Below are 57671 nucleotides of genomic sequence, written 5' to 3' on the forward strand. Positions count from 1 at the left end.
TAATTTCTGGCTTGTTTTTTCTGCTAAAAGTATGAGTAATATTAATTTATTGATGTACCGAAAATGTCTTATTAACTCAAGGATTAAATCGATCATTATAGTTAAATTAGCTGCTTTTTTTATAGCAAATCACCAATGTTAATTAGTAGTAATTAGAGGGTTTAATGATGAGGAAACCAGTAATAAATACTATTGGTTACAATTGAATTGGACGTGTTCGTGTATCATTATTACAACGCTGTATCGACATTGATAATAATTACTTACCATTATTAAATAATCTAACTAGGACGAATTTAATAAATAAATCTAAACAGTAAATTGCTCGCCCGCGAATGTCTTAAATTATTTTGTCAATAATGGATTGTATACTTATCAAGATCTCCAATTTGAGTCACATTCATCTTAGTGACTATATAATGGAGTGATTCGTTCTGGTTTTATTTAGGAAATGCCTTTTTCTTTGTAGGAAACATCCCAAATAGTCAGTGGCAAATGATGAGGCGCATTGACGAGGACGGCTTTTTCATTGACGCACCCATTTTGTAATCAGAAGCACATATGCCATTAATGACGATCACTGTCACATAATTAAAATTGAATAAGCTCACCTCTTGAATTTAACTTCATTTTTTAAGATTCTCGTGTGGAACCGGTTACCTATGCAACTAAAAATGACAAGATAGAATGATTTTTTGCAGGTAATTAAGTCATAACAATATGAATTTAATGGCTAATTGTGAATTTATGTCGGTGAGGGCAGTTTCCCTTGAGCCGCAAAGAGTTCGCATAGCTCGGCGTGCGATTACGGGGAGTTGTTACTCATGTCAAAAAATTTTGCCGCAGTATCTCGACAGATAGTCGATGCGATTGGTGGGGCGGGTAACGTCGTGGCAGTGACCCATTGCATGACGCGTTTACGCTTTGTGCTCAAGGATGATAGTGCGATTGAACTGGCTAAATTGAAATCCATCACCGGTGTGCTGGGTGTCGTGCGCAGTGAAAATCAGTGCCAGGTTATCATTGGTAATAATGTTTCTGCGGCCTATGCCGAAGTGATTAAATTGCTTCCTGACGGCATATTACCTGCAGATACATTGCCCCAGAAAAATAAAATCACCTTAAAACGCATTGGCGCAGGGATACTGGATGCACTGATTGGCACGATGTCACCGCTGATTCCAGCTATTATCGGTGGTTCAATGGTGAAATTGCTGGCGATGATACTGGATATGACCGGTATCTTTGAAAAAGGCTCATCAACTCTTATTATTCTGAATGTTATTGGTGACGGCGCTTTCTTCTTCCTACCTGTGATGGTGGCCGCTTCTGCGGCAATAAAATTCAAAACCAATATGTCGCTGGCTATTGCCATTGCCGGGGTGTTGGTTCATCCGGCTTTTATTGATTTGATGGCCAAAGCCGCGCAAGGCCAACAGGTTGAATTTATGGGCGTATCCGTGACTGCGGTGAAGTACACTTATACCGTGATTCCGGCACTGTGTATGACTTGGCTATTATCTTATATTGAACGCTGGGTCGACCGTATTACACCGGCGGTGACGAAAAACTTCCTTAAACCAATGTTAATTGTGCTGATCTCAGCGCCTATCGCCATTATGTTCATTGGACCTTTGGGGATCTGGATCGGCAGCGGAATTTCCTCTCTGGTCTATACCGTTCATGATTATCTGGGCTGGCTCTCTGTCGCGATTATGGGTGCACTTTGGCCACTACTGGTCATGACCGGTATGCACCGCGTATTTACACCGACCATCATTCAAACCATCGCAGAGACTGGGAAAGAGGGCATGGTTATGCCGTCAGAAATTGGTGCCAACCTTTCTCTTGGTGGTTCTTCGCTGGCGGTCGCCTGGCGAACCAAAAACCCAGAACTGCGCCAAACAGCATTGGCCGCTGCCGCCTCCGCCATTGTTGCCGGTATTTCTGAACCGGCACTTTATGGTGTTGCATTGCGGCTAAAACGCCCATTGATTGCCAGCCTTATCAGTGGATTTATTTGCGGCGCAGTGGCGGGAATTGGCGGGCTAGCCAGTCATTCGATGGCCTCTCCTGGGTTATTTACCAGTGTTCAGTTCTTCGACCCAGCAAATCCTATGAGCATCGTTTGGGTGTTTGGCGTCATGGTTCTGGCGATAGTTATCTCATTCGTCACAACATTACTGTTGGGATTTGAAGATATTCCTGTTGAAGACAATGAAAGTACCAGTCGCCTTCCGACTGACTTAACGGATCCGCACAGCGCAGTAAAAATTAACTAAATAAAGAGGTATCTGATGCCAGCAACAACATTTCCCGATGGCTTTTTATGGGGCGGCGCCTTAGCCGCAAACCAGGCCGAAGGTGCTTGCTTTGAAGGTGGGAAAGGGCTAACAACTGTGGATATGATCCCGCATGGGCCCCATCGTTTAGCTGTAAAGTTAGGGCAGGAAAAGCGGTTTACCTTAAGAGATGATGAGTTTTATCCAAGCCACCAAGCCATTGATTTTTACCATCGCTATAAAGATGACATTGCGTTAATGGCTGAAATGGGCTTTACGGTATTTCGCACATCAATTGCCTGGAGTCGGATATACCCCAATGGTGATGAAATAACCCCTAACGCCGAGGGGATTGCCTTTTACCGCGACCTCTTCAACGAATGTAAAAAGCACAATATTGAGCCGCTGGTAACGCTATGCCACTTTGATGTTCCCATGTATCTGGTGGCTGAATATGGCTCGTGGCGCAACCGCAAAATGGTAGAGTTCTTTACTCGCTATGCCCGGACATGTTTTGAGGAATTTGATGGGTTGGTGAAATACTGGCTCACATTTAACGAGATTAATATCCTGTTGCACAGTCCGTTTTCTGGTGCGGGTTTGGTGTTTGAACAACATGAGAATCAGGAGCAGGTAAAATATCAGGCAGCACATCACGAACTGCTCGCCAGCGCACTGGCAACGAAAATCGCGCATGAAGTGAACCCGAAGAATCAGGTGGGTTGTATGCTGGCGGGCGGGAATTTCTACCCTCGGACATGTAAACCTGAAGATGTTTGGGCGGCGTTGGAGAAAGATCGCGAAAATCTGTTTTTCATTGATGTGCAGGCCCGTGGGGCTTACCCGGCTTACACCAGGCGACTTTTCACAGAGAAAGGGATTTCAATCACGACTGAAGCGGGAGATGACGATATTCTCAAGCATACCGTGGATTTTGTTTCCTTTAGTTATTATGCCTCTCGCTGTGCCTCGGCGGATATGAATGAACAGAATAGCAGCGCGGCCAATATCGTAAAATCGCTGAAAAACCCACATATTCAGGCCAGTGAATGGGGTTGGGGGATTGACCCTTTAGGTCTTCGTATCACCATGAATATGATGTATGACCGCTATCAAAAGCCGCTATTTTTGGTTGAAAATGGATTGGGCGCGAAGGACGAAATTAATGCCCAGGGGGAGATTGAAGACGATTATCGCATCAGCTATTTACGTGAACATATTAAAGCGATGGCAGAGGCCATTGATGACGGTATTCCAGTTATTGGCTATACCTCATGGGGATGTATTGATCTGGTTTCCGCCTCTACGGGTGAAATGAGTAAACGCTATGGCTTTATTTATGTGGATCGCGATGATCAAGGCAAGGGGTCTTTAGCCCGTAAGAAGAAGAAATCTTTCTATTGGTATAAGAAAGTGATTGCCAGCAATGGCGCGGATTTAAGTTAAATAATTCGCTGGGAATAGCGTTTATTGCTGATATTCCCAGCGAGTAATGTAATACGGATATGGGCTATTTTGTTTTTATAGTTATCAGTTATTACTCGGCACTCTTACTACGGTCACGGGGCGAACCCTGCTTTAAATTGGTCATAAAATCCATAAATGCCGTACGTAAAGGGGCAAATATTGGGTGCTTACGATTCTCCATCATCGTTTCTGAAAACAGTTTTAAGCCCAATGCGAATGCCGCAGTTTTCTCTTTACCAAAGTCTAAATCTTCTCGTGCCTGCAACCGTTCGATGATGTTGAGAATATCGTCATGATTCTCGGCTTCGAAGGTTACCGGTGCTTTATCAACGGGTTCACCTTTGCGATCGGTCAACGGTTCAATAGTGATTCGATAACGGTAACCTGGCATTATTTTTTCCCCTGCTCATGTGTATCGGGAGTTGCTGATGGTGGTGTTAACTCTTTCTCTATTGCCTCTACCGCTGTTAGTAAGGCGGCATTAATGCGCACCACCTGCTCAGGTGTGACGTCTGAACGCACCATATTACTGCGCAAAATATGACGTAAACGGTGCATTGCATCAGAAATGCCTTCAGCCAAATTCCCCTCAGGACGGCGATTTACCTGTGCCAGTCGAGAGAAAATAATATCGACCATTTCCTGATTTTGCTGTAATTCAGCTTTACCGGCTGCGGTTATTTGGTAGCTTTTACGCCCATTCCCAGTTGCCACTGGCGTGACAAAATCTTGCTCTTCCAGCAGAGTGAGGGTTGGATAGATAACCCCAGGGCTGGGTACATACAAACCTGATGATGCCTCTTCAATCGCCTTAATTAGCTCATAACCATGGCTGGGTTTTTTATCCAGCAGCGCCAGCAGAACGACGCGTAAATCACCATGTTCGAACAAGCGATGCATTTTATCGCCGCGCCCACGTCTACCGCCTCTTGGTGCATCGGCACCTTCAGTTGCCATAGAGTGGCGACCACCGCGATGCATTCTCTCACCACAACGGCGCTGCCCTTCAGGGTGTTCCTCACCGCAGCGGTGACCACGTTTTGAAAAACCAAACATATAACTCTCCTTTAGATATATCGAAATTATTTCGATATATCTAATCTAAATCGATATATCGAAGTTTGCAAGAGAGATGAACAAAAAAGATATATCTAAATGAGCGCAGTGACAAAATCTGTTGCGGAGAGGCTGATGATGAAAAAGGAGAGATAAAAAGAAGAGAGATAGAGGGGAGTGATGAGCACCCTCCCTAAGCTTATACAGTGGACTATGCGAACAAGCTTATAGTGTCAGTGTCTTTGCTGGGAGGGGGGATAACCGATTTAGTCGTTAGCTTTTCTTAACAAATTCAGATTTCAGCTTCATCGGGCCAAAGCCATCGATTTTACAATCGATATTGTGGTCACCTTCAACCAGACGGATGCTTTTTACTTTGGTGCCAATCTTCAATGTTGAGGAGCTACCTTTGACTTTCAGATCTTTAACGACTGTAACCGCATCGCCGTCTGCAAGCAGGTTGCCATTGGCATCACGTACCACCAATCCCTCTTCTGCTGCTGCAGAATCACTGCTTTCCAACCACTCATGACCACATTCTGGGCAATTAAGTTTCTCCCCTTCCTGCCATGTGTATTCAGAACTGCACTTTGGACAGTTTGGTAAATTCATTATCTTAACCTCTTGAAATTAATCTAAATAAATTCATAAAAATGACAAATAAAAGACTACTATGCCGATAGTTGGATATTTTACACTTTTTGTCGTATTAAATGATAGTCAGATACAGTATTCAGGTGGTAAAGGGAATATTTATCGGCCCTGAATTAGGTTTTTCTTCTGTTATAAAACCGGCCTTTAGGCGGATTTTTGGATGTAGAAGAGATTAACTTAACTAAGTGACTTTATTGGGGCGTTTGTCCTAAACAGGTGTGGTCAATTCATCGCTTCAACCAGTGCTTTTATTTTTGTCGCCTTCTCAAAATGATCAAATTTCATTTCTTTAATCCACCAACTGGCCGCTTCCATCAACAGGTCAGGATCATTATTTTTGTTCGCAAAAAAGGCGTAAAAAGAGAGCCCGACGTTATCTCCCTTTTTTTCGATTTTCGCATCACAAACCTGGATAATCTTAGCTCTTAATGTTTTTCTCATTATGCTGTCCTTATGGATAATAATTTCAATTTTGTTGAGCGAGTTCAGCAATAACAAAATTAATAAAGCTTTGCAATTTAGGAGGAGATAGCTGGTTAGCTGCAAACAGGATCAGCATAGTGCTTCATCGTCTGCCAGAACTTGTCGTCATTGCCTTGAATGCAGATAATTTTAGCATTAGCTTATAATTCCCTGTCAGCACCTTAAGCTTTTGAAGTATTGCTAAGGCTGGTGTGGAAAGCGGCACAAAGTGAGGGCAGCATTTCTTTATCCATTCTTTGGGAATCTCCCACAAGGCATTATCCAGATCAAATTCAGACTATTTAGCGGCTCGTAGCCCATTTTCAGTCATGGCCATTCTTGGGGGAGCTAATACGCAGGTCAGATAAAACGCCGGGTTATAAGTAACCCACTTGGGGACTACTGTATAACAGAATATTTCACTACAGCGCTATGGTTATTTATCGTTGTTTTAACAGGACTTTATGGACTTGGTGGGATGTACTGAGAAGTGCTAATGGTGTCCCCGACTGGAATCGAACCAGTAACTAGCCCTTAGGAGGGGCTTGTTATATCCGTTTAACTACGGGGACTTTTTTATTGGCAGGTTTACTGCCGATAAAGTTCACTGCCGGGGCATTATACGCATTTTGACCCAAATAATAAGCAGTTAGCTGTCTGTTTGGTTACTCTGTCACCAATAAGGAGTGAATCCGTATTCTCGCAGGGTAAAAACACCGGCTCATGATGCTAAGAGGTAGAGCGTTATTTGTCCGGTGGTGGCGAGCTACCCTCTACTCGGTGGTTTTTTTTCGGTTGATGGGTCATATCGCTGCGGATCTGGGCATGGCTTATCAGTGCGAAAATAAAGGTACCACCGATAATGTTGCCCGCGAGTGTGGGTATGGCAAATGGGTATATAAATTGCTGCCAAGGTAATGAGCCGTTAAACACCAGATAGAAGATTTCGACCGAGCCGACCACTATATGAGTCAGGTCGCATAATGCCACTAAATAGGTCATCAAAAATATTACCCAAATCTTGGCACCTCCTGCGGAAGGCATCATCCATACCATGGTGGCAATGATCCATCCAGAAAATATACCGTTAGCAAACATCTCTCCCGATGAATTATCCATCACGCTTTGCCCAATACTGACGAATGCTGCTCGTGTAGCATCATCAAATACCGGCATATGAATAAAGGAATAGGCCGCGATACCCGTGCCGACCAAGTTGCCTAATAACACTAACCCCCACAGACGAAATAATAGAATGAAGTTTTGGCGACTGGGTTTCTGCATTATTGGCAGCACCGGCGTGACGGTATTTTCAGTAAACAGTTGTTGGCGGGCCATAATGACAATAATAAAACCGAATGTATAACCGATATTCTCCAACAGAAAACTGGCCGCTGTATCTGGCAGTTTCGCGTGAAAGATACCTTTGGCAATCAGCGATGCTCCCATAGAAAGGCCAGCCGCAACCGCCGACCATAATAGTGCAAAGCTGTCGCGTTCTAGCTCCTTTTCCCCCTCGACGCGGATAATTTCATGAATGGCCGCCGCCTTGGAAGGTAGGTTCTTTTCATTTATTTCAATTTCCTTTCCCTGATGTTGCTCGTCACTTTCCACTTTCAGTTCATCCTTATCTGAAGACAATTTTTCATCACTCATAGGGGATTTTCCGGTTGGTAGCTAAAATAGTTGTTTGAGTTGGGTGCAGGAAAATAAGGAAGTAGCAAAGTAATAAGCATAGTCGCTAATGACTTCTCGCGAATTTTTTGCCAGTGAAAGTTGCAGCCGCGAGGCCAGACAATTTTAGCATTGTTGGTTTTTTCATCATAAATTTGATCTTAACCCGAATATTACCTCGATAAGGGTAGGGATAGCATTAGAGCCATGCTACGTAAGGAATAAGCCTTATGTTATCATTTGGTTTTCATGAATTGGCAATCCTACTGTGGAAGACAATCCTTCATGCTGGAAGCTAAAAATCTAACTTGCGTCCGAGATGAACGAAGCTTGTTTCAACAGCTCAGCTTCTGTGTGGCTGCGGGAGAGATTGTGCAGGTTGAGGGGCAAAACGGGGCGGGTAAAACCAGTTTACTGCGTATTTTAGCCGGGCTTGCTGATGCCGATGTTGGGCAAGTGAACTGGCTGGGTGAGAATATTCGCCGCGATCGCGCTCGTTATCATCAGGATTTACTGTTTTTAGGCCATCAGCCGGGGATCAAGTCAGTACTGACACCTTTTGAGAATTTGGCCTTTTACCAGTCGGTATTTCAGCCAGTGGATAGTGCCGCAATTTGGCAGGCTTTGTCTCAGGTTGGGCTGGTGGGATACGAAGATTTACCTGTATCTCAGTTATCTGCTGGTCAGCAGCGGCGGGTGGCTTTAGCCCGATTGTGGCTAAGTCAGGCACCGTTATGGATCTTGGATGAACCTCTGACCGCCATTGATAAGCAGGGCGTCAGCACATTGTTGGCCCTGTTTGTGAAACATGCAGCTAAGGGCGGTATGGTATTGCTCACCACGCATCAGGATTTAGAGGGCGTCGGTCAACAGGTGCGTAAAATCCGTCTAACCAACACGCAGGAGAATTAATGTTTATTAGCGTGTTGCGCCGTGAATTAAAAATAGCCTTCAGAAAAGGCGCAGAAATCGTTAACCCGCTCTGGTTTTTTCTGATTGTTATCACCTTGTTTCCACTGGGTATTGGCCCTGAACCGCAACTACTGGCGCGCATTGCGCCGGGTATCGTCTGGGTCGCCGCGTTGCTTGCGTCGTTATTGTCACTGGAGCGGCTCTTCCGTGATGATTTTCACGATGGCTCTTTGGAACAGTTGCTGTTATTACCCACCCCGCTTGCACTCACGGTGTTAGGCAAAGTGTGCGCTCACTGGGTAGTTACCGGGTTGCCTTTACTTATCTTATCGCCATTAGTGGCGTTGTTGCTGTCTCTCGACAGTAATACAGCTGTTGCGATGGCGCTGACACTGCTGCTGGGGACGCCGACCTTAAGTTTTATCGGGGCTATTGGTGTCGCGCTGACCGTCGGTTTACGCAAAGGTGGGGTGTTACTGAGTTTATTGGTTCTGCCGCTGTATATCCCAGTGTTGATCTTTGCCACTGCGGCCATTGATGCGGCGTCGATGGCACTGCCGATTGAGGGTTATCTGGCTATTTTAGGGGCGATGTTGGCAGGGAGTGTCACACTGGCACCTTTTGCTACCGCAGCGGCATTGAGAGTGAGTGTGCACTAGCTCATTACCGCGGGCCATAATAGGCTATCCGTCAAAAGTGTGTGCAAAAAAATAGCAGTCAAAAGAGTGCCGATTTTCAGAAGCTTAAACGCGGTAGCCAACGCAGATCACAGCAGATTGTGCGCCGTCCCTGCTCCGCTATGACCACTTGTGGTGATACTGGCCCAATTTTAATGTGAGCAATGAAAAATGTGGAAATGGTTTCATCAATTCGCTAAACCCGAACGACTCTATCAACTGTGTGGGCGATTTATTCCGTGGTTGGGCCTGACGGCAGTTATCTTCCTGAGTGTAGGCTGGGTGTGGGGCTTTGGCTTCGCCCCATCAGATTACCAACAGGGTAATAGTTTCCGTATCATCTATTTGCATGTTCCGGCGGCGATCTGGTCGATGGGTATCTATATGTCGATGGCTATCGCGGCATTTGTCGGTTTAGTCTGGCAAATGAAAATGTCCGATAACGTCGTGGCTGCTATGGCTCCAGTGGGTGCTGTATTTACCTTTATCGCACTGGTTACTGGCTCTGCCTGGGGTAAGCCTATGTGGGGAACCTGGTGGATTTGGGACGCGCGGCTGACCTCTGAGTTAGTGCTGTTATTCCTCTATCTGGGGGTTATCGCCTTGTATAACGCTTTTGACGACCGCAAGTTGGCCGGGCGCGCTGCGGGCATTCTGGTGCTGGTCGGTGTGGTCAATATCCCCATCATTCATTTCTCTGTCGTATGGTGGAATACCTTGCATCAAGGTTCGACCAATATGCAGCAAAGCATTGACCCAAGTATGCGCTCCCCGCTTCGTTGGGCAATTTTTGGCTATCTATTCTTCTTCGCCACACTGACATTAATGCGGCTGCGTAATCTGATTTTGCAGCAAGAGCGCCATCGTCCGTGGGTTGCAGCTCTATTGCGTAAGGAGCCACGCGTATGAATCCGGCCTTTAACTCTTGGGCGGCATTTTTTGCCATGGGCGGTTACGCCTTTTATGTCTGGTTGGCGGTTGCGGTGACATTATTATCACTGCTGGGTTTATGGGCCCATACCCGGTGGCAGCATCAGCAATTATTTGCGGACATTCAGCGTCGTGAAGCTCGAGAAAAACGTATTCGGCAGGCAAATCAATCCCAGCTAAAACAAACCCAAAGTGCCTCCCATCCGCAGGAGAAACAACAGTGAATCCACGTAGAAAAAGCCGACTCTATCTGGCGATGGTCGTGCTGATCGGTATCGGTCTGACCGTCACATTGGTGCTGTATGCGCTACGTTCCAATATTGATCTGTTTTATACCCCAGGTGAAATTTTGCAGGGCAAAGGTGAACGCCATGAGAAACCGGAAATCGGCCAACGTTTACGTATTGGCGGCATGGTGATGCCGGGCTCAGTGAAACGCGACGATAAAACGTTGGAAATGAGCTTCAAAGTTTATGATGCACGTGGCGCAGTCACCGTGACCTACACCGGCATTTTGCCAGACCTGTTCCGTGAGGGGCAGGGCATAGTCGCACAAGGGGTATTTGCCGAAGGCAATACCATCAATGCGAAAGAAGTGTTGGCAAAGCATGATGAGAATTACACACCACCGGAAGTGAAAGAGGCAATGAACGAAAACCATACTCGCCCGGCCGAAGCCTACAGCAGTGCTAACGGCGGGGGCAATGCCTCATGATGCCTGAAATCGGCAGTTTTTTGTTGTGTCTGGCGCTGGCTATCTCGCTACTGCTGAGCCTATATCCGCAATGGGGCGCCGCGCGGCAGGATGCACGGATGATGGCAACCGGTAGGCCATTGACCTACGGAATGTTTGCCACTATTGCGCTGTCATTTATATGTCTTGTCTATGCGTTTGTAGTGAATGATTTTACTGTCTCTTATGTGGCGGCAAACTCGAATTCGCATTTGCCGGTTTACTTCCGGATTGCCGCAACATGGGGCGCGCATGAAGGGTCACTGCTGCTGTGGGTATTACTGCTCAGTTGTTGGTCACTGGCGGTGGCACTGTTTAGCCGTTCCATGCCAGATGATGCGGTAGCCCGTGTGTTATCCGTACTGGGGATGATTACTGGCGGTTTCCTGCTGTTTATTATCCTGACCTCAAATCCGTTTAACCGCACCTTGCCGGACTTCCCGATTGATGGCAACGATTTGAACCCACTGTTGCAGGATGTGGGGCTGATTTTCCATCCACCTCTGCTCTACATGGGGTACGTGGGATTCTCGGTGGCATTTGCATTTGCTATTGCTTCCTTGATGGCAGGTCGACTCGACAGTGCCTGGGCACGCTGGTCACGCCCGTGGACCCAAGCCGCATGGGTGTTCCTGACCATGGGCATCGTGCTCGGTTCGGCGTGGGCTTATTATGAACTGGGCTGGGGTGGTTGGTGGTTCTGGGATCCCGTTGAAAATGCGTCCTTTATGCCTTGGTTGGCAGGTACCGCGTTGATTCACTCACTGGCGGTGACCGAAAAACGCGGGACTTTTAAGGCCTGGACGGTATTGCTGGCAATCACCGCATTTTCTTTATGCCTGATGGGAACCTTCCTGGTGCGTTCTGGCGTGCTGGTTTCGGTGCACTCTTTTGCCTCTGACCCGGCGCGCGGCATGTTTATTCTGGCTTATCTGGTGATTGTTATCGGTGGCTCGTTGCTGCTGTATGCCGTCAAAGGTGCGCAGGTGCGCAGCCGTACTCAGCATGAAGTTTTCTCGCGCGAGACTTTCTTGCTCGGCAATAATGTGTTGTTGATTGCCGCCATGCTAGTGGTGCTATTAGGTACTTTGCTGCCACTGGTGCACAAACAGTTGGGGCTGGGCAGTATCTCTATCGGCGAACCCTTCTTTAATACGATGTTTACCTGGCTAATGGCTCCGATGGCGCTATTAATGGGGATTGGGCCGCTGGTGCGCTGGCGTCGTGATGAACCGAGCAAGCTATGGAAGCGCTTGGGTGTCGCGCTGGTGGTCACCTTGCTATTGTCAATATGGGTGCCGTGGTTGCTGCAAGATACCATTGCCGGTATGACGGTAGTTGGGCTGATGATGGCTATCTGGGTGATCATCCTGACTTTGATGGAGTTGCACGAGCGTGCTACTCATCGCCATGGTTTCTGGCGGGGTTTGAGCCACCTTTCCCGTAGTCATTGGGGCATGGTACTGGGGCATCTTGGGGTGGCTGTCACCGTGATTGGCATCGCGTTTAGCCAGAATTACAGTGTAGAGCGAGATGTGCGCATGAAAGCCGGTGATAGTATAGATATCCACGATTATCACTTTGTATTCCGCGACGTTCACGATATTAAAGGGCCAAACTATACCGGCGGTGTCGGTATTATTGATGTCACTCGTAATGGCAAGCCGGAAGCCACCTTACATGCAGAAAAACGCTATTACGCAGTGTCCCGTTCGATGATGACCGAAGCGGCTATTGACGGTGGTTTGACCCGTGATCTTTATGCTGCCTTGGGTGAAGAATTGGATGATGGTTCATGGGCCGTACGTTTGTATTACAAGCCCTTTGTCCGTTGGATCTGGTATGGCGGAGTGTTTATGGCCATTGGCGGCATTTTCTGCATGCTCGATCCGCGTTATCGGATGAGTAAAAAGTTAAAACGCGGCGCTGCATCGGAGGCTGAATAATGAAACCTCAAACTTCATTCAATAAGCTGATGTTTATTCCTTTGGTGCTGTTTTTACTGCTGGTTATCGCTTTCTTAGTGCAATTAACCCGTAATGCCAATGGCGATGACCCGACAATGTTGGAGTCGGCGCTGATTGGTAAATCGGTACCGACTTTTAAACTGGAATCACTGGAACAACCGGGGAAAACGTTTGACCAGGCGATATTGCATGATGGTCAGCCGATGCTGCTTAACGTCTGGGCGACTTGGTGTCCAACGTGCCGGGCTGAGCATCAATATTTGAATAAGCTGGCAGCACAGGGCATCCGCGTAGTCGGCCTAAATTACAAAGACGATCGCAGCAAAGCGGTGCAGTGGCTCAACTCGCTAGGTAACCCTTACGCTCTCAGTTTGTATGATGGTGATGGCATGCTGGGTCTTGATCTTGGTGTGTATGGTGCGCCGGAAACCTTCTTGATCGACGGTCAGGGCATTATCCGTTACCGCCATGCTGGCGATCTCAATGATCGGGTGTGGCAGCAAGAAATTCTGCCGCTCTATAAAAAGTATCAGGGGGGCGCATGAGACTCTTTAGTTTAGCTCTCGGCTTGATATTAAGCTGGGGGGCATTTGCCGCCATCGATACCTACACTTTTAGCTCCGTGACGCAAGAACAGCAGTATCGTGAGCTGACCGAGCAGCTGCGTTGCCCTAAGTGCCAAAACAATAGCATTGCAGATTCCAATGCCATTATTGCCGCTGATATGCGCGGCAAAGTGTATGAACTGCAACAACAGGGTAAATCCAAACAGCAAATTATTGATTATATGGTGGTCCGATACGGCAACTTCGTCACTTATGAGCCGCCAGTGACTCCCGCCACGCTAATTCTATGGGTTGGGCCAGCATTGTTTGTTTTGATAGGTGCGGTGGCGGTGGTATTGCGCGCCCGACGGCGGGTAGAGAAAGAAGCCCCACTTTCAACTCAGGAGCAGCAAAGGTTACAAAACCTACTAGCTTCAGAGGAAAAAACCACCCGGAATCAACAAGAACAGACTAACAGGAAACAACCATAATGGCTTTTTGGCTAGTAGTGATTATTTTACTGGTGGTTGCAGGTGCCTTGTTGGTCATTCCGGTGATGCGACAAAAGACCGACCTCCAAGTGACGACTCGTGATGAGCTGAATAAGGCCATCTACCAAGACCGTTTATCCGAACTGGCAGCAGATGAGGCACAGGGTGTGATCGCGCAGCAACCTGAATTGATTCAGGAGCTGCAACAGAACCTGTTAACGGATATTCCACAGCAATCATCTGAAGAGGTCAGCCCGATCAACCGTTGGGCTCTATTACCCGGAGTGGTGATTCTGGTGGTGGTCTCGGTGGGACTATATCTGAAAACAGGAGGGTTATCTCAAGTACAGGCCTGGCATCAGGTTGAGGCACAAATGCCCGAATTACGTGCTCGTGTTGCTAATGAACGGGCTGAGCCTCTGACCATGGAGGAAGTTGCGCGTCTGGGATTGGGGTTACGGACTTCTTTACAGCAAGACGCTGGTAACGTTAATGACTGGATGGTACTGGGTCGGGTCGGAATGGCGCTAAATAATGCTACCACCGCAACACAAGCTTTTGCTAAAGCTTACCAGTTGGCACCCGATAATGATGATGTCAGATTTGGTTATGCTGAAGTGCTGACTCGCTCCAATGATCCACAGGATAATCAACTGGCAACTCGGATGCTGCGAACGATTGTGGGTCAGGATCACAGCAATTTGCGCGCCATGAGTTTATTAGCTTTTAATGCTTTTGAGCAGGGCGATTTTAAACAAGCCATTGGCGCGTGGGAAGTTATGCTAAAATTGCTGCCTGCTGGTGATTCGCGGATAGAAGTGATAAAACGCAGTATTGCACAAGCCAAATCACAGGCAGGGCAGGAAACAGCTACACTGAGAATAGAGGTTTCACTCTCATCTGATGCTGCCCAGAAGCTGCCACAACAGGGAATGCTGGTTATCTCGGTAACGGATGGAGCAAATCCGGTACCGGTTGCTGTGAAACAATTGCCGTTGAGCCGGTTTCCACTATCAGTGGTGCTGGATGACAGTAATGCCATGATGCCGGAGCGGTTGCTCTCGTCTTTGCAGCAGGTGAATGTACGTGCACGTATCTCGCTGGATGGTACAGCCAATTCGCAGTCGGGTGACTGGTTTGGTGAAAGTGGCGTGCAGAATTTTGGCGGGAAAGAGCAACCTCAGACTATTCATGTTCAGATAAACAAACAGATCCCTTAACAATAAGGGGCTGGAAAGAATTTCATGGAGAAAGATATGAACTACCGCCTGATCGGGCTAACTTTTGCAACCGTACTGTTAGTAGGGTGTGCCAGTAGCTCACCGGATCACATGGAGCAGGGCCGCTCAGATCCATTGGAAGGTTTTAACCGGGCAATGTTCAATTTCAACTATGAGGTTCTTGACCCTTATATTGTGCGCCCGGTTGCGGTTGTCTGGCGTGATTATGTGCCTCAGCCGGCACGTAATGGGACGAGTAACTTCTTGAGTAACCTTGAAGAGCCAGCCAGCATGGTTAACAGCTTCTTGGTGGGTGATCCGTACAACGCCATGAAGCATTTTAACCGTTTCTTCCTGAATACGCTTCTGGGGATGGGCGGCTTAATTGATGTGGCCAGCATGGCGAACCCGAAACTGGCGAAGCAAGTCCCTCATCGTTTTGGTTCTACACTCGGTCACTATAATGTGGGCTACGGGCCATATGTTGTTTTGCCCGCTTATGGCAGCTTTACGATTCGTGAAGATGGCGGTAATGCGGCTGATTACGTCTATCCGGTACTGAGCTATTTAACCTTCTGGATGTCAGCAGGTAAATGGGTGCTCGAAGGGGTTGAAACGCGTGCGCAGCTATTGGATTCCGATGGTTTGTTACGTAACTCTTCAGATCCGTATCTGATGGTACGAGAGGCTTATTTCCAGCGCAATGATTTCCTGGCAAGTGGCGGTCAGCTAAAACCAGAAGTGAATTCCAATGCTCAAGCCATCCAAGGTGACTTGGAAAGTATCGATTCAGCAAACTGATAATTGACTTCAGATAGCAACATAAAAAAAAGCGCCGAAAGGCGCTTTTTTGTCGGCAAGAGTATTGCCAATACTGACGCTTAGAAAGCGTAGTTGAAGTTTACGCCATACAGCAGTGCAGTACCTTTAGAGTCGAACTCATAGGTCGTACCACCCAATGCTGCTGGGGTTTTTTCCGTAATATGAACGTTCTGGCCGTGCATATAGGAAATACCAACGTCAACTGAGGCATCTTTGTTGAAGGCGTAAGTGGTACCCGCACTGATCCAGAAACGGTCTTGGTCTGGGATTGAAATGGTGCGGTTATCCGCTGGAACCGGGCTATCATCGAAGGCGATACCGGTACGGAATGTCCAGTTATCATCATAATAATAGGTGGTACCCAACGCGATACGGTAAGCATCCTTGAAGCCTTCTTGCTTCTCGAACAGGGTTTGACCGTTAGTTCCGGTGGCTTTCAGCTCTTTAAACTGGCTCCAACTGGTATAGGCCATGCTGTAGTGAATCGCCCACTGTGGTGCCACACGGTTGTAGCCGGACACTTCCCACACTTCTGGTAGATTCAGAGTCAACGCACCCGGAATAACCGCGCCACCGGTGCCGCGTGGTGGTGGTAACTGGCTGCTGAAATCGCCATCAAAGTCGATTTTCACTTTTGAACGATAGGTTAAGCTGTAGCGGTTTTCTTTATCCACTTCATACAGAACGCCGGCATTCCAACCATAGCCCCACTTTGTCCCTTCCATGCGGGTCACTTCGGTACTGTTTGGTATAACTCCACGACCCGCTTCACCGATATGTCGTACAATTTTCGCATCGGCATAAACCGCATTGAAGCCCAGACCGAAGCTGAAGTTTTCATTCAGACGATAAGCGGTACTCAGATTGAGGTTTGCAGTTTTCAGGTCAGTCTCGCCACCCAAAGAACCGGCAACATAGTCATCATTAAACTCGGTCGCCAAACCGTAGTTTGAAGTGCCAGAGGCACCGATTGCCCATTGCTCATTTAGCGGCATAATAAAGTGAATATTCGGGATCCACTCGGATGGCGCGATATTTTTGGCATTAGTACTTTTGCCACTTGGCGATGTCCCGCTGATATCAACATCTGGGTCAACATAAACGAAGCCACCAGAGAAGGACGGGCGGTCAAACAGAGTCATTGCGGCGGGGTTGCGGCTACCAACAGAAGCATTGTCAGCAACAGCGCCTTCACCAGAGAAAGAGCGGCCCAATGCAGCAGCTGAATATTCATTCAACTGGAAACCGGCCGCAGAAACGTTTGAAGAGATTAATGCTACTGCAGCTGCCAGAGCTGATCGGGTAAACAGGTTTTTCTGGTTCATGACCAAAACCTCATTGTTTTAATTAATGTTACATACCGTAACAAGAGAATGCGGGATTGTAGAGTCCGTTATCGGTCAGACAAAGCAGACCAGTGGCTGAAGTATAGGTCCGACCTGTAGCAGTGTTGCAAGTATGTTTTAGGATTTGTTCAGTTTTGATTGCAAAAAATAGACACAGTTAACAAAAAACTCACAATTTAGTATCAACTGATACAATATTGATTAGCGAACAAACAATTTGACTGTGATTTCCATCACTAAATAGGCCTTTAAACAGTAAGTCCTAGTTCCAAGTGACCGACGAGAGTAAAATAAGGGATAGAGAAAATATTTTGGTTTTATGCCTTATTTTTGTGCTGTTTGCGCTACTAGATAGGCAATTTGCACCTATTTTGAAATATCCGTTGAGGAGAATTGAAGATGTCAGATGCAATTAATCGCTGTAGTGCTGAAGAAACTGCGGCTTGCTGTTGTGTAGATGTTGGCACTGTAATGGACAATACTGACTGCACCGCATCCTACAGCTGTGTATTCGAAAACCGTGCTGAAGCTGAAGCCATGCTGAAAATGCTGACTGAAAAAGCACGTGCTGTTGAGTCCGAACCTTGTCTTATCGAGCATAAGCTAGAAGAAACTGAAGGCGGTGTGCGCCTGACTATCGATTTTACTTTTGCCTGCCAGGCAGAAACCATGATTTTCCAGTTAGGCCTGCGTTAATTTACACTGGCTGCTGAGTTACTTAGGTAAGCTAAGTCACTATCAAACGCGGAGCATTTTGCTTCGCGTTTCTTTTGTTACTATTTCCTCCGTAAATTTATTACATTAGATTCATTATCCCCACACGGGTTATCCGCTCTTCAGCTCAGTCTCCCACTCTTTTTTATTCCTAAAAGTTGCTCCTGCTCTCACTTTCCTGCTCTATAGGTTTACCAAATGTAAATGTTTAGTTAACAATCATTAGATCAGGTCTGACCTGTTATTTGTTATGCTTTAATAGAAGCCATTTTATTTATCAGGAGCGTTTATGAGTAAGCCATTACCGCTAGTGACGCGTCAGGGCGATCGCATTGCAATCGTAAGCGGCCTGCGGACCCCTTTTGCCAAGCAGGCAACTGCTTATCATGGCGTGCCCGCTGTAGATTTAGGCAAAATTGTGGTCAGTGAGTTATTGGCCAGAAGTGGCGTTGCTCCTGAGTTAATTGATCAACTGGTGTTTGGTCAGGTGGTACAAATGCCTGAAGCGCCTAATATCGCTCGCGAAATCGTGCTGGGAACCGGCATGAGTGTGCATACCGATGCTTACAGTGTCTCGCGTGCCTGCGCGACCAGCTTTCAAGCCGTTGCCAATGTTGCAGAAAGTATTATTGCCGGTTCGGTGACGGTAGCAATCGCCGGCGGCGCGGACTCTTCTTCCGTCTTGCCGATTGGTGTCAGTAAAGCACTGGCGCGAACCTTGGTTGACGTAAATAAAGCCCGAACCTTATCCCAACGCTTGAAGTTATTCAGCCGGTTAAAATTACGCGACTTACTTCCTGTTGCGCCAGCGGTAGCCGAATACTCAACCGGTCTACGCATGGGGGATACGGCCGAACAAATGGCAAAAACCTATGGTATCAGTCGTGAGGACCAAGATGCTTTAGCATTACGTTCTCATCAAATGGCGGCACAAGCTTGGCAACAGGGATTATTGCAAGATGAGGTCATGACGGCTTATATCCCACCTTATCGTGATGCTATCGCCGAAGATAATAATATCCGTAAAGACTCCACCATGGCGCAATATGCCAAATTACGTCCGGCGTTTGACCGCAAACACGGCAGTGTTACGGCGGCGAACAGTACGCCGCTGACCGACGGTGCGGCTGCAGTGATGATGATGAGTGAATCAAAGGCCAAAGAGTTGGGTTTACCGCCTTTGGGCTATCTACGCAGTTTTGCATTTTCGGCCATTGATGTCTGGCAAGATATGCTGTTAGGCCCCTCTTATGCCACGCCACTGGCGCTGGACCGCGCTGGTATTACCCTGGCTGATCTGACTCTTATTGATATGCATGAAGCATTTGCCGCGCAAACCTTGGCTAATTTGAAAATGTTTGCCAGCGACAGTTTTGCACGTGAAAAATTGGGACGAAGTCAGGCGATTGGTGAAGTCGATATGAGTAAATTCAACGTATTAGGTGGCTCAATTGCTTATGGTCACCCCTTTGCGGCAACCGGCGCGCGCATGATTACTCAGACACTTAATGAATTGCGTCGCCGCGGTGGTGGGTTAGGGTTAACAACAGCATGTGCGGCGGGCGGCTTAGGTGCCGCGATGATTTTGGAGGTGGAATAATGAACCAGGAAAAGGTCACCCGCAGTGATGAAACAGTGATCATGGATATGGCGGCTCCAACCCATTCGGTATTTACCCTCAATGTTCGGCCCGACAATATCGGTGTTATCACCATCGACGTTGTCGGCGATAAGGTTAATACCTTAAAGGCTGAATTTGCACAACAAATTGCCGAGATACTGCAACAAGCACAGGCTTTGACCCAATTGCAAGGGCTGGTGATTATTTCCGGCAAGCCGGACTCTTTTATTGCTGGTGCTGATATTTCCATGATCGCGGCTTGCCGTACTGCACAAGATGCCCGTGTTTTGGCACAAAAAGGGCAATCTATCCTGGCGCAAATCGCCGCATTTCCTGTACCCGTCGTGGCTGCAATCCATGGGGCATGTCTGGGCGGCGGTCTAGAGCTGGCGCTGGCTTGTCATAGCCGCATTTGTTCACTGGATGATAAAACGGTCCTGGGTCTGCCGGAGGTGCAGCTTGGCTTGTTGCCTGGCTCGGGCGGTACACAGCGCTTACCGCGTTTGGTTGGGGTGAGTAAGGCGCTGGATATGATATTGACGGGCAGGCAGATTCGTGCGCGTCAGGCGCTTAAAATGGGGCTGGTGGACGATATCGTACCGCAGGATATCTTGCTGGATGTAGCTATCCAACGGGCAAAAGCAGGATGGCTTGATCGGCCGACCTTGCCATGGCAGGAGCGGTTACTCAGTGGTCCGCTAGGTAAAGCGCTGTTGTTTAGCATTGTGCGCAAAAAAACGCTGGCGAAGACCAAAGGCCATTATCCAGCCGCTGAGCGCATTATTGACGTGGTACGTAAAGGGTTGGATCACGGCGGCCCCGCCGGTTATGAAGCCGAAGCCAAAGCTTTTGGTGAACTGGCGATGTCCCCTCAGTCGGCGGCTTTACGTAGTCTGTTTTTTGCAACCACTTCATTGAAAAAAGAGACCGGCGGTGCCGCGCAACCTCGTGCTTTTCATCGTGTCGGGGTATTAGGCGGTGGCTTAATGGGTGGAGGCATTGCCAATGTCACAGCCACTCGTGCTGGCCTGCCTGTGCGTATCAAAGATATCAATTCGCAGGGGATTAACCAGGCACTGAAATATACCTGGGATGCTTTAAGCCAGAGGGTGCGCAGTAAACGTATGCGCCCAACTGAACGGCAACGGCAGATGATGCTGATTTCCGGCAGCACGGATTATTGTGGCTTTGGCAAGGTTGATATTGTTGTTGAAGCAGTATTCGAAGATTTATCTTTGAAGCAACAAATGGTGGCGGATATTGAGCGCTTTGCTGCCGAACAGACTATTTTTGCCTCAAATACATCATCACTGCCAATAAGCCAGATTGCAGCACAGGCACAGCGGCCAGAGAATGTTATCGGCCTGCACTATTTCAGCCCGGTGGATAAAATGCCGTTGGTTGAAGTTATCCCTCATGCCAAAACCAGTGAAGAAACCATTGCCACCACAGTTGCTTTAGCGCGTAAACAAGGGAAAACAGCTATTGTGGTAGCGGATCGCGCCGGGTTCTATGTAAACCGTATTCTTGCGCCTTATATCAATGAGGCCGCTCGCTGCTTACTCGATGGTGAGCCTATCGATTCCGTCGATAAAGCTTTAGTAGATTTCGGCTTCCCAGTTGGCCCGATTACCTTGCTGGACGAAGTAGGCATTGATGTCGGTACCAAGATCATGCCCATTCTGGTGGAGCAATTAGGGCCTCGTTTCGCCTCACCAGCTTCATTTGATGTCATCTTGAAGGATGGGCGTAAAGGGCGTAAAAATGGCCGTGGTTTCTATTTGTATCCGGCTAAAAATACGGGGTTTAAATGGAAAAGAAACCCAGGTAAGCAAGTTGATACCAGCATTTATACCTTGCTTGGTGTCACACCCAAGGCCCATCTTGAGTCAGCGGTAATTGCACAGCGCTGCACGATGATGATGTTGAATGAAGCTGCGCGTTGCCTTGACGAAGCTATTATTCGTCAGCCACGAGATGGTGATATTGGCGCGGTGTTTGGCATTGGTTTTCCACCATTCCTTGGTGGGCCTTTCCGCTATATGGATAGCCTGGGTGCCGAAAAAGTGGTGAAAACACTTAATTTGCTGGCGCAGAAATATGGCGAGCGTTTTGCCCCTTGCCAACGGCTGGTTACGATGGCGGAGCAACAGCAGAAATTTTACCCGGATGAAAGCCAAGTGAACGAGGAACTGGGTAAGGAGTACACCACTAGCTAGTGGTGCCAAAATGCTATTAGCGTGTTTTTCACCCATTTTTGTACAGGTCAACACGCTATAATTAACAGTGTGAGCAGGATCACCGCCTGCAACTCTAAGGGATAAGGTGGCTGTACAGCGGGGACAAGCCGCGCTACCTTAAACCAGAATCACACTGTGTGACTATTCGTGCCAGAATGAATTCATAGCCACTTATTGTGCAGGTGATAGAATTTAGATTAAGCTATTGATATGGTTAATTTGTAACCAATCAGGGGCGGCTGTTAGTAGCTTGGTGTAAAAAACAGCCATTTTCTTTACCTTAAGTTTCAGGCAAAATGCCCGGCCGCCATAGAGAGACGGCGCGTTATCGTTATGAAGTTTCTTTGCTCTCGGGCAAAGGTTTCGGCGGTACAGCACGCAAAGCGTTTCTGTATAGCGTTATTTTGTTAACAAAAACGGTGCAATATGCAAGTTTTCATTATGCGTCACGGTGACGCGGCTCTTGACGCAGCGAGTGATGCGCAAAGGCCTCTAACTCTGTGTGGTCAGGATGAATCACGTCAGATAGCAAGCTGGCTAAATGACCAGTCAGTCGATGTTGATCAGGTTCTGGTCAGCCCCTATTTACGTGCAGGGCAAACATTGGAAGTGGTGCGCGAAGTGATGCCACTTCCGCCACAGCAAGAAGTGATGCCAGAATTGACGCCCGGTGGGGATGCCGCTTTTGTCAGCTGTTATTTGCAGGCGCTGGCTAAAGAAGATTGTGCTGCAGTGCTGGTTATCTCGCACTTGCCACTGGTTGGGTATCTGGTGGCTGAACTTTGTCCGGGGCAATGTCCGCCAATGTTTGCGACTTCAGCAATTGCTTGTGTTGATTTGAATGGCGAGACCGGCAAGGGGACATTTGACTGGCAGGTGAGTCCGACACAGCTTCTGGCAAAGGCTTGCCACGGCTGATTCATAGCATATCAATATGAACCGATAAGGGCGCAATTTCTATTGCGCCCTTTTTGATTACACTGACTAGCCCTGAAGCAAGTTGCCACTCTTCAATGACGTTACTGAAGCGTTTGACGAAGACTAAGTAAGTCTAGGTTGTCGCTAGGATACAATGACCTAACGGCCTGACGATTACAGTGAAATTGCAGTAGCAGAGGCTGCCTGTGGTTCATTTTCAGTGCCGAATAGTGCTATTGCACTCAAGCTAGATCAATGAACAGAGATAATCGCGCAGCGCTAAGAGGCAGTAACAAAATGAAGCTATAGCCTAAAATACAAAAATAAATCTAACTCATTCAGCTAACTCAATTAATACCAATAATGCCGCCGTGCCCCCCCACTCTTTAGGGGCTTGATGGAATGCGAGTACATCGGGGTGTTGCGCCAGCCACAGTGGTGTTTGTTGTTTTAACACATGTTTGCCGTGACCATGCATGACACAGGCACAATGCACATGCTCACGTTTGCAGGCTGCAATCAGCGCCCCCAATTCTTGTTTAGCTTGTTTTTGGGTTAATCCGTGCAAATCCAAAAACATATCGGGCGAGTAGTCACCACGACGCAGTTTTTTAACTTCAAAATGGTCAACGCCGGGCCGCACATAGCGTGTCGGGCCTTCAGTATCCAATTGTGGCTGGAATTCATCAGAAAAATAATAACTGGCATCGACCTGCTCTTGCAGCAATCGCTCGGGGGCCATTTTTTTGCCGAGTTTAGGCGGCGCACGATGAACAATCGTGTCTTGTTTCAGCTTTTTCGCCCCAGCGATCGACTCTTTAAACAGCTGTAGTTCATCCGTTGTCAGGTGATATTTATTTTTCATCGTCTATTCATTGTGCTTATTTATTTCCCCCAGTTTACCTAATGTCCACCAGAGATTAATCACTTAAATGCGTCTTTCATTATTTGGTTATTGTGCAACTGATGTATTGCTGCTGATTTGTGGCGGGCTTCATGGCAAACTAGGTAGATAGATAATGATTTTACGCACCCGCTGGAGAATACCTTGGACAAGATTTTCGTCGATGAAGCAGTAAATGAGCTGCACACCATTCAGGATATGCTGCGCTGGGCAGTCAGCCGTTTTAACGCGGCCAATATTTTTTATGGTCACGGTACTGATAATCCGTGGGACGAAGCGGTGCAGTTGGTTTTCCCAAGCCTATTCTTGCCGATTGATATTCCAGAAGATATGCGCAATGCGCGTCTGACGTCCAGTGAGCGCCACCGCATTGTTGAGCGGGTTATTCGCCGTGTTAATGAACGTATTCCAGTGGCTTATTTGACCAACAAAGCTTGGTTCTGTGGCATGGAATATTATGTCGATGAGCGCGTGCTGGTGCCACGTTCACCGATTGGTGAATTGATCAACAACCGTTTTGATGGGCTTATTCGCCATCAACCTAAGCATATTCTGGACATGTGTACCGGCAGTGGTTGTATTGCGATTGCTTGCGCCTATGCTTTCCCGGAAGCTGAAGTGGATGCCGTTGATATCTCTAACGACGTGCTGGCAGTGACTGAGCATAATATTCAGCAGCACGGCATGGAGCATCAGGTTACGCCAATTCGTTCTGATCTGTTCCGCGATTTGCCGCCAATCAAATATGACCTGATTGTCACGAACCCACCTTATGTTGATGCTGAAGATATGGCCGACTTGCCGCAAGAATTTCGCTTTGAGCCTGAGCTGGGCCTGGCCGCGGGCAGTGATGGCCTGAAGCTGGCACGTCGAATTCTGGCTTGTGCACCTGATTTCTTACAAGATGACGGCGTGCTGATTTGCGAAGTGGGCAACAGCATGGTGCATTTGATGGATGAGTACCCAGATGTGCCGTTCATTTGGTTGGAATTTGACAATGGCGGTGATGGTGTCTTTATGCTGACTAAACAGCAACTTATTGACTGTGCATCCCATTTCAGAATGTATCGTGATTAATCATCACTTTTAAAACTGCCAGCCGATTAATATTATGCTGGCAGCGAACTTAATGACTTAGAGGAACCGTGATGGCTGGGAACAGTATTGGGCAGTTTTTCCGCGTCACCACTTTTGGTGAATCTCACGGCATTGCCCTGGGGTGTATTATCGATGGCGTCCCACCGGGCATCCCTATCACTGAAGCGGATATTCAACTGGATCTCGACAGACGCCGCCCAGGTACCTCGCGCTACACCACTCAACGTCGTGAGCCGGATCAGGTGCGTATTTTATCGGGTGTATTTGAAGGGGTTACCACCGGGACCAGTATCGGCTTGATGATCGAAAATACTGACCAGCGTTCACAAGATTACAGCGCTATTAAAGATGTGTTTCGCCCAGGTCATGCAGATTACACCTACGAACAGAAATATGGGGTGCGTGATTACCGTGGTGGTGGCCGCTCTTCTGCCCGTGAAACCGCAATGCGGGTTGCTGCTGGCGCCATTGCTAAAAAATATTTGGCTCAAAAATTTGGTGTGCAGGTACGTGGCTATCTGGCACAAATCGGTGATATCAGTTGTGATTTGATCGACTGGGATTTGGTTGAGCAAAATCCATTCTTCTGCCCAGATGCCAGTAAACTGGAGCCACTGGATGCCTTGATGCGTGAGCTGAAAAAGGCCGGTGACTCGATTGGTGCCAAAATCACCGTGGTTGCTGAACATGTGCCAGTAGGGTTAGGCGAGCCGGTATTCGACCGTTTAGATGCTGATTTGGCCCATGCGCTGATGAGTATCAATGCGGTGAAAGGGGTGGAAATCGGTGATGGTTTTGCGGTGATAACCAAACGTGGCAGTGAAAATCGTGATGAAATTACTCCGCAAGGTTTCCAAAGTAATCATGCGGGCGGCATTCTTGGCGGTATCAGTAGCGGGCAACCGATAGTGGCACATATTGCACTAAAACCGACCTCCAGTATTACGGTACCAGGGCAAACTATTAACCGGCAGGGCGAAGCGGTTGAGATGATTACCCGTGGCCGCCATGATCCTTGTGTTGGCATCCGTGCAGTCCCGATTGCTGAAGCGATGATGGCGATTGTATTAATGGATCACTTGCTGCGCCAGCGTGCTCAGTGTGGTGATGTCGTTTCTGACGTTCCGCGCTGGTAGACACAATGAACAAGTGGATTGTGAAGGCCGTGACCTTGGCGGCACTGATTGCCGTCGGCCCAACCATGGCAGCGACACCTTGGCAGCAGATTACACACCCGGTGGCGGGTTCTCCGCAGGCCATTGGTGGTTTCGCCAATGGTTGTGTGATTGGCGCCATGCCTTTGCCGCTGGAGTCAGCAGATTATCAGGTGATGCGAGCAGATCAGCGCCGCTATTTTGGTCATCCTGATTTATTGAACTTTATTCACCGCCTAGGTGCAAAAGCCCAGCAAAACAAGTTAGGGACGGTATTGATTGGCGATATGGCAATGCCTGCTGGCGGGCGCTTTAGCAGCGGACATGCCAGCCATCAGTCGGGGCTGGATGTGGATATATGGCTACAACTACCACAACAGCGATGGAGTCAGCAGCAACTGCTAAAACCGCAACCGATTGATTTGGTTACAGCCGACAGTAAAAGTGTGGCCCCTGTATTGTGGCAACCACAAATTGAAAGCTTAATTAAACTGGCAGCCAATGATAATGAAGTGACACGTATCTTCGTCAATCCAGCGATTAAAAAACAGCTTTGTCTGGATGCGGGGGCGGATCGCAACTGGCTGCATAAAGTGCGCCCATGGTTTGGTCATCGTGCCCATATGCATGTGCGTTTACGTTGCCCGGCAGATAGTCTGGAATGTTTGGATCAAGATACACCACCACCCGGTGATGGCTGTGGTGCAGAATTAGAAAGTTGGTTCCAGCCTCATCAGCCAAGTGCTAAACCGGGCAAAACCTTACCGCCACCATTGCCGCCTTCCTGTCAGGCTTTGCTGGATAATCATTTCGCTGCGGAATAAATCATGGATTGGTTTGCCCTTGGTCCTGCGGTTTTGGGGATACTGTTTTTAATCGCTTTGCTCGCCGGGTTTATTGATTCTATTGCTGGCGGCGGCGGGTTACTGACTGTTCCGGCGCTCTTGGCTGTGGGGTTACCTCCCGCACAGGTATTAGCCACTAATAAGCTGCAATCCGTTGGTGGGTCATTCTCTGCCAGCCTCTATTTTATTCGCCGCGGGGCGGTGAATCTAAAGGAGCAAAGGCTGACCATTGCGCTAACTGTGGTCGGGTCGATGTTGGGCGCTATTTTGGTCCAGCATATGCGTGCAGACCTGTTGCGGCAAATATTGCCGCTGCTGGTGATTGGTATTGGCGTCTATTTTCTGGTGACCCCCAAGCTTGGCGAAGTTGATCAGCAGCGACGTTTGTCGGCTTTGCCATTCGCTTTGATTGCGGGCGGCGGTGTGGGTTTCTACGATGGTTTCTTTGGCCCTGGTGCTGGTTCATTCTATGCATTGGCTTTCGTGACACTGTGCGGCTTCAATCTGGCCAAATCTACAGCTCACGCTAAAGTCCTTAATTTTACCTCCAATTTAGGTAGCCTGATCTTCTTTATCGTTGGCGGTAAAGTGGTGTGGAGTATTGGGCTAGTGATGCTGGTGGGGCAAGTTCTGGGTGCACGTCTGGGCGCACATATGGTCTTGACCAAAGGCCAGAAATTAATTCGTCCAATGATTGTCGTGGTGTCATTCGTAATGAGCTGCAAGCTGCTGTACGACAGCCACGGTACCGAGATCTCCTCCTGGCTAGGATTACACGTTTTCGCATAACTTAAGGTATCTAGGGCCGCAGTGAAATCGCATCCCCTTGTTGATACCGCTCTTACGGACCCAAGCATGACTCATGATTATCAGCAATTAATCGACATTTTTAATAGTTGTTTCAGTGATGAATTTAATACCCGATTGGTAAAAGGTGATGACGAACCTATCTACCTGCCCGCCGACGATCAGTTTGCTTATCATCGGATCATTTTTGCGCATGGCTATTATGCCAGTGCAATGCATGAAATTTCCCATTGGTGTATTGCCGGTGAAGAGCGGCGCAAACTGGTGGATTTTGGCTATTGGTATTGCCCTGATGGGCGTGACGCATTAACCCAGAGCCAGTTTGAAGTCGTCGAGATAAAACCTCAGGCATTGGAGTGGATGTTTTGTGTCGCGGCCGGTTTCCCGTTCAATGTCAGTTGCGACAATCTGGAGGGCGATTGTGAGCCTGACCGGATAACATTCCAGCGTAAAGTCCGTGAGCAGGTGCTGTGGCATTTGGAAAACGGAATATCCCCACGACCTGCGGGCTTTATTCAGGCGCTACAGTCGTTCTACAATACGCCGCCGCTGGCACCAGAACTTTTCCCTTACCCGGAAGATTGAGTTTAAACGCTATCCAGCGTCATTGAAGTTGCAGGGTTGCTAGCCGCACTCTCTGAGCCGAATCAAGAACTTGAGTAAGAGTGGGTTGGCTGCCTAACTGCAACGTCAATAACTTTGGATATAAAATGCATACAAATAGGAAGAGTGATGATTGAAGAGTTCGAAACGCATATTTTAGCGCAAATCGACGACATGGTAGAGTATGCCAGTGATGATGATTTATTTGCTGGTGGCTATCTGCGTGGCCATCTGACACTAGCAGTGGCCGAATCCGAAGAGCATGGAGAGACTTCCGCCGAGCAATTACATGCGCGTGTTCAGCACAGTTTGGACAAGGCAATCAAAGCGGGTGAATTATCGCCACCGGATCAGGTGTTAGTTTTGGGTTTGTGGGATAGATTACTAGAACAAGCCCAAAATCCCCTTCGTCCTTGAAGCCGCAGGGTTGTTAGCGGCGTTCACTGACTCGAATCACTGACTGACGTTTGCCTCAGAGGCTGCCGGAGCACGATGTTGTACCGGCTTACCTTTCAGTAATTTTCGTACCCAAAAGCGGTTAGGATTGAGTGCGGCCAGTGTTGTTGCATCCAATGGCAATGGCTCACCAAACATCTGTGCCGCCAGAATTTCAGCCACCAGTGGCGCGCTACATAAACCGCGTGAGCCTAGCGCCCCCACCATAAACAGCTCTGGCCACACGGGTGCGAATGCTATTTCTTCGCCTTGCAGAATTTTACGCGGCAAATCCTGATATTGTGCCAGCGTGGCGGCGTAATCGGGCACCGCCCCTATCATCGGTAAATGGTCGCGGATAGCACATCGCACACCACAACGTGCCTGATTATTACTGATATCAACCTGCTGCGGCCAACTCACTTCTGGCAGGCAACGTAGCAAGCGATCCCGGTTCTCTTGCTGTTCATCCGCGCGAAAATCGGTGCTGATATCGTTGCGCTGATAGCTGGCACCAATACAATGATGCTGATTGGCTGGGTTCACAGGGGTCAGATAACCGTCATAGCAAAGTACCTGGCGCAACTGGCTAAGTACTGGCGTGGTGGGAATATGCGAAACCTGCCCACGCACCGCAGACAGCGGCAGATGGCGAGTTTGCTCCCACTCAGGCAAACGATGGCCGGTAGCAAGCACGACAGTGGCATGCTGTTTGGCAGCCAGTGGTTGCTGGAAAGTTAACTGCCACAGTCCGTCAATGCGCTCTAATTGACGCAATTCATGCTGATAATGGCAGGTCATGCCATTTTGTTGAGCTAGAGCGATGAGCGCGAGGGTAAGGTCTGATGGACAAAGCCAGCCACCCGCCGGATAGTGAATGCCGTCGTGGGCACAATCCAATCCTGCGAGTGCACTGAGTTGTTCACGGCTCATGGCTTCGGCGAGTGGTTGCGGCCAGTCTATTTGCAGCATCTTATCAATCTTGCCCCGGCTTTTATCGTCAAACGCCAATTGGCTGACGCCGCACCACTGATGGTCAAAGTTGATACCTTGCTCAATTAACTGATCGTATTGACGGCGAGCAAAGGTAAAGGCACTGGTGAAAAAGGTTTCCAGCGCATCATTTTTACCGTTTAGCAGTGGGTAGAGGGCACCTTGTCGGTTACCTGATGCCCCTTGTGCCGGTTGCGCGTCGGCACAATAAAGTGTCACCTTGGCACCACGGCGTAACAGGGCCAAAGCGCTCAGCGCACTGGCAACCCCACCACCGATAATCGCGATATCATCGCAATGAGTCGCTGTGGGCCGGTGATACCAAGGTACTGATTGGGCAGTGAGATTTTGCGGCAAAACACCCGTCAGCATTTCTCGTTTTTGCCCGAAACCTTTGACTTTCGCCACCTCAAACCCAGCCTGCTGCAACCCGCGACGAACAAATCCGGCGGCAGTAAAGGTGGCAAATGTCCCCCCGGCTCTTGCCATGCGGGCCATGGCATTGAACAGAGTATCATTCCACATATCCGGGTTTTTAGCCGGAGCAAAACCATCAAGAAACCAGGCATCGACTTGATTATTCAGACTGGCATCCAACTGAGGCAGCAGAGTGTTGACATCACCAAACCACAAATCGAGAGTGATGGCGCCCTCGGCCAGCAATAGACGATGGCACCCCGCAAGGGGTAATGGCCACTGCGCTCGCAACTGCTCAGCAAAAGCGGCCAATTCCGGCCAGCGGTTGTGGGCCGCGGCTAAATCGGCGGTCTGAAGCGGGTATTTTTCAAAGCTAATATAATGTAATCGCTGGAGTTTTGCGGTGGGGTGCTGTTGCTTAAACTGGGCGAAGTCACGCCATAATGTCAGGAAATTCAATCCCGTACCGAAGCCGGTTTCGGCAAAAATGCAGTTTTCGCGCGGGTGTTGAACAAAGCGCTCGGGGAAGCCATTTCCCTTAAGAAAAACGTAGTGAGTCTCCTCCAGCCCATCTTCATTGGAAAAATAGATGTCATCAAACTGTTCCGATACAGGTGTACCTTGTTCATTCCAGCTCAAGGTTGCCGTTTGGATTGGGGGATTACTCACGTTTAAAGACTCGTATCTCAAGGGGTAGGGCGATTCTAACTATGTGACCCGCCGCGTGCAAATCGTAAAATTATCTGGGTATATTACGCTGATCGGACTTGTTCGGCGTACAACTGTACGCTAAAGTGCGTTGCAAAATCCCGAATGTAAAATAAGTGGAAGAGGTATTGAATGAAGCGTGCAGTAATTACTGGCTTGGGTATTGTCTCCAGCATTGGTAATAACCAGCAGGAAGTTCTGGCATCTTTGCAGGAAGGTCGCTCTGGCATTACTTTCGCTCAGGAATTTAAAGACGCAGGTATGCGCAGCCATGTATGGGGCGATGTGAAGCTCGCGTCAGAGCCAAAAGATCTGATTGACCGCAAAGTGCTGCGTTTTATGAGCGACGCCTCAATTTATGCTTATCTTGCGATGCAAGAAGCGATTACAGACTCTGGTTTGGCGCCTGAGCAAGTCTCTAATTTCCGCAGTGGGCTGGTTGTCGGTTCCGGTGGTGGTTCTCCCCGCAACCAGGTGGCTGGCTCCGATGCTATGCGTACCCCGCGTGGTCTGAAAGGCGTTGGTCCTTATATGGTGACTAAAGCTATGGCATCCGGTGTATCCGCTTGTCTGGCAACACCGTTTAAAATCAAAGGTGTTAACTACTCAATCAGCTCAGCTTGTGCCACATCCGCACACTGTATTGGCCATGCTTTGGAACTGATCCAACTGGGCAAGCAAGACGTTGTGTTTGCCGGCGGCGGTGAAGAGCTGTGTTGGGAAATGGCCTGTGAGTTTGATGCAATGGGCGCATTGTCTACCAAATACAATGAAACCCCGACTAAAGCTTCCCGTACCTATGATCAAGACCGTGATGGTTTTGTTATTGCCGGCGGCGGCGGTATGGTCGTGGTTGAAGAGCTTGAGCATGCTCTGGCCCGTGGTGCACATATCTATGCTGAGATTGTTGGCTACGGCGCAACCTCAGATGGTGCTGATATGGTGGCTCCATCAGGTGAAGGCGCGGTGCGTTGCATGCAAATGGCAATGCAAGGTGTTGATACCCCAATCGATTACATGAACGTACACGGCACTTCTACCCCGGTTGGTGATGTGAAAGAGTTGGGCGCGATTCGCGAAGTGTTTGGTAACAACACCCCGGCTATCTCTTCAACTAAAGCGATGACCGGCCACTCTTTAGGGGCCGCAGGTGTGCACGAAGCTATCTTTAGCCTGTTAATGGTTGAACACGGCTTTATTGCACCAAGTATCAATATTGAAAATCTGGATGAGCAGGCTGCAGGGATGAATATCATCACTGAGCCAACTAAACGTGAACTGACAACTGTTATGTCTAACAGCTTTGGTTTCGGCGGGACTAACGCCACGTTGGTTATGCGTAAATACCAGAAATAAGATCAGAAGCAGCTATTTCTGCTAGTTGATGCTTAATAATAAGGCCCGCGAGTGATCGCGGGCTTTTTTATTCGCTATAAAATAAAGACTAGCCAGAAAAAATAGTGTAATCAGCAGAGAATCATGCCTTTTTTATTAATTTTATCTCTTTCTATAAAAGAGTGTTAGTTGATCACTTGTTATTCATAAAAATATCTTATACTAAATAACTAAAGCAGATAACAGTATAGAAAGTAGGTGATTGAATGCTAACGTGTTAATGTAAATTCAACCTGTTTTTAATGCATTTATGTTCTTTTAAAGTCAAATTTAAAGCTTAAAAAACCCTTGCCTGCACAAAAACGTTAATTCACAATATTAAAACAATAATTAAACAAATTTATTTCTGCCTTTTAATTTACTACACAGCAGGGTAGTTCAATGAGCCAAAATCAAAGTGATCAGAAAATTAAGATTGCCGATTTAAACGAGCGCGTTGTTCATGAAATTCTTGAAGTGATAAGTGATGGTATCTGGGATTGGAATGCAAATACGGGATTTGTTTACCGTAATACGGGTTGGTATGAAATGCTTGGCTATCCGGCCCATGCTTTTGAAAATACAGTACATACTTGGGAGAAAATTATCCACCCGGAAGATTTCGAAAGGGTAATGTTTCAGTTTGATGCTTATATTAATAATCAGGCCGAGAGATACCAAACAGAATATCGTTGCCGCACCCATAATGGCGATTATATTTGGATTGAGGATCGTGGCAAGGTGGTCGAACGTAACCTTGATGGTTCGGTATCAAGGATGATAGGCGCTCATCGGAATATTCATGATAGAAAGCATCTTCTTGAAAAATTAGAATTAAAGAATAAATCGTTGGAGGCATTGGTCGAGGAACGAACTGCTGAGCTACGTGAAACTAATTTTCAATTGAAACAGCAATTAGATATCAAAAAGATTCTTTCAGAAACGGATGTATTAACTTCAGCCGCCAATCGTTATTTGCTAGAGAAAGTACTTAAGCATGAATATCACCGTGCTAAGCGTTTTTGTCAACCTTTGTCATTACTCTCACTGGATTTAGATGATTTCAAATCAATTAATGACAGATACGGCCATTCTGTAGGGGATTTAGCCCTGACACATATCGTTGATGTGATTAGGAATAATATTAGAGAGGTTGATATTTTAGGCCGATGGGGAGGCGATGAGTTTATGGTTGTCTTACCTAATACACAATTAGCTGAAGCTAGAAGTATTGCTGAGAAAATCAGGAAGCTTATTGAGATAATGCCAGTTGATGGCAATATAAATGTGACAATGAGCCTAGGTGTGGTTGAGTTGGAAGTGAATGAGGCGCAGGAGCAATTATTACTTCGAGCCGACAGAATGCTCTATAGCTCGAAAGCTGCAGGTAAGAATATTATTAGTGGCTGATTCTCTTTGTCTTTGCCGCCAAGTTGTGGCGGCAATCATTTTAGACAGAGTTATTCGAATTTCAGTGCATATTCGGCGGCAGCTTTGGCATGTATCGCCGTGGTATCGAATACCGGCACATTGGCATCTTGCGCATTCACCAGCAAGGTAATCTCGGTGCAACCAAAAATAATGCCTTGGACGCCCTGTTGCTCTAATTTACCCATGATACGGCGGTATTCCTGGCGGGAATTTTCACTGATAATGCCGAGGCAAAGCTCTTCATAAATAATACGATTAATGATTTCACGGTCAGCACTGTCTGGGGTAATGACGTCAATATCATGTTTTTCCATTAAACGACCACGATAGAAATCTTGTTCCATGGTATAGCGAGTGCCTAACAGACCGATTTTGCTGATTCCTTGTCGCTTAATTTGTGTCGCAGTCGCATCGGCAATATGCAATAAAGGTAATCCACTGGCGGTTTCAATATCATCTGCCACTTTATGCATCGTATTAGTGCACACCACGATAACCTCAGCCCCAGCACGTTTTAGTGATACCGCTGCATCAGACAATACCTGTGCTGCGGTTTGCCAATCACCTTTAGCTTGCAGCTGTTCAATATCATGAAAATCCACACTGTAGAGGATAATTTTGGCGCTGTGCAATCCACCTAATTGCTCTTTGACCTGCTGATTAATCATTCGGTAATAAGGGATAGTTGATTCCCAGCTCATTCCGCCAATAAGGCCCAAAATTTTCATTATTATTCCTATCCAGTGTCACTAGCTGATGAGATATTGTTTCATGTGCATATCAAGATAGCAGCCAGATATGCGCTAAGACAACCAGGGTCTATGATTGCTGGATAGGATTTATTTGAAATGATATTGCCTCAGGGTAACCGCTCAAGCGGCTACCCTGAGAGAGTAGGACTAGAACCAGGCTTCCCACATGGCCCCAATGTTAAAGGAGTCTAGACGGGTATCTTCCGTGTCGGTAGTCGTGGCGGTATGTTTGTTGTCAACTTCGCCACCGGTGACATAGAAGCGCAGCATTGGCCTGAAATCAGCACCCATATCGATAGAGATATTCTGAGATAGAGTCAGCTTCCAACCTCGGTTGTCGCCACCTGTTTCGTAATCGACCCGTTGATAGCCTGCTTCAAGCCAGGTCGAATGGACATCGTTCCAGAAGTGCATCGGACGAACAATCACACCATAGTTGCGACGGTTGTCTTCATTATGATTGCTTCTGTCGTAATCATGGAACGCGGCGAGATAAGTAACAGATGTTTGTGGTGTGAATTTATAGGTCCCTTCAAGGCTGGTATAAACGGTACGAAGATCGCTGGTTTTGCTGTAGACGCTATTATCTGAGTTGTCTGAATAGCGGGTAACCCATTTGTTTTCGATATTGGTACCCTTGTGGCTCAGCACCACTGCAGTCTGCCAGGCTTTCAGTTTTTCTTCGCTCTCAATCGCTTTAGAATCAAAACCATAGTTGGTATAAAGCTCAAAATCTATTGGCCCCATTTTCACACCATGGATTTTTGATGTCAGAGCATAGTGGCCGTTATCGCCCGTTCCAGAGCCGCCGGTACAGGTAATGCGTGATGGGTTAGTTTGGTCGGCGATCACTTGTGGACTACAAGATTGTACTGAGCCTACCGCCGCGGCATCGAGTTGCAGAACACCAAGATCCAGGTTTTTAATCCCGGCACCTTGTCCATCATGGGTCATCCAGAAATAGTCGTTAATGCCTTGTTGTGGACGTTGGTGGAAATCACGACCAGCCCATAAATAAGCATTAGGTTGAGAGTCAAACAGGTTAGTGACACCGGCATAAGCTTTTTTCAGGTTAACTTCATCACCCCAATGGTCAAGCATGACCACCACATCCCAGAGTGCACCATTGCTGCCTTTAAAGGCTTTAGAGAGTTGGAATTCCCCACCATTGCCCTCATTACCCAGACGGCCAATGGCTGAGGAACCATTATAGGAGCCATCCACGCCAATATATTTTTGATCACCCGCCTGGAAATGTGCACCGTAGCGCGCATAGGCATTGAATTTTAGACCATAAGGTATTTCCGTCTCTGGTGATGGCTTGATTGCTGAGGTATCAACGATATCGACATTTTTCTTTTTAACCAGTGCCGAGTCTATTTTTTCCTGACGCTCTGCCAGTGCTTTTTCCACTGCCTGCGCCACAATTTTATTTAATTGTTCAGGAGTGATTAATTCCTGTGTTGTTTGTGTCGTTCCTTGAGCAAATACAGAAATAGGGCAAAGTGCGGCGATAACCGCCATTGTTAATGGAAGCTGTTTAAATATTTTCATCGCTATCTCAATTTAATAAAGTATTATTTAGATAATAACTATCCTGTTCGGATTAGACAGGATAGTTATGCCATCACCAGAATAAGGTTGTTTTTATAATGTATTTTATTGAGTTTTATTTTAATTTTCGCGTAATAATCTCTCCGTTAAAAATGGATGATATTGTTATATTTGTTTTTCTTTAATATTAACGCTGATAAAGATGAATGATTTCTTCCGATAATTCGCGTGCCAATAAAGATGTCATTAAATGATCCTGAGCATGAACCATAATTAATGTCATCGGTTGTTTGGCTTCACCAGCATCTTGTTCAATCAGCTTGGTTTGCATATGGTGTGCCCGGCGGGCAAAGTCGTCAGCCTCTAGCAACAAGCTTTTGGCACGGTCAATGTCGCCTTTACGTGCAGCCTGAAGAGCTTCAAAACAGAGACTACGAGATTGTCCGGCATTAACAATAATTTCCATTACTGCTTCTTCTAACTCAACCATTATTTATTCCTACATTAATTAAACCTATTGACGTTAATCAAAACCATTATTAGCCGCAGTAGTGGTAAACCATTCGCCGCTTTTCTTGACGGTTCGTTTCTGACTGGATAGATCTAATTGAACGAAACCATAACGATTTTTATAACCATTACACCATGACCAATTATCAATAAAAGTCCACATATGGTAGCCAAGGCAATGACAACCTTCACTAATACCTTTATGCAGCCATTTTAAATGGTCGGAAACAAAATCTATTCGATATTGGTCGTTAATTATTCCATCTTGTAAAAAACGCTCTTCATTTTCAACACCCATACCATTCTCGGAAATAAAGCAGCGAGGGTTACCATAATTAAGTCGTAAATTGGTTAGGATGTCGTAAATCCCTGCTTCATAAATTTCCCAGCCACGGTAAGGGTTCATTTTCCGTCCGGGCATTTCGTAAGCATCAAACAGCCATTCTGGCATAAACGGTGCCTGTGGATTGACTGCACTATCACGACATTTTACACGGCGCGGCTGATAGTAATTAATCCCCAAAAGGTCAATTTTACCTTCCGCAATCAGAGCTTTATCCCCTTGTTGGCGTACTGGCATTTGGTCATAATCACACAATAAGTCAATTAACTCCTGTGGATACTCACCGCGCAATGCCGGATCAAGGAAGCTGCGATTAAACAACAGGTCTGCATATTCCGCGGCCTTTAGATCCGCCGGATTCTGCGAGCGCGGATAGGATGGTGTCAGGTTAAGTACAATACCAATCTCGCCTTTATACTGACCCGCCCGATAAGCTTTAACCGCTGTCGCATGTGCCAACACGGTGTGGTAGGCCACTGTTGCTGCGCGTCTGAAATCCACCACATTAGGGTAATGGAAGTCATACAGATAACCGCCTTCCACTGGCACGATAGGTTCATTGAAGGTAAACCAATGTTTAACTCGATCACCGAACAGTTCAAAGCACACTTGGGCATAGTGCTTCCAGGCATCGATCACTTCACGGTTTTCCCAGCCGCCAATCTCCTGCATTGCCATCGGCATATCGAAGTGGAACAGAGTAATGAATGGTGTAATACCTTGCGCCAAAAGTTCGTCTATCACATTGTTATAAAAGCTAACGGCTTCTGGATTGACTTCACCGACTCCCGTTGGGATTAACCGTGCCCAACTTAGCGAGGTGCGAAAGCTGTTGTGGTTAAGTTGCTTGAGTAACGCAATATCCTGTTGCCAGTGTCGATAGAATGTCGATGTGTCATTTGGGCCAATCTGCTGGTGAAAGCGCGAAGGTTGGTTGGCGAACCAGGCATCCCAAGTTGTGGGACTTTTGCCACCTTGCAGACTTTCACCTTCGGTTTGCAGTGCAGAACTGGCACTACCCCACCAGAAGTTATCTGGAAATTGGTATTTCATTGGTTTTTTCTCTTGTCGTTATCAGTTGCTACGGACGGTATCTGAGAGCGATGGGACGTTATTTAAACTTTTTTCCCCTTCGATTTTTAACAAAGAATGTTCATAAGCACGCAGGAATGGCAGATAGATCAGTGCGGAAACCGCCATACATATCAGGCACATAACCACCGGGCTAAAGGCCCAGTTCGCCGCCCAGGAAGCCCCAATGGGTGCTGGTGTAGTCCAGGGGGTTAAGGAAACTACTTGCGCCAACCAACCAAATTTAGTGGCGGTATAAGCCAAAATGGCATTGATCATCGGTACGGAAATAAATGGTATGAACATGATTGGGTTCATAATGATTGGCGCACCAAACAGAATAGGTTCGTTAATGTTGAAGAAGCTTGGCACAACGCCTAATTTACCAATGGTACGTAAGTGGGTGACTTTGCTACGCAGCAGCAGGAAAGCGAGTGGCAATGTCGAACCCACGCCGCCAATCAGCAGATAGTGATCCCAGAAACCTTGTAGATAGATATGCGGTAAGGCTGCTCCTGCAGCTAATGCAGCCTGGTTTGCTGCCAGATTAGTCATCCAGAACGGGCTCATAATGCCAGTGACAATCATTGAACCGTGAATACCAGAGAACCAGAAAATTTGGCACAGTAATACTGACAGTAACATTGCAGGCAGAGAGTCGGATGCTGATACCAGTGGTGCCAGTAAATGCATAATGGCTTCTGGAATGATCATGCCAGTTTGCGACTCAATAAATAAATTGAGTGGATGCAAGGTACCAATGATGACTAATACCGGGATCAGTATTTCAAAAGAACGTGCCACGCCGGTAGGAACCTCTTTCGGCAGACGAATCGTAATATTGTGTTGTTTCAGTGCGGCATAAACACGGGTGGAATAAATAGCGGTAATCAGCGCAGTAAAGATCCCTTGACCAGAAAGATACTGGGTAGAGATTTTGCCATCGGCATAAGGTGCTGCGACGAGCATAAACGCCATGAATGCCAGCAGGCCAGTCATCACTGGATCAAGATTAAACTGCCGCCCCAGACTCGCGCCAACCCCGACAGAAATGAATAATGTCATCACCCCCATGCTCAGGTTAAAAGGCAGCATCAGTTGTTCGCGGTAGGTCTGAGAGAAATCCAGCCAGGCTCGGGCGAATCCTACTGTCGTTTCGGCAGAGAAGGGCGGGAAAATAAATACCAACATAAATGAGCCGATGATCATGAAAGGCAGTGCAGCAGTAAAACCATCACGAATAGCAATAACGTATTTTTGCTGTCCTAGCCGCCCGGCTAGCGGTGTAATTGATTGTTCAATAACAGCAACCATTGATTGATATAAAGAACTCATGTGAATACCTTCTTAGTGAGTCGCGTCAATGAGCGACATAGCATAATCCAATACTTTATCGGCACGCTGCATACCGTAGTCCATCATATCGATGGGCTGAACGGGAATACCGTGAACCGCTGCCTTTTCTGAGAGCATACCTAACATGTATTTCACCTGCGGCCCGAGCAGAACTACCTGATAACGCGGAAACTGAATATCAAATTCAGAGACACCAAACGCATCAATCTCTACAGGTATTCCTTTTTCTTCAGCAACAGTCCGCATTTTCCTGACCAGCATGCTGGTGGACATACCGGCGGAACAACACAACATAATCTTGAACATCTACAACCATCCTCAAAATAAAAAAAATCATTACAAATAACGTTTTGGCACTTTGCTCATCACGTTTTGACACTCTGAGGAAACCGTTTTCCGTTTTATCAAAGCGGCTGTTTCGGGAATTATTGGATATCATACGGAAACCGTTTTCCATCCGCAGTGAGTGGAACTGTGATAGCCATCAAAGTCCAGTATATATAGGGATTATTTATTTGATGGACATCACAGCTTTGATGGTTGGATAACTATTTTGGATGAGGATGGAAATTCGGTTTCCATGCTAAATGGAAACGATTATACTCAATGAGGCTGCAATAGATGGGCCTGAGCTGTATTTAGGAATGACAGGCAAGGACTAAAGCCTGCTAGGAGAGAATCATGTCTACAATCAACGATGTATCACGTTTAGCTGGGGTTTCTAAAGCCACAGTATCACGGGTGTTGAGTGGTTCGCGCGGCGTTAAGGAAGCTAGCCGTCTTGCCGTACTAAAAGCGGTAGAAGAGCTGAATTATCGGCCAAATGTAATCGCGCAATCACTATTAAGCCAGTCAACAGGTTGTATTGGTGTTATCTGTGCGCAAGAGAATATTAACCAAACGACGGGTTATTTATATGCCCTTGAAAAGCACCTGAGCCAGCATCAAAAACATTTGTTACTGCGTTTTGCCAATAACAGATCTGAAGTTATGCAGGCACTTGATGAACTGACCTGCGGGTTGTGTGATGACGTGCTGGTTATTGGCGCTCGCTTTCCTCTAAATCTCGCGGATGACAGTATTATTCTGGTTGACTGTATGGATGCCGATGCCACTAACAGTATCCAGTTCGACCATGCATTTGCCGCAGAGACCGCCTGTAATTATCTAATAAAGCAGGGTAGAAGAAAGATTGCTTTAATTAATCCTGACACCAGCGGTTATGTGGATGATGTGCTGCTAGGGTATAAGCGCGCATTGGAAAGTAACTTTTTGCCCTTTAACCGCGATTTGATTTTTATGGATTCATCCTCTTCGTCGGTTGCATTACAAGTCTTACTCAATAGTAGCGCAACACTTAATTTTAATGCTCTGTTGGTAGCTGATGAACAGGAAGCTCAGAATGTTATCCCCCAGCTACAGGCATTTAATAAATCAGTTCCAGATGACATCATGGTATTTAGCCTTGCCGGTTCATTACATTATCCGGGGATCCCGACGATTCCAGCGATTGAATATTCTATGGATGCGATGGCGGCAAAAATAGTGACGTGGCTTAATAAGAAAACTGAGAATGTATTGGGTTCGTATGCACTACGCGGGGATCTGATCATCCCTGATATGCCGGGTAGGAAATAATTACTGACTGCTCAGAGTTTGATTCATTTGATAAAAAACTGCCTGATAGAGAATAACGTTAGCACTGAACTTAGCACCACATAAGGGTCAGTGCTGACCAAGGTAACAATCCAAATCTTCGGTAATACCAAGAATCATCTGCATAAAATAATAAGTGGAACTGTGATAAGACTCCACTTTTACCTCTTCCTTGCGTCTATTATCTCTGTTGTAACAAATCTGTAGCAATCGAACAGTCTATTTACTGCTTATACCACCAACGGATGATGGAGTTTGGGATGATAAAAGTAAAGACGGCCTATGCCCTGACCTTATTGGCAATACTCTTACCGACTTCGGTCAATATTGCAGCTCAAGATAAGGTAGGGGTTCAGGATAAAATCGGCAATTATAAACTTGAACAGGTTTTAGTGATGAGTCGGCACGGTATACGTGCACCTCTGGTAAATTATGGCGATATGCTTTCCAGCGCAACGCCAGATAAATGGCCAGAATGGAGTACTCCAGGAGGCTACCTGACGCCAAAAGGAGCCGAGCTTGAGGCGATGATGGGTGGGTATTTCCGCCAGTGGTTGGCAGAAACCAAACTTCTGAAATCAGCTGGATGCCCGGCTCCGACCACTGTATTTACGTATGCCAACAGTTTGCCAAGAACGATTGATACCGCGCAGCATTTCCTCTTTGGTGCTTTTCCAGGTTGTAATGAGCCAGTTGCCCATCAAAAAGAGATAGGCAAGATGGACCCTGTCTTTAACCCGATTATTACCCTGGATATCACCCCAGAATTTAAAGAAAAAGCCTTGGCTTCTATTAACCAGCATGCGGGGCCGGGTGGGGTAGAGGGCTTGAACAAACGGCTACAGCCTAATTATGATTTACTCTCTAAGGTACTGGATTATAAAAACTCACCGGCGTGTCTGGTCGATAAAAAATGTGATTGGAGCAACCAGCCGACTGAGATTGTATTAGTGCAGAATAAAGAACCGGGTATTACTGGCCCATTGAAATTGGGTACCGGTGCCTCTGATGCATTTATGTTGCAATACTATGAAGGTTTCCCGGCAAAAGAGGTGGCTTGGGGGCGAATTCAGTCGGCGGAAGAGTGGCGCAAATTAATCGATATCAAGAACCTCTATCATGAAACATTATTTGGCTCCCCGGCCATTGCAGATAATGCAGCCGAGAAGTTAGTGGGTTTTATCAGTTCCGCTCTTGATCCCGTAGGTGATAAAACACCGAATGAGTCAGCGGCACAAAAAGCCAAGTTGGCGATATTAGTTGGTCATGACTCCAATATTGCGTCCTTGTTAGCTGCGCTCAAAACCAAAGAGTACCAACTGCCAGATCAATTTGAGAGAACCCCAATCAGCGGCAAGGTAGTATTTGAACGCTGGAAAGATATTAAACAAAATAAAGATCTGATGAAGATTGAATATATCTATCTGTCGACCGAGCAAATTCGTAATAAAACACCGTTGTCACTTCAGGCTCCGCCAAAACGTGTCACGTTGGAAATAGAAGGTTGCCCGATTGACGCCAAAGGCTTCTGTTCCATGGATGACTTCAGAAAAGCGGTAAAAAGAAATACTCAGATCTAGTTCGACGCGGCTGAACAATAGGATTTAGCTGTTAACTGGGGCTGGCATAAAAAGATTGGCTGCGCTAACGTGGCTTTTCTTTGCCAGCCTTGGTTATTTGTAGATTATCTGATGACATTATTTGCTACCACTCAGCATGCAATAAAAACGCTTCTCAGTCCTTTTCTGAAAGACCGTCTGCTACATATCTTGTTAATCCTGGGGATCGGTTTAACCGCCGTGATGCCAGCAAAAGTGGCTGAATTCCCGCAGTTTATTGACTGGACAACGATTGTCACGTTATTGGGATTAATGCTACTGACTAAAGGGGTTGAGGTTAGCGGTTACTTCGATTTTATTGGTCGTAAGATTATAAACACATTGCATACCGAGCGGCATTTGGCGCTATTTCTAGTCTTGTCAGCGGCGGTATTATCATCTTTTCTGACGAATGATGTGGCGCTGTTTATCATTGTTCCACTGATCCTGACATTGAAAAAGATATCCTCTTTACCGGTTTCCCGCCTGATTATTTTCTCTGCGTTGGCAGTGAATGCGGGTTCGCTATTAACGCCAATTGGTAACCCACAAAATATTCTATTATGGAGCCGTTCCGACCTCTCTTTTATTGGTTTTACCCGCCAGATGGCTCCCTTGGCCGCGATTATTCTATTAACTTTGTTAGCGGTAACTTGGTGGCGTTTCCCAGCACGCAAGCTTAATAAGCATACCTCTAGCCCAATTTATCCCTATCAATTTCGCCTATTACTCAGTTGCCTGACGCTGTATGTGATTTTTATTATCTGCGTAGATCTAGGCTGGGCGAGTTATGGATTACTGATTGTTTTTGCAGGTTTATTACTGTTGGCTCGTCGGGTTTTATTGGCCATAGATTGGAGCCTGATAGTGGTCTTTATGGCGATGTTTGTTGATGTGCGCTTACTGACGGAATTACCCGGTTTACAGTCATTATTTGGTGAAATTAAAACTTTGTCTGCGGCAGCAGCCTATATGCTGGGTATCGGTTTATCTCAAATAATAAGTAATGTCCCCGCCACGATTTTATTACTGAATTATCTCCCCTCCAGTGCATTGGTCGCCTTTGCCGTCAATATTGGTGGCTTTGGTTTTGCCTTGGGGTCTATGGCGAATTTAATTGCGCTCAGAATGTCCGGTGAACCGGCCATTTGGTTGAAATTCCATGCTTATTCACTGCCATTCTTATTCTGGAGTGCCGCGGTGGGCTGGGGATTATTAGTACTTTGATATTCTTGGCATCAGTGTGTTGGCTCAGGCAACAGAACCTAAGCCAACAGGCTACTGCTCACTACGGATTAAAGAAAGATCGCTAATAAAAAAACCATGACAATAATCAGCATAACAAATGCCAGTGATGGTTTTTGCAACCAAGGTTGTAACGATTGAGGCAGTGCAGCAATGAGTGGATTTATCAGCGGCTGAATGATTTTCTGATCTTCAGCTAAGCGCTGAGCTGCGTTGGCACGGTCTAATCTGGCGGCAAAAAGAACATTGATAATGTCATTTAGCTGCGCTTGAGTCAGTGGTGTAGTTGGGCTGGCCTGAAAACGATTCTGACTGTAATCAATTAATAGCTGTTGCTCCTGTGCATCGGCAGGTTGCTTCAGTGCAGTTTGCAGATTGACCAACGTAGGAGCCGTTTGCTGGCTTAGGGCAACTTTGGTTTGCAAGAACTGACTGAGTATCTGGAAATGCCGCGCGGGTAATGGATCATGACTTTTCACTCCCACCAGGTCAAACAGGGCCTGCCAGATTTTAACCGGCTGTTCACCCGTGGCAGCACTGAGTTTAGCCACCAGAGATTGAATACTTTGCTGTTCCGCAGGCAGCAAGGGTCTGTCAGTTATCGTCGTCAATTGTGGCTGTGGAATATTCAAGGTACCGGATTGCAACAGAACTAATACTTGTTGCAACTGCGCATGGGTTAACTGACTTAATACCGTATGGCCAAATTGCTGGCGAATGAAATCGCTGACCGCTTGCCGGTTATTACCTTGGGGCAGTAATTCAGTCAGTTGCTGGCGTAATTGGTGATTGGCGTGATTCTCCTGAGCTTGTGATAACCGGGTTTGTAGCAGTTGCTCAGCAGGTTGGAAGTGGCGAGCCAATAAATCACTGGTGCTGCCAAGGGATAGGTCATGGCGCAGGCCGGCCCAAATCTCGGCTGATTTTATCGGGCTAAGAGCCATAATCCGCACGATTAGCTTTTCTAGTGTGGTGCGCTGCGCAGGGGTCAGCGCTTGATCTTCCACTTGGCCTGGAGAGAGCATTTTAGTCGGCGCAACATTGCGATCTGTGGCAATGGGGACACCTGAGCCGTTCAAAGGTTGCATATAACCTGTCCTTCGCAGTGGAGGAGATTTATCGGTGGCCCGGTGCGAGACGTAGGCTGCGGGTATAATACCTGTAAATGCGAGTAACCAATATATTCTTATTGGATTTGGTTTTAGTTCAGTTCATTTTTGGTTTAGTGAATGGGTCGGTTGACATGAGATGAGTGGCTATCTCAGCGCCGGTTCGATTAGCCGGCAAGTTGCCGGCAGTGAAGTGAACGGTGAATTTTAACAGCCGAACCAATCACTCACTCGAACCAATCATCCAACCTTATCTACTGAATAGAACATCACCTAAATTGACCTTTGTTTACCAACCAAGCATTGATAATGATAATTATATCGTTAAGATGAAGCGCTATAACTGAACGGAATTATTAAGTAACAAGAATGTTTAAACGTCAACGTGCCGCAAAATGGTTCCTCTGTCTGGCTTGCCTGGTCATACTGGTTTGTATGACTCAACGCATTGCCAGCTTGCACGCGTTGGAAAAAACTCTTCTCTTAACATCGTCATCACAGGTTATAGCCGATGGAGAAGAAGCGCCGACACCTTGTGAACTGAGCGCCAAATCCCTACTGGCCTCACCGCCCGTCCTGTTCGAATTAGCGATTTTCTCTCTGGGTCTGCTGTTGCTGTTGTTGGTACCAATAGTACCGAGCAGTTTACGGTTCCCGCCACCTAGAGTCATTTCACCCAGCGGTTTGCGGGTGCATCTAAGATTGTGCATTTTCCGAGAATAGTCTGACCTTTTGAATAACTGTATTTCATAATTCGCTGTTTTTATTATAGAAACTGCGTATTGCGAATAATCATAGCGACGTCATTGTTGCTGTGCTTAATTTATTCATGGAGAGATTTATGCGCAATTTAAGCAAGACAGCTTTGCTCTGTCTGTTACTGTTGTGGATGCCAACCCTTTGGGCTGCAGACAGCGGCTGGTTAGTCAGCCCGCAAAATGATCATGCCAAAGTTCGGATTCGTGCCGAGCCTTCGGTTGGCAATGAAACCCGAATGTTACTGACCGTCCAACTGGAAAAGGGGTGGAAAACGTATTGGCGTTCACCGGGTGAAGGCGGGATTGCTCCCACCATAACTTGGACGCCACCTCTTGAGGCGGTTAAGTGGTACTGGCCAGTTCCGCAACGCTTTGATGTCTCTGGGATTTCGACTCAGGGATATCATGAGCAGGCGATGATACCGATAGTGATTGCCGGTAAAGTTCCCAGCACATTGGGCGGAATACTGACCCTCTCGACTTGCAGCAATGTCTGTATTTTGACTGACTACCCGTTTAGCCTCGACCTTTCCTCGGCGGTCAGTGCGGAAAATCAACAACAATTCGAACATGATTTTGCGCAGGCGATGGGGCAGGTGCCCATTGCCAACGCGCTGACTAAGCAGATTCAGGCTGGTTTTAGTCAGAGTGAAGTGCAAATTCTCGCCCAGCGTGATGAGGGCTGGCAGCGGCCAGAGCTGTTCTTCGATACGCTAGAGGATGTTGATCTCGGTAAGCCGATAGTTGCCGTGCATGGCAATCAGTTATCGGTACGAGTGCCCGCAACCGATGGTTGGGGAGAAGGCACTGCGGACCTGCGCGGAAAGCAGCTTACTATGGTGATTACCGATGGGGGGCTGGCGCAAGAGGCCACCGTGACTATCGGGCAAGCACTGACTTTACCGCAATCCACGACAACTTTTTGGTCTTGGGTATTCATGGCGCTAGCGGGTGGGTTAATTCTTAACTTGATGCCTTGTGTGCTGCCAGTATTAGCGATGAAGCTAAGCTCAATTCTGCAAACTGAACATCAAACACGCCGTCAGGTGCGCTGGCAGTTTCTTGCCTCAAGTGCCGGAATAGTCACTTCATTCTGGTTACTGGCCTTGTTGATGACCGCCTTGCGTTTAGGTAACCATGCTCTTGGTTGGGGGATTCAGTTCCAAAACCCGTGGTTTATCGGCTTTATGGTGTTAGTCACCGCACTCTTCACCGCCAATCTATTTGGTCTATTCGAAATCCAGCTCTCTTCATCGCTAAACTCCCGCATTGCCGCTCCACGAGTTGAAAAGCCGGGCTTGCGCGGTATGGCAGGGCACTTTGGGCAGGGCGCACTAGCAACCTTATTGGCCACACCTTGCTCGGCACCGTTTCTCGGTACTGCGGTGGCTTTTGCATTGGCGGCGCCATTGCCCGCATTGTGGGGAATTTTTACTGCTCTCGGTGTGGGCATGAGCCTGCCGTGGCTGGCTGTTGCCGCATGGCCAAAATTGGCACTGTGTCTGCCACGTCCCGGTCGTTGGATGAGTCATCTTCGAATTGCGATGGGCGTGCTGATGTTGGTGTCCAGTCTGTGGTTGCTGAGTTTGATGGTCAGCCATGTTGGCCTGCAAACTGTGATGTTCATTGCCGGAATGTTAATACTGGCGCTGTTACTGGCTATTGGCTGGCGTTATGGCATTCGTATCGCCGCTATCGTCAGCCTAATCGGTGCCTTGGTGATGGGCGGATTGCTGTTGGTCGGGTCGTTGACAGCCGACTTATGGCGCAAGCCGCTGCATGACAATATTCCATGGCAGCCATTAACCGAGTCTGCCATTAAAAAGGCACTGACTGAGCATAAAAGGGTGTTTGTTGATGTCACTGCTGATTGGTGTGTGACCTGCAAAGTTAACAAGATACACGTGCTAATGCGTGATGATGTGCAGCAAGCCCTGCAAGCACCGGATGTGGTGGCGCTACGCGGAGATTGGACTCGTCCCTCTGCTGATATCACTGAGTTTCTACGTGAACGCGGCAGTGTCGCTATCCCGTTTAATCAAATTTATGGACCACAACAGCCGCAGGGAACCGTACTTTCTCCTCTGCTGGATCGTGATGTTTTATTAAAAGTGTTGGCCGACGCTAAAGGAAATGAAAAATGAGAATCTTAACTGTGTGGTTGTTCCTGCTGTTTTCTACGCCATTGTGGGCCGCGGCCCCTTTTACTCCAGAACAAGAGGTCCGTATCAAAGAACTGATCCGTGAGACGCTGATATCGAACCCCGATATTTTGGAGCAATCAGTCAATGCCTGGCAACAGCAAGCTAATGAAGCCCAAGGGCAACAGCTGAGCCAGTTTATCACCGCCAATAAGCAAGCTCTGTACCAGGACCCCGGTAGTCCACGCTTTGGTGCAACGGCACCGCAACTGACGTTGGTGTCTTTTACTGATTACAACTGCCCATTTTGCAAGACATTTGATCCGCTGTTGGAAAAGTTAGTGAAAGAGTACCCGCAGGTGGCGGTGGTGATAAAACCCTTGCCATTTAAAGGGGAAAGTTCAGTAACCAGCGCCCGACTGGCATTGACACTGTGGCAACAGCATCCAGATCAGTTCCTGGCTTTTCATCAGCGCTTGATGGCGAAAAAAGGGTTCCACGATGCCAGTAGTATTGCTGCAGCACAGCAAAAAACCGGAGTGACACCGGTGGAGCCAAGTGAGCAAAGCCTGAATGTATTGCGCACTAACCTGAAACTGGCTGACCAACTGGGAATTCAGGGCACTCCCGCCACCTTGATTGGCGACCAAATGGTACCGGGCGCTATTTCTTACCAGCAATTAGAGGAGATAGTAAAACAGCAACTGGCACAGGCGGGTAAATGAGTCGTCTAAAACGTTGGGGTAAAGAGTTAGCCATTTTATTGCTTATAGTGGCGGTGGTTTCACTCGGCATGGATTGGCTGCGCAGCCCACAGGCTCCGGCAGACTGGCCGGATACGGCATTGCAGACGTTGGCAGGGAAGCGTGTTTCTTTGCAAGAGATGAGTCAGGAAAAACCTTTGCTTATCTATTTCTGGGCGACATGGTGTGGCGTGTGCAAATTCACCACACCCAGTGTCAATCAGTTGGTACAAGAAGGTGAAAATGTCCTGACCGTCGCCTTACGTTCCGGCGATGCTGCTCAAGTGGAGCGCTGGTTAAGTAAGAAAGGCTATCAATTGCCGGTAATTAATGATCCACAAGGCCAATTATCGGCGCAATGGCAAGTCAGTGTCACCCCGACGGTGGTGATTCTCTATCAGGGAAAGATGGTGCAACACACTAGCGGTTGGACCAGTTATTGGGGAATGAAGCTGCGTTTGTGGCTAGCATCCTTGTAATAGAAAGCTACTTCATTTTATATGCCCGGTGCCATTATACCGGGCTAATTGACAGCAGTAACATCCCGATAGCGGGTCAGGCATAGTGGGTTCCCAAAAACGGGTTTTAGCCAAGGAACCTTTATTATAAATGTTAATGGAATGCCAACTGATTACAGCTGGAGCTCAAACCCACCCAGTGCTGTCAGTGTTGATAGTCGTGGTAAAGTGACATTAGTTAGCACGCCTTTAGGCACGGTAACCAGTTGAATTGAGCAGATGCTAATGCACTCTGTATTAGCCGCTCGCAAGTATTGCCAATCAGGGATCAATTGACAAAAGTCTTATCAGGAAGCTCTGGGGTCCACATGGTAGGTAGCTTATTCGGTGAATGGGGCAATCCATGCACTTATATAGGGGCCGATTTTAGGGCCTGACACTGGCGAATTGCGGTGCTTAAACGTGCTATTCCTTGGGTTATCAGCTCTGGGGAATTGGCAGCAAAATTTAACCGCAGGGTAAATTCGCCACCGGACTCTTGTGTGTAAAATCCGCCACCTCTGGCGAAAGTCACCCCCAACTGCCAGGCCAGTGGCATTAATCGTGAAACAGGCGCATTTTCAGGGAGTTGTAACCAGATAAATAACCCGCCATCCGGTATTTCAAACTGGCAACCTAGCGGCAATGTTTGTGCGAGCGCGACAGTCATTGCATCCAGATGCTGACGATACAAACGACAGGCACGGCGTAGCTGTTTGTCATAACGCCCGACGGTCACAAAGGCATCCAGCGCCCGCTGGATCAGATTCGAACTGGTAAAACTATCGACATGCTTCAAACGCGCCAACTGTGTGTAGTGGGGTTGGTCCGCCACCAGGTAGCCAATCCGCATGCTTGGCAGTAACATTTTGGAAAAGGTACTGACATAGATAACCTCGCCCGGCGCGGCGAGCGAACGCAACGATGGCAATTTTTTACCGCTATAGCGCAGATCACCCACATAGTCATCTTCCAAAATCACCACCTTTGCGGCTCTGGATATCTGTAATAGCTGGTGGCGGCGGCTTTCACTCATACAGTGGCCAGTTGGATTATTAAAGTTAGGGATGCAATAGATAAGTTTGGGCTGGTGTGTAGCCAAGATGGCGGGCAGAGTCTCCAGCATCATGCCCTGTTGGTCACTGGGGAGCGTGACAATATTCACTTTATGCAGGCGGAACAGTGCTAAGGCTTCAGCATAGGTGGGTTCTTCGACCAAAACAGTATCGCCAGGTGCCAGCAGTGATTGGCTAACCAGACTGATAGCGTGCTGTGAACCATTGGTTATCAGCAATTGCTCTGGTCGTGTCGGGATACCTTGAGCAGAAAGAATCCGGCTGAGTGTATCGCGCAGTGGATAGTAACCGCAGTAATCGCCATAGCTGAAGGCCTCTTCAGCATGACGCCGCAATATGGATTGCAGAATTTTGCGAAATTCATCCAGTGGGAAAATCTTTGGGTTGCCAATCCCTGCGGCAAAATTGATGGTATCGGCAGGTAAGGGAATATCGGCATAACCGTCGAGGCGCGAGGTTACAGTGCTAAAGCGGTCGAGTGGGAATTCACCTTGTGATAATGGTTGTGGTTGGCTAAGCGGTGGCGGGAGATAGCGCACATAAGCCCCGCTGCCACGGCGTTGCTGCAAAAAACCTTTCGCTGCCAACTCGGCATAGGCGTTATCTACGGTCAGGCGACTCACTGATAATTCTGCCGCCAAGGTGCGGGTTGAGGGCAATTTATCACCGTCGGCAAATACCCCACCGAGAATAGCCCGGCGAAGTGCCTCTTCAATTTGCAAATACAGCGGAATGTCTTGTTGCCGGTCTAAAGGAATGTGCATGTGATAATGCCTAAAGTGGCTCACTTTAGAAAATAGATCTTCACTATACCCAATGTTAACAAGGCTTCAAGCAAGAAAAAGTGGCCTGCACTAATCAGTAGGAAAGTGGCTCTGGTAGCAAAAAAACGTCAGCGTAGAATTGCATCTCATTAATTGATGTTGTGAATCTAATGAGGCTGTTATGGCAATACCGGCGGGATTACCCCCATCAACGATAGCTGCGCCACTGACCGGCGGTAGTTTTTTTACCGGTAGACGGCAGGGTTATGCGTTGGCGATTATCAGCGCCATGCTATTAGGGTTTACTGGCATTATTATTCGCATTCTTACGGCACATTATCATTTGCCGACATCAGTTTTGGCTTTTTGGCGGGCGGCATTAGTGGCGGCGGTGTTATTGCCTATTCTATTAGTGACTAAGCCGCAGTGGGCTAAATTACGTCGCGACCAAGTGAAATTCTATCTCTCGTATGGCCTATTGTTGGCGGTATTTAATGGCTTATGGACAGAATCCGTCGCGTTAAATGGGGCATCAATATCCACTATTCTGGTTTATTGTTCAGTGGGTTTTACTGTTTTTCTTGGCTGGATTTTTTATCAGGAATATATGGGCTGGCGTGAGCTGTTGGTGATTATTATCAGTCTGCTGGGCTGTTTTTTAGTCAGTGATGGTGTGAATATCACTGCGGCAGACTTTAATTTTATCGGCCTATTTATTGGGCTAGCGTCGGGAGTGGGTTATAGCTTTTATACCTTAGCCGGGCGAATTGCCACCGACCGTCGCTATCCGGTGTGGAATACTATTTTGTACGTGTTTGGGTTTTCTGCTGGCTATCAACTGATATTTAATCAGCTACTGTTGTGGTTCCCAGTGCAGGGGTTACAGTCAATGGTGGGGAATCTATTGTTTTTATCCATGGGGGCCGAGGGCGTCCAATGGTCGGGATGGTGGCTATTGCTAATTTTAGCCGCAGGCCCAACATTACTGGGATTTGGCCTGTTTAATCTTAGTTTGAAAACATTGCCACTGGCTGTTGCCAGTTTGCTGTTAACCCTGGAATTGGTGTTCACCGCAGTGATTGCTTATTATCTGCTGGGGGAAGTTTTATCCGCATCACAATTGCTTGGCAGTGCATTGGTGTTATTGGGAGTACTAATGTTGCACAGGAAGGATAATACGCCACTTGCGGGCGAGATAGCGGCGGACAATAACGCCACTATCTCATCTTGATATTTTATTGGGCTACTTTTCGACGCAGTGGTGTCCTCAGACGCTGAGCCAAGATCACCCCGGCCAAGGTAATACCGCCGCCAATCAGATGGTAACTGTGTAATTGCTCATGCAAGAAGGCCACGGCAATAATTGCGGTAAATACCGGCGTCAGGTTCATAAATATCGACGCGGTATTTGCCCCTAGCCGCATCACGCCATGAATCCATAAATAAGGTGCAATAATGGATGCGGGAATACCGGCGAATAACACCAACGGGATATTCTGCGTGGTTAACTGCACATCTGAAGCCAACAGGAAATTAGGCAACAATAGCACCACGCCAAAGGCGATTTGCATATAAAGGGATTGCCAGTTGGGTAACTGAATTGCCCAGCGTTTAGTTAATACGCCATACAGGGCATAGGATGCCGAGGCACCAAACATCATCAATTCACCCTGACCAATTCCTTGTTGTAACAGTTGTGCCGGGTTGCCTGCACTGACCAGCCATATTAATCCTCCGAGTGACAACACACTGCCCAGCGCAATTCCGACGGTAGGGGCGACGCGTAACAGGAAAATACTGATAAGCACGGTTAATAGTGGGATGAGTGAGCTAAGGATCCCCATAAACAGGGCGCTAACACTGTGGGCTGCGTAGTAAGCCAGGCTTTGGTACAGCACCATACCCAACAACCCCAGAATCATCAGCTTCCACCAATAGACACGTATTGCTTGCCAGTTGCGGATGACGCCCAGCAGTAAAAATGGCGTCAACGTCAGGAATGCCAATACCCAGCGATAGAAAGAGATCGCCGCCGGGTCAATAGCTGTGGCAGATATCTTGCTGACAACAGCATTGATTGACCAAATAATCACCGCGAATAAGGGAAACAACACATTCATGCTAATAATTCTCATCTATATACTTATGTGATGTAGTCTACAGTTGTCTGATTTATTCTATATACTGATAACCAGACAATAATTGCTGCGATTAGGACAATTTCAGCTGGTGGATGTGTTGCCACAGGAGAGTATTGACCATGACAAACCCCGATTTCCCGGTGGTCGCCGCAACCGCGCCGCAGAATCTATCCTTCCGTTGCGAGATATATAATGCTAATACCGAATTTCTGCCGCACACCCATGCCTACGGGCAATTGATATGCGTTAAATCCGGTGTACTGGCAATGAATATTGGTGGGCAGCGCTTTTTGGCACCCCCTGAGTTCAGTGTCTGGGTGCCGGCTGGGGTAGAACATTCCAGTTATAACCGCAAACCGATGCATTTTCGTGCCATCGATATCGCGCAGGAGCTTTGTGATGAGCTACCGGATTCTGCTTGCCTCATGCATGTCAGTCCGATTTTTAATGCCATCGTCGAGGATTGCTTCTCTCGGGAGTTATTGATGCCGGAAAGCGAACAAGATATGCGTTTAGCTCGCGTACTGATTGATCAACTCAATAAATCACCAGTTCAGCGCACCTATTTGCCGACTTCGCAGGACAAGCTGTTGTCACCGGTATTAACGGCACTGGAGCGCTGTCCGGCGGATAATACCTCATTGGCTCTGTGGGCTAAGCGGGTCTATACCACCGAGCGCACACTATCACGTCGCTGCCAGCAAGAGTTAGGCATGGCGTTTAGTGAATGGCGGCAGCGGTTACGTTTTTTACATGCTATTTCATTGTTGGAACAAGGAAAAACTGTACAAAGCGTGGCGCTGGATGTGGGCTATAGCTCGGCCTCCGCGTTTATCGCAATGTTCCAGCAGATTTCTGGCACCACTCCCGAACGTTTTCGTCGAGCTTGAGGCTAGGGAGTTAGCTGCAACGTCACATTTTTTGGGTATATACTAAGCCCCCTGTTTGGTAGGGCAGTAAGCTGCCGGAGAACAACGTGAAGATTCTGGTTGATGAGAATATGCCGTACGCGGAAACACTATTCCAGCGGTTAGGCGATGTACAGGCAGTGCCGGGGCGTCCTATCCCCCTTGATGCATTGGCTGGTGCAGATGCGCTGATGGTACGCTCGGTAACCAAAGTGAATGAGGCGTTACTGCAAGGTACCTCAATTGGCTTTGTGGGGACGGCGACCGCCGGTACCGACCATGTTGATGATAACTGGTTACGGCAACAGGGGATTGGCTTTTCTGCCGCGCCGGGTTGTAACGCTATTGCGGTAGTGGAATATGTTTTTTCTGCCCTGATGATGATGGCTGAACGTGATGGTTTCCAACTGCGCGATAAAACCGTCGGTATTATCGGGGTCGGTAATGTCGGTTCACGGCTAAATGCTCGTTTGCAAGCTTTAGGCGTTCGCACCTTATTATGTGACCCTCCGCGTGCGGACCGTGGTGACAATGAAGCCTTCTGGCCACTGGAAAAACTGGTGCGCGAGGCTGATGTTCTCACTTTCCATACACCACTGAATAAAACCGGCGCCTATCAAAGCTGGCATATGGCTGACGATGAGCTGCTGGCTGCTCTGCCAGATGGATGCATTTTGATTAATGCTTGCCGTGGTGCGGTGGTCGATAATGCTGCCTTACTCCGCGCGCTGGAAAAAGGCAAAAAACTCAATGTGGTGTTAGATGTGTGGGAGCCCGAGCCGGAGCTATCTCTGCCGCTGTTGGCTCGTGTTGATATTGGCACTCCGCATATCGCCGGATACACGCTGGAAGGCAAGGCACGTGGCACCACTCAGGTCTTTGAAGCTTTTAGTCAGCATCTGGGGCAGCCGCAAGCGGTAGAGCTTGCTACTCTTTTGCCAACACCAGAATTTAGCCAATTACAATGCAACGGCGAGCTGGATGAAGGCAAATTAAAACGATTGATGCACTTAGTGTATGATGTGCGCCGCGATGATGCGCCGCTGCGGCGTGTTGCTGGCCTGCCGGGTGAATTCGATCGTCTGCGCAAGCACTATCAGGAACGGCGCGAGTGGTCATCACTTTGCGTGCAGTGCGACAACGCTGCTAGCGCAGAGCTGTTACAGAAATTAGGGTTTACCGCTCAGTTACGCTAACTCGCTATATAAATTAATTATTATTGAATATCAGGCGGTATTTTACCGCCTTTGTCTTATCAATCATTAGTGGAGAAAACCAACATGTCTGACGGCTGGAATATTGCTCTGTTAGGAGCAACGGGCGCAGTAGGTGAAGCTTTGCTGGAGCTATTAAGTGAGCGCCAGTTCCCGGTTGGTGAATTGTATCCTCTGGCTAGCGAGCGCAGTGCCGGTGCTACCGTGCGCTTCAATGGTAAAAGTTTGCTGGTCGAAAATGTCGCTGAATTTGACTGGTCTCAAGCACAGTTGGCTTTCTTTGTTGCAGGCCGTGAAGCCTCCGCACAATATGCCGAAGAAGCAGGGAATGCAGGCTGTTTAGTTATCGACAGCAGCGGCTTGTTCGCCATGGAGCCAGATGTCCCGTTGGTGGTGCCGAGTGTGAATCCACAAGTACTGGCCGATTATCGCAATCGCAATATTGTTGCCGTAGCCGATAGTCTGACCAGCCAGTTACTGACCGCCATTAAGCCATTGACAGAACAGGCCGGATTATCTCGCTTGCATGTTACGGCACTTATTTCTGCCTCTGCTCATGGCAAAGCTGCCGTGGATGATCTCGCCGGGCAAAGTGCCAAGCTGCTCAATGGTATCCCGGCCGAACCCGGTATCTTTGCCAAACAATTAGCATTTAACGTGTTGCCGCTGCTGGCTGATGAAGAAGGCAGTGTGCGTGAAGAGCGCCGTCTGGTGGATCAAGTGCGTAAAGTGCTACAAGACGAAGGTTTACCAATCTCAGTGAGCTGCATTCAGTCACCGGTATTTTATGGCCAGGCGCAGGTTGTTCATCTAGAAGCTTTACGTCCAATCTCTGCGGATGAAGCGCGCAGCGAACTGGAAAGTTGTGAAGATATCCAATTATCAGAGGAAGATGACTACCCCACTCAGGTCAGCGATGCTTCTGGCAGCGAGGTGCTGAGCATTGGTTGCGTGCGCAATGACTATGGTATTCCTGAGGTGTTGCAGTTCTGGTCGGTTGCCGACAACATTCGTTTTGGTGGTGCATTAATGGCGATTGAAACGGCGGAGCGCCTGTTGCAGGAGCAACTATACTGATGTCCGAACTTGAGTTGGCCCAGCAAGAACCACCGGTGGCAGAAGCCAACGGTATAAAAATCGCGCTGGGTATTGAATATAATGGCAGTCGCTATTTTGGTTGGCAGCGTCAGCAAGAAGTTGCCAGCGTGCAAGCTTGTCTTGAAGCCGCGTTATCAAAAGTGGCTAATGAACCTATTGGCGTATTTTGTGCCGGGCGTACTGATGCCGGTGTGCATGCGACTGGGCAGGTGGTTCATTTTATCACCACGGCGGTGCGCAAAGATGCGGCGTGGACTATGGGGGTCAATAGTCATTTGCCGCCAGACATTGCAGTGCGTTGGGTGAAAACAGTTGATGATGACTTTCATGCCCGCTTTAGCGCGACAGCTCGCCGCTACCGCTACATTATTTTTAACCATCGCTATCGCCCGGCGGTTTTGGCGCAAGGGGTAACCCATTGCTATATGCCGCTGGATGCCGAAAAAATGGAACAAGCAGCCCAATGTTTACTCGGTGAGAATGATTTTACCTCGTTTCGTGCGGTGCAGTGTCAGTCCCGCACACCATGGCGAAATGTAAAACATGTCAAAGTTACCCGACATGGCGCGTATATCGTGGTAGATATCAAGGCCAACGCTTTTGTCCATCATATGGTGCGTAATATTGTCGGTAGCCTGATAGAGGTGGGTTGCGGTAATCAGGACGTCACTTGGATGGCTGAGCTGTTGGCACTTAAAGACCGAACACGTGCTGCGGCGACCGCGAAAGCCGAAGGGTTGTATTTAGTTGCGGTTGACTATCCTGAACACTTTGCGTTGCCAAAAGCGCCGATGGGGCCACTTTTTTTAGCGGATGATTGATTTATAGCCTCACTTTTATCCCATAGTTTGTGAGTTTGGCCGACAGATTACATGGGCTAAGGAATATCTAAGGAAGTTCGGCTAAGCTCGCTCAATGAAAGTTTAGGCTCGTTTACCTCTCGAGAGTATTTATGGAATTTATACGTTTCGTTATTGATTTTATTTTGCATATTGATGTTCATCTGGCGGAGCTGGTGGCGCAGTATGGGGTTTGGGTTTATGGCATTTTATTCCTGATTTTATTCTGTGAAACCGGTTTGGTGGTGACGCCATTCCTACCGGGGGATTCTTTGCTATTTGTGGCCGGCGCGCTGGCCTCATTGCCTTCCAACGACATGAATGTTCATATTATGGTTGCCTTGATGGTGACGGCGGCTATTCTGGGGGATGCAATTAACTACACCATCGGTAGGGTGTTTGGTGAAAAGCTATTCAGTAACCCAGACTCCAAAATTTTTCGCCGTAGTTATTTAGATAAAACTCACCAGTTTTATGAAAAACATGGTGGTAAAGCGATTATATTGGCGCGATTTGTACCGATTATTCGTACATTTGCACCGTTTGTCGCCGGTATGGGGAAGATGTCTTACCGCCATTTTGCCGCGTATAACGTGATTGGGGCATTGGTTTGGGTGTTGTTATTCACCTATGCTGGTTACCTGTTTGGTAATGTACCTATCGTGCAGAACAATCTGAAATTGCTGATTGTCGTCATTATTGTGGTATCAATTTTGCCAGGCGTATTCGAGGTTTGGCGGCATCGGCGTGCTGCGGCACGTCAGAAAAATCAGTAAAAACGTTACCTAAGCCGAGGGT

The 57671-nt window shown here is 47.6% G+C and carries 54 protein-coding genes, 1 tRNA gene and 2 pseudogenes; 38 read left to right on the forward strand and 19 right to left on the reverse strand.

Annotated features, from left to right (window positions below; translation table 11 throughout):
* Positions 1-824 precede the first annotated feature (824 nt).
* Positions 825-2282 (forward strand): PTS cellobiose/arbutin/salicin transporter subunit IIBC, encoded by a 1458-nt coding sequence (gene ascF, locus DJ58_RS16680; RefSeq protein WP_004711286.1) that lies wholly within the window; start codon positions 825-827, stop codon positions 2280-2282.
* 15 nt (positions 2283-2297) lie between these two features.
* The gene (locus tag DJ58_RS16675; RefSeq protein ID WP_004711285.1) at positions 2298-3728 is read left to right on the forward strand and encodes a 6-phospho-beta-glucosidase; all 1431 of its coding nucleotides are present in this window, start codon (positions 2298-2300) and stop codon (positions 3726-3728) included.
* Between the two features lie 91 nt (positions 3729-3819).
* On the opposite strand, the gene DJ58_RS16670 is transcribed toward DJ58_RS16675, so the two are convergent.
* The 7 genes and pseudogenes from DJ58_RS16670 to DJ58_RS16645 form a co-directional block, all read right to left on the reverse strand.
* Entirely contained in the window at positions 3820-4140 is a 321-nt protein-coding gene (locus DJ58_RS16670; RefSeq protein WP_032911636.1) for a DUF3861 domain-containing protein, read from the reverse strand.
* Positions 4140-4805: a PadR family transcriptional regulator gene (locus DJ58_RS16665; protein ID WP_004711283.1), complete on the reverse strand. Its 666-nt coding sequence runs from the start codon at positions 4803-4805 to the stop codon at positions 4140-4142. The genes DJ58_RS16670 and DJ58_RS16665 overlap by 1 nt, the downstream gene beginning before the upstream one ends.
* 273 nt (positions 4806-5078) lie before the next feature.
* Complete coding sequence (locus tag DJ58_RS16660) at positions 5079-5420, reverse strand: zinc ribbon domain-containing protein YjdM (protein ID WP_161598514.1); 342 nt, start codon at positions 5418-5420, stop codon at positions 5079-5081.
* Between the two features lie 261 nt (positions 5421-5681).
* Positions 5682-5900 carry a DUF6500 family protein gene (locus tag DJ58_RS16655; RefSeq protein ID WP_032911634.1) on the reverse strand — a complete coding sequence of 73 codons (219 nt, stop codon included), beginning with the start codon at positions 5898-5900 and terminating at the stop codon, positions 5682-5684.
* Between the two features lie 175 nt (positions 5901-6075).
* Positions 6076-6219, reverse strand: a pseudogene (locus DJ58_RS24190) (integrase); the annotation flags it as partial.
* A 199-nt stretch (positions 6220-6418) separates the two neighbouring features.
* Positions 6419-6493 (reverse strand) — tRNA-Arg (locus tag DJ58_RS16650).
* 172 nt (positions 6494-6665) lie between these two features.
* Positions 6666-7577 carry a formate/nitrite transporter family protein gene (locus DJ58_RS16645; protein ID WP_032913201.1) on the reverse strand — a complete coding sequence of 304 codons (912 nt, stop codon included), beginning with the start codon at positions 7575-7577 and terminating at the stop codon, positions 6666-6668.
* 303 nt (positions 7578-7880) lie between these two features.
* Here DJ58_RS16645 and ccmA point away from each other — a divergent pair, with 303 nt between their 5' ends.
* The 10 genes from ccmA (at position 7881) to mlaA (ending at position 15871) form a co-directional block, all read left to right on the forward strand.
* Positions 7881-8507: a cytochrome c biogenesis heme-transporting ATPase CcmA gene (ccmA, locus tag DJ58_RS16640; RefSeq protein WP_032911002.1), complete on the forward strand. Its 627-nt coding sequence runs from the start codon at positions 7881-7883 to the stop codon at positions 8505-8507.
* The gene (ccmB, locus tag DJ58_RS16635; RefSeq protein WP_004708938.1) at positions 8507-9166 is read left to right on the forward strand and encodes a heme exporter protein CcmB; all 660 of its coding nucleotides are present in this window, start codon (positions 8507-8509) and stop codon (positions 9164-9166) included. Before ccmA ends, ccmB begins: the two co-directional genes overlap by 1 nt.
* Positions 9167-9355: 189 nt before the next feature.
* The gene (locus DJ58_RS16630) at positions 9356-10093 is read left to right on the forward strand and encodes a heme ABC transporter permease (RefSeq protein ID WP_004708936.1); all 738 of its coding nucleotides are present in this window, start codon (positions 9356-9358) and stop codon (positions 10091-10093) included.
* Positions 10090-10338 carry a heme exporter protein CcmD gene (gene ccmD / locus DJ58_RS16625; protein WP_032911001.1) on the forward strand — a complete coding sequence of 83 codons (249 nt, stop codon included), beginning with the start codon at positions 10090-10092 and terminating at the stop codon, positions 10336-10338. Before DJ58_RS16630 ends, ccmD begins: the two co-directional genes overlap by 4 nt.
* Positions 10335-10829, forward strand: a complete 495-nt coding sequence (gene ccmE / locus DJ58_RS16620; protein WP_032911000.1) for a cytochrome c maturation protein CcmE — start codon at positions 10335-10337, stop codon at positions 10827-10829. The genes ccmD and ccmE overlap by 4 nt, the downstream gene beginning before the upstream one ends.
* On the forward strand, positions 10826-12793 hold the full coding sequence (locus DJ58_RS16615) for a heme lyase CcmF/NrfE family subunit (protein WP_032910999.1): 1968 nt from the start codon (positions 10826-10828) through the stop codon (positions 12791-12793). Before ccmE ends, DJ58_RS16615 begins: the two co-directional genes overlap by 4 nt.
* Entirely contained in the window at positions 12793-13359 is a 567-nt protein-coding gene (locus DJ58_RS16610) for a DsbE family thiol:disulfide interchange protein (RefSeq protein ID WP_032910998.1), read from the forward strand. Before DJ58_RS16615 ends, DJ58_RS16610 begins: the two co-directional genes overlap by 1 nt.
* Complete coding sequence (locus tag DJ58_RS16605; protein ID WP_032910997.1) at positions 13356-13850, forward strand: cytochrome c-type biogenesis protein; 495 nt, start codon at positions 13356-13358, stop codon at positions 13848-13850. Before DJ58_RS16610 ends, DJ58_RS16605 begins: the two co-directional genes overlap by 4 nt.
* Entirely contained in the window at positions 13850-15070 is a 1221-nt protein-coding gene (gene ccmI, locus DJ58_RS16600) for a c-type cytochrome biogenesis protein CcmI (RefSeq protein ID WP_004708932.1), read from the forward strand. The genes DJ58_RS16605 and ccmI overlap by 1 nt, the downstream gene beginning before the upstream one ends.
* Before the next feature lie 36 nt (positions 15071-15106).
* Positions 15107-15871, forward strand: coding sequence for a phospholipid-binding lipoprotein MlaA (mlaA, locus tag DJ58_RS16595; protein WP_072088103.1), 765 nt, complete (start codon positions 15107-15109; stop codon positions 15869-15871).
* 80 nt (positions 15872-15951) lie between these two features.
* Here mlaA and fadL read toward each other — a convergent pair whose 3' ends face one another.
* Positions 15952-17217: a long-chain fatty acid transporter FadL gene (gene fadL, locus DJ58_RS16590; protein WP_004708929.1), complete on the reverse strand. Its 1266-nt coding sequence runs from the start codon at positions 17215-17217 to the stop codon at positions 15952-15954.
* 420 nt (positions 17218-17637) lie between these two features.
* Here fadL and DJ58_RS16585 point away from each other — a divergent pair, with 420 nt between their 5' ends.
* The 4 genes from DJ58_RS16585 (at position 17638) to sixA (ending at position 22731) form a co-directional block, all read left to right on the forward strand.
* The gene (locus DJ58_RS16585; RefSeq protein ID WP_004708926.1) at positions 17638-17934 is read left to right on the forward strand and encodes a YfcZ/YiiS family protein; all 297 of its coding nucleotides are present in this window, start codon (positions 17638-17640) and stop codon (positions 17932-17934) included.
* 307 nt (positions 17935-18241) lie between these two features.
* Positions 18242-19552, forward strand: a complete 1311-nt coding sequence (fadI, locus tag DJ58_RS16580; RefSeq protein WP_032910996.1) for an acetyl-CoA C-acyltransferase FadI — start codon at positions 18242-18244, stop codon at positions 19550-19552.
* Positions 19552-21792 (forward strand): fatty acid oxidation complex subunit alpha FadJ, encoded by a 2241-nt coding sequence (fadJ, locus tag DJ58_RS16575; protein WP_004708923.1) that lies wholly within the window; start codon positions 19552-19554, stop codon positions 21790-21792. The genes fadI and fadJ overlap by 1 nt, the downstream gene beginning before the upstream one ends.
* 447 nt (positions 21793-22239) lie before the next feature.
* Positions 22240-22731, forward strand: a complete 492-nt coding sequence (gene sixA / locus DJ58_RS16570) for a phosphohistidine phosphatase SixA (RefSeq protein ID WP_032910995.1) — start codon at positions 22240-22242, stop codon at positions 22729-22731.
* 334 nt (positions 22732-23065) lie between these two features.
* Here sixA and smrB read toward each other — a convergent pair whose 3' ends face one another.
* On the reverse strand, positions 23066-23596 hold the full coding sequence (gene smrB, locus DJ58_RS16565) for an endonuclease SmrB (protein WP_004708916.1): 531 nt from the start codon (positions 23594-23596) through the stop codon (positions 23066-23068).
* A 183-nt stretch (positions 23597-23779) separates the two neighbouring features.
* On the opposite strand from smrB, the gene prmB reads away from it, so the two are divergent.
* The 6 genes from prmB (at position 23780) to DJ58_RS16535 (ending at position 28559) form a co-directional block, all read left to right on the forward strand.
* Positions 23780-24712, forward strand: coding sequence for a 50S ribosomal protein L3 N(5)-glutamine methyltransferase (gene prmB / locus DJ58_RS16560; protein WP_004708914.1), 933 nt, complete (start codon positions 23780-23782; stop codon positions 24710-24712).
* 71 nt (positions 24713-24783) lie between these two features.
* Complete coding sequence (gene aroC / locus DJ58_RS16555) at positions 24784-25869, forward strand: chorismate synthase (RefSeq protein ID WP_032910994.1); 1086 nt, start codon at positions 24784-24786, stop codon at positions 25867-25869.
* Positions 25870-25874: 5 nt separating this feature from the next.
* A complete protein-coding gene (gene mepA / locus DJ58_RS16550) occupies positions 25875-26711 on the forward strand; it encodes a penicillin-insensitive murein endopeptidase (RefSeq protein ID WP_032910993.1) in 837 nt (278 codons plus the stop codon).
* A 3-nt stretch (positions 26712-26714) separates the two neighbouring features.
* A complete protein-coding gene (locus DJ58_RS16545) occupies positions 26715-27521 on the forward strand; it encodes a sulfite exporter TauE/SafE family protein (RefSeq protein ID WP_004708907.1) in 807 nt (268 codons plus the stop codon).
* A 66-nt stretch (positions 27522-27587) separates the two neighbouring features.
* On the forward strand, positions 27588-28124 hold the full coding sequence (locus DJ58_RS16540) for an elongation factor P hydroxylase (protein WP_004708905.1): 537 nt from the start codon (positions 27588-27590) through the stop codon (positions 28122-28124).
* A gap of 147 nt (positions 28125-28271) precedes the next feature.
* On the forward strand, positions 28272-28559 hold the full coding sequence (locus DJ58_RS16535) for a YfcL family protein (protein ID WP_004708903.1): 288 nt from the start codon (positions 28272-28274) through the stop codon (positions 28557-28559).
* A 36-nt stretch (positions 28560-28595) separates the two neighbouring features.
* Here the strand turns inward: DJ58_RS16535 and mnmC are convergent, their stop codons facing one another.
* The gene (gene mnmC / locus DJ58_RS16530; RefSeq protein ID WP_004708901.1) at positions 28596-30656 is read right to left on the reverse strand and encodes a bifunctional tRNA (5-methylaminomethyl-2-thiouridine)(34)-methyltransferase MnmC2/FAD-dependent 5-carboxymethylaminomethyl-2-thiouridine(34) oxidoreductase MnmC1; all 2061 of its coding nucleotides are present in this window, start codon (positions 30654-30656) and stop codon (positions 28596-28598) included.
* A 171-nt stretch (positions 30657-30827) separates the two neighbouring features.
* Here mnmC and fabB point away from each other — a divergent pair, with 171 nt between their 5' ends.
* Positions 30828-32051 (forward strand): beta-ketoacyl-ACP synthase I, encoded by a 1224-nt coding sequence (fabB, locus tag DJ58_RS16525; RefSeq protein ID WP_004708899.1) that lies wholly within the window; start codon positions 30828-30830, stop codon positions 32049-32051.
* Positions 32052-32471: 420 nt separating this feature from the next.
* Entirely contained in the window at positions 32472-33479 is a 1008-nt protein-coding gene (locus tag DJ58_RS16520) for a sensor domain-containing diguanylate cyclase (protein ID WP_004708897.1), read from the forward strand.
* 50 nt (positions 33480-33529) lie between these two features.
* On the opposite strand, the gene DJ58_RS16515 is transcribed toward DJ58_RS16520, so the two are convergent.
* The 6 genes from DJ58_RS16515 to DJ58_RS16490 all read right to left on the reverse strand — a co-directional run bounded on the left by DJ58_RS16515 (position 33530) and on the right by DJ58_RS16490 (position 39392).
* The gene (locus tag DJ58_RS16515; protein ID WP_004708895.1) at positions 33530-34228 is read right to left on the reverse strand and encodes an aspartate/glutamate racemase family protein; all 699 of its coding nucleotides are present in this window, start codon (positions 34226-34228) and stop codon (positions 33530-33532) included.
* Between the two features lie 171 nt (positions 34229-34399).
* Positions 34400-35806 carry a carbohydrate porin gene (locus DJ58_RS16510; RefSeq protein ID WP_032910992.1) on the reverse strand — a complete coding sequence of 469 codons (1407 nt, stop codon included), beginning with the start codon at positions 35804-35806 and terminating at the stop codon, positions 34400-34402.
* 187 nt (positions 35807-35993) lie between these two features.
* A complete protein-coding gene (locus DJ58_RS16505) occupies positions 35994-36296 on the reverse strand; it encodes a PTS lactose/cellobiose transporter subunit IIA (protein ID WP_004708892.1) in 303 nt (100 codons plus the stop codon).
* A 33-nt stretch (positions 36297-36329) separates the two neighbouring features.
* Positions 36330-37712, reverse strand: coding sequence for a glycoside hydrolase family 1 protein (locus DJ58_RS16500; RefSeq protein WP_004708890.1), 1383 nt, complete (start codon positions 37710-37712; stop codon positions 36330-36332).
* Between the two features lie 21 nt (positions 37713-37733).
* Positions 37734-39065 (reverse strand): PTS sugar transporter subunit IIC, encoded by a 1332-nt coding sequence (locus tag DJ58_RS16495; protein WP_032910991.1) that lies wholly within the window; start codon positions 39063-39065, stop codon positions 37734-37736.
* Positions 39066-39077: 12 nt separating this feature from the next.
* A complete protein-coding gene (locus tag DJ58_RS16490; RefSeq protein ID WP_032910990.1) occupies positions 39078-39392 on the reverse strand; it encodes a PTS sugar transporter subunit IIB in 315 nt (104 codons plus the stop codon).
* Between the two features lie 375 nt (positions 39393-39767).
* Between DJ58_RS16490 and DJ58_RS16485 the strand changes: the two genes are divergently transcribed.
* The 3 genes from DJ58_RS16485 (at position 39768) to DJ58_RS16475 (ending at position 43567) form a co-directional block, all read left to right on the forward strand.
* Positions 39768-40724: a LacI family DNA-binding transcriptional regulator gene (locus DJ58_RS16485; protein WP_004708884.1), complete on the forward strand. Its 957-nt coding sequence runs from the start codon at positions 39768-39770 to the stop codon at positions 40722-40724.
* Positions 40725-41002: 278 nt separating this feature from the next.
* Positions 41003-42322: a bifunctional glucose-1-phosphatase/inositol phosphatase gene (agp, locus tag DJ58_RS16480; RefSeq protein ID WP_032910989.1), complete on the forward strand. Its 1320-nt coding sequence runs from the start codon at positions 41003-41005 to the stop codon at positions 42320-42322.
* Between the two features lie 111 nt (positions 42323-42433).
* A complete protein-coding gene (locus DJ58_RS16475) occupies positions 42434-43567 on the forward strand; it encodes an SLC13 family permease (protein ID WP_032910988.1) in 1134 nt (377 codons plus the stop codon).
* A gap of 68 nt (positions 43568-43635) precedes the next feature.
* On the opposite strand, the gene flk is transcribed toward DJ58_RS16475, so the two are convergent.
* Positions 43636-44673: a flagella biosynthesis regulator Flk gene (gene flk / locus DJ58_RS16470; RefSeq protein ID WP_004708878.1), complete on the reverse strand. Its 1038-nt coding sequence runs from the start codon at positions 44671-44673 to the stop codon at positions 43636-43638.
* 390 nt (positions 44674-45063) lie between these two features.
* Here flk and DJ58_RS0121625 point away from each other — a divergent pair, with 390 nt between their 5' ends.
* From DJ58_RS0121625 to DJ58_RS24030, 5 genes and pseudogenes are all read left to right on the forward strand, one after another.
* Positions 45064-45417, forward strand: a complete 354-nt coding sequence (locus DJ58_RS0121625; protein ID WP_032910987.1) for a hypothetical protein — start codon at positions 45064-45066, stop codon at positions 45415-45417.
* 118 nt (positions 45418-45535) lie between these two features.
* On the forward strand, positions 45536-47596 hold the full coding sequence (locus DJ58_RS16465; RefSeq protein ID WP_004708875.1) for a protein-disulfide reductase DsbD family protein: 2061 nt from the start codon (positions 45536-45538) through the stop codon (positions 47594-47596).
* Positions 47593-48318: a DsbA family protein gene (locus tag DJ58_RS16460; RefSeq protein WP_032910986.1), complete on the forward strand. Its 726-nt coding sequence runs from the start codon at positions 47593-47595 to the stop codon at positions 48316-48318. Before DJ58_RS16465 ends, DJ58_RS16460 begins: the two co-directional genes overlap by 4 nt.
* Entirely contained in the window at positions 48315-48815 is a 501-nt protein-coding gene (locus DJ58_RS16455) for a protein disulfide oxidoreductase (RefSeq protein WP_032910985.1), read from the forward strand. The genes DJ58_RS16460 and DJ58_RS16455 overlap by 4 nt, the downstream gene beginning before the upstream one ends.
* 96 nt (positions 48816-48911) lie before the next feature.
* Positions 48912-49064, forward strand: a pseudogene (locus tag DJ58_RS24030) (hypothetical protein); the annotation flags it as partial.
* 139 nt (positions 49065-49203) lie between these two features.
* Here the strand turns inward: DJ58_RS24030 and pdxR are convergent.
* A complete protein-coding gene (gene pdxR, locus DJ58_RS16450; protein ID WP_004708865.1) occupies positions 49204-50673 on the reverse strand; it encodes a MocR-like pyridoxine biosynthesis transcription factor PdxR in 1470 nt (489 codons plus the stop codon).
* 181 nt (positions 50674-50854) lie between these two features.
* Here pdxR and DJ58_RS16445 point away from each other — a divergent pair, with 181 nt between their 5' ends.
* On the forward strand, positions 50855-51904 hold the full coding sequence (locus tag DJ58_RS16445; RefSeq protein ID WP_004708864.1) for a DMT family transporter: 1050 nt from the start codon (positions 50855-50857) through the stop codon (positions 51902-51904).
* Positions 51905-51908: 4 nt separating this feature from the next.
* On the opposite strand, the gene DJ58_RS16440 is transcribed toward DJ58_RS16445, so the two are convergent.
* Positions 51909-52793, reverse strand: coding sequence for a DMT family transporter (locus DJ58_RS16440; RefSeq protein ID WP_004708862.1), 885 nt, complete (start codon positions 52791-52793; stop codon positions 51909-51911).
* Between the two features lie 140 nt (positions 52794-52933).
* On the opposite strand from DJ58_RS16440, the gene DJ58_RS16435 reads away from it, so the two are divergent.
* The 5 genes from DJ58_RS16435 to DJ58_RS16415 all read left to right on the forward strand — a co-directional run bounded on the left by DJ58_RS16435 (position 52934) and on the right by DJ58_RS16415 (position 57649).
* On the forward strand, positions 52934-53704 hold the full coding sequence (locus DJ58_RS16435; RefSeq protein ID WP_032910984.1) for an AraC family transcriptional regulator: 771 nt from the start codon (positions 52934-52936) through the stop codon (positions 53702-53704).
* An 86-nt stretch (positions 53705-53790) separates the two neighbouring features.
* Positions 53791-54918, forward strand: a complete 1128-nt coding sequence (pdxB, locus tag DJ58_RS16430) for a 4-phosphoerythronate dehydrogenase PdxB (RefSeq protein ID WP_004708859.1) — start codon at positions 53791-53793, stop codon at positions 54916-54918.
* 84 nt (positions 54919-55002) lie between these two features.
* On the forward strand, positions 55003-56013 hold the full coding sequence (locus tag DJ58_RS16425; RefSeq protein WP_032910983.1) for an aspartate-semialdehyde dehydrogenase: 1011 nt from the start codon (positions 55003-55005) through the stop codon (positions 56011-56013).
* Entirely contained in the window at positions 56013-56855 is an 843-nt protein-coding gene (truA, locus tag DJ58_RS16420) for a tRNA pseudouridine(38-40) synthase TruA (RefSeq protein ID WP_050131378.1), read from the forward strand. The genes DJ58_RS16425 and truA overlap by 1 nt, the downstream gene beginning before the upstream one ends.
* A gap of 131 nt (positions 56856-56986) precedes the next feature.
* A complete protein-coding gene (locus tag DJ58_RS16415) occupies positions 56987-57649 on the forward strand; it encodes a DedA family protein (RefSeq protein WP_004708856.1) in 663 nt (220 codons plus the stop codon).
* Positions 57650-57671 lie beyond the last annotated feature (22 nt).

This window comes from Yersinia frederiksenii ATCC 33641 (genome assembly GCF_000754805.1).
Classification (GTDB): domain Bacteria; phylum Pseudomonadota; class Gammaproteobacteria; order Enterobacterales; family Enterobacteriaceae; genus Yersinia; species Yersinia frederiksenii.

What these genes read in the sequence shown, in the direction of transcription:
- DJ58_RS16475 (WP_032910988.1), top strand. Translation starts at nt 42,434, where the DNA reads ATGACATTATTTGCTACCACTCAGCATGCAATAAAAACGCTTCTCAGT.
- ccmA (WP_032911002.1), top strand. Translation starts at nt 7,881, where the DNA reads ATGCTGGAAGCTAAAAATCTAACTTGCGTCCGAGATGAACGAAGCTTG.
- pdxR (WP_004708865.1), bottom strand. Translation starts at nt 50,673, where the DNA reads ATGCACATTCCTTTAGACCGGCAACAAGACATTCCGCTGTATTTGCAA.
- DJ58_RS16490 (WP_032910990.1), bottom strand. Translation starts at nt 39,392, where the DNA reads ATGTTCAAGATTATGTTGTGTTGTTCCGCCGGTATGTCCACCAGCATG.
- fadJ (WP_004708923.1), top strand. Translation starts at nt 19,552, where the DNA reads ATGAACCAGGAAAAGGTCACCCGCAGTGATGAAACAGTGATCATGGAT.
- DJ58_RS16520 (WP_004708897.1), top strand. Translation starts at nt 32,472, where the DNA reads ATGAGCCAAAATCAAAGTGATCAGAAAATTAAGATTGCCGATTTAAAC.
- smrB (WP_004708916.1), bottom strand. Translation starts at nt 23,596, where the DNA reads ATGAAAAATAAATATCACCTGACAACGGATGAACTACAGCTGTTTAAA.
- DJ58_RS16495 (WP_032910991.1), bottom strand. Translation starts at nt 39,065, where the DNA reads ATGAGTTCTTTATATCAATCAATGGTTGCTGTTATTGAACAATCAATT.
- DJ58_RS16615 (WP_032910999.1), top strand. Translation starts at nt 10,826, where the DNA reads ATGATGCCTGAAATCGGCAGTTTTTTGTTGTGTCTGGCGCTGGCTATC.
- DJ58_RS16675 (WP_004711285.1), top strand. Translation starts at nt 2,298, where the DNA reads ATGCCAGCAACAACATTTCCCGATGGCTTTTTATGGGGCGGCGCCTTA.
- DJ58_RS16460 (WP_032910986.1), top strand. Translation starts at nt 47,593, where the DNA reads ATGAGAATCTTAACTGTGTGGTTGTTCCTGCTGTTTTCTACGCCATTG.
- DJ58_RS16630 (WP_004708936.1), top strand. Translation starts at nt 9,356, where the DNA reads ATGTGGAAATGGTTTCATCAATTCGCTAAACCCGAACGACTCTATCAA.
- DJ58_RS16610 (WP_032910998.1), top strand. Translation starts at nt 12,793, where the DNA reads ATGAAACCTCAAACTTCATTCAATAAGCTGATGTTTATTCCTTTGGTG.
- ccmI (WP_004708932.1), top strand. Translation starts at nt 13,850, where the DNA reads ATGGCTTTTTGGCTAGTAGTGATTATTTTACTGGTGGTTGCAGGTGCC.
- flk (WP_004708878.1), bottom strand. Translation starts at nt 44,673, where the DNA reads ATGCAACCTTTGAACGGCTCAGGTGTCCCCATTGCCACAGATCGCAAT.
- DJ58_RS16440 (WP_004708862.1), bottom strand. Translation starts at nt 52,793, where the DNA reads ATGAATGTGTTGTTTCCCTTATTCGCGGTGATTATTTGGTCAATCAAT.
- ccmD (WP_032911001.1), top strand. Translation starts at nt 10,090, where the DNA reads ATGAATCCGGCCTTTAACTCTTGGGCGGCATTTTTTGCCATGGGCGGT.
- DJ58_RS16540 (WP_004708905.1), top strand. Translation starts at nt 27,588, where the DNA reads ATGACTCATGATTATCAGCAATTAATCGACATTTTTAATAGTTGTTTC.
- DJ58_RS16415 (WP_004708856.1), top strand. Translation starts at nt 56,987, where the DNA reads ATGGAATTTATACGTTTCGTTATTGATTTTATTTTGCATATTGATGTT.
- DJ58_RS16670 (WP_032911636.1), bottom strand. Translation starts at nt 4,140, where the DNA reads ATGCCAGGTTACCGTTATCGAATCACTATTGAACCGTTGACCGATCGC.
- DJ58_RS16485 (WP_004708884.1), top strand. Translation starts at nt 39,768, where the DNA reads ATGTCTACAATCAACGATGTATCACGTTTAGCTGGGGTTTCTAAAGCC.
- DJ58_RS16645 (WP_032913201.1), bottom strand. Translation starts at nt 7,577, where the DNA reads ATGAGTGATGAAAAATTGTCTTCAGATAAGGATGAACTGAAAGTGGAA.
- ccmB (WP_004708938.1), top strand. Translation starts at nt 8,507, where the DNA reads ATGTTTATTAGCGTGTTGCGCCGTGAATTAAAAATAGCCTTCAGAAAA.
- mlaA (WP_072088103.1), top strand. Translation starts at nt 15,107, where the DNA reads ATGAACTACCGCCTGATCGGGCTAACTTTTGCAACCGTACTGTTAGTA.
- fabB (WP_004708899.1), top strand. Translation starts at nt 30,828, where the DNA reads ATGAAGCGTGCAGTAATTACTGGCTTGGGTATTGTCTCCAGCATTGGT.
- DJ58_RS16665 (WP_004711283.1), bottom strand. Translation starts at nt 4,805, where the DNA reads ATGTTTGGTTTTTCAAAACGTGGTCACCGCTGCGGTGAGGAACACCCT.
- sixA (WP_032910995.1), top strand. Translation starts at nt 22,240, where the DNA reads ATGCAAGTTTTCATTATGCGTCACGGTGACGCGGCTCTTGACGCAGCG.
- DJ58_RS16465 (WP_004708875.1), top strand. Translation starts at nt 45,536, where the DNA reads ATGCGCAATTTAAGCAAGACAGCTTTGCTCTGTCTGTTACTGTTGTGG.
- DJ58_RS16435 (WP_032910984.1), top strand. Translation starts at nt 52,934, where the DNA reads ATGACAAACCCCGATTTCCCGGTGGTCGCCGCAACCGCGCCGCAGAAT.
- aroC (WP_032910994.1), top strand. Translation starts at nt 24,784, where the DNA reads ATGGCTGGGAACAGTATTGGGCAGTTTTTCCGCGTCACCACTTTTGGT.
- DJ58_RS16505 (WP_004708892.1), bottom strand. Translation starts at nt 36,296, where the DNA reads ATGGTTGAGTTAGAAGAAGCAGTAATGGAAATTATTGTTAATGCCGGA.
- DJ58_RS16515 (WP_004708895.1), bottom strand. Translation starts at nt 34,228, where the DNA reads ATGAAAATTTTGGGCCTTATTGGCGGAATGAGCTGGGAATCAACTATC.
- DJ58_RS16445 (WP_004708864.1), top strand. Translation starts at nt 50,855, where the DNA reads ATGGCAATACCGGCGGGATTACCCCCATCAACGATAGCTGCGCCACTG.
- DJ58_RS16605 (WP_032910997.1), top strand. Translation starts at nt 13,356, where the DNA reads ATGAGACTCTTTAGTTTAGCTCTCGGCTTGATATTAAGCTGGGGGGCA.
- fadI (WP_032910996.1), top strand. Translation starts at nt 18,242, where the DNA reads ATGAGTAAGCCATTACCGCTAGTGACGCGTCAGGGCGATCGCATTGCA.
- DJ58_RS16655 (WP_032911634.1), bottom strand. Translation starts at nt 5,900, where the DNA reads ATGAGAAAAACATTAAGAGCTAAGATTATCCAGGTTTGTGATGCGAAA.
- DJ58_RS16455 (WP_032910985.1), top strand. Translation starts at nt 48,315, where the DNA reads ATGAGTCGTCTAAAACGTTGGGGTAAAGAGTTAGCCATTTTATTGCTT.
- DJ58_RS16585 (WP_004708926.1), top strand. Translation starts at nt 17,638, where the DNA reads ATGTCAGATGCAATTAATCGCTGTAGTGCTGAAGAAACTGCGGCTTGC.
- truA (WP_050131378.1), top strand. Translation starts at nt 56,013, where the DNA reads ATGTCCGAACTTGAGTTGGCCCAGCAAGAACCACCGGTGGCAGAAGCC.
- DJ58_RS16545 (WP_004708907.1), top strand. Translation starts at nt 26,715, where the DNA reads ATGGATTGGTTTGCCCTTGGTCCTGCGGTTTTGGGGATACTGTTTTTA.
- DJ58_RS16425 (WP_032910983.1), top strand. Translation starts at nt 55,003, where the DNA reads ATGTCTGACGGCTGGAATATTGCTCTGTTAGGAGCAACGGGCGCAGTA.
- ascF (WP_004711286.1), top strand. Translation starts at nt 825, where the DNA reads ATGTCAAAAAATTTTGCCGCAGTATCTCGACAGATAGTCGATGCGATT.
- DJ58_RS0121625 (WP_032910987.1), top strand. Translation starts at nt 45,064, where the DNA reads ATGTTTAAACGTCAACGTGCCGCAAAATGGTTCCTCTGTCTGGCTTGC.
- mepA (WP_032910993.1), top strand. Translation starts at nt 25,875, where the DNA reads ATGAACAAGTGGATTGTGAAGGCCGTGACCTTGGCGGCACTGATTGCC.
- agp (WP_032910989.1), top strand. Translation starts at nt 41,003, where the DNA reads ATGATAAAAGTAAAGACGGCCTATGCCCTGACCTTATTGGCAATACTC.
- fadL (WP_004708929.1), bottom strand. Translation starts at nt 17,217, where the DNA reads ATGAACCAGAAAAACCTGTTTACCCGATCAGCTCTGGCAGCTGCAGTA.
- DJ58_RS16500 (WP_004708890.1), bottom strand. Translation starts at nt 37,712, where the DNA reads ATGAAATACCAATTTCCAGATAACTTCTGGTGGGGTAGTGCCAGTTCT.
- DJ58_RS16510 (WP_032910992.1), bottom strand. Translation starts at nt 35,806, where the DNA reads ATGAAAATATTTAAACAGCTTCCATTAACAATGGCGGTTATCGCCGCA.
- DJ58_RS16535 (WP_004708903.1), top strand. Translation starts at nt 28,272, where the DNA reads ATGATTGAAGAGTTCGAAACGCATATTTTAGCGCAAATCGACGACATG.